The following is a 52,685-nucleotide window of genomic DNA, read 5'->3' as shown; positions in this document are numbered from 1 at the left end:
GGTGGTTTAGGGTTGAAAATAAAAAAAGAGAAAAGCACGGGCTTTTCTCTTTCCTATTTTGTCGTTGTGTCACGTCGGAGTTATACGATTTCCCAGCTGTGAGTCATCTCAACGCCTTCACCCAACATTAGACATACTGAGCAGTATTTTTCTAATGAGTCCGCCGCCACTTTAGCAACGATTTCTGGGTCTAGTGCTTCACCAGAGACTTCAAAGTGAATGTTCACCTGAGTGAAGATACGTGGAGCCGTTTCACGACGTTCCGTGGTGAGTTTCGCGTTGACAGAAGCCACTTTCTGGCCCGCTGATTTTAGACCATCAACAACGTCCACAGAGCTACAACCACCAGCAGCCATCAACACCATTTCCATTGGGCTTGGTGCCGTTGCACCGCCATTGCCATCCATCACGACTGAGTGACCAGATTGAGACTGACCAAGGAATTTAAAGTCTTCGACCCATTTTACTTCTGCTTGCATGGTTTCCCTCATTATTGCTTTTGCCTCATCGGAAACCTTCTACCAATGAGCGCTTGTTTCGTGCCGTTACTGTAGCCCTGTTGTGAGAAAGGGCAAAGAATTTTTCGTAATCACTGCAATTTTTTCGCTCTTACTTCTGTCTTCTTACGTAACATTCATTGAGAAAAATGACGTTTGAGGAAGTTATGAAGAAAGTATCTAAGCTATTGGTGGGATTCTCATTCACACTCCCTGTACTGTTCATCTTGCTAAGTAAAACAGGTACCGCCGATACCATGGATAAGATGAACGCATCTGGTAAAACTGACATCGCAACACTTGCAGGTGGCTGCTTCTGGTGTACCGAATCGGATTTAGAGCAATTGCCTGGCGTGTTAGACGTTGTCTCTGGTTACTCAGGCGGTGATTTAGAGAATCCAACTTATCGACAAGTCTCTTCTGGTAAATCAGGCCATATTGAAGTGATTGAGGTGAAGTACGATCCTGCTGTCGTGAACTACGAACAAGTGTTGGACTACTTTTTCCGCCATATCGACCCGACTGACGACAAAGGCTCATTCGTCGACCGTGGCCCCCAATACCGCCCAGCGATCTTCTATCATAACGCCGAGCAAAAACAGATTGCTGAGCAATTTATGATGGAAATCGACAAGGCGATGATCTATCCAAAACCGTTGAAAACAGAACTGATCGAGTTTGAAAAGTTCTACCCTGCGGAGTCGTACCATCAGGATTACTACAAGAAGAGTAGCCTGAAGTACAAATACTACCGCTACGCATCAGGTCGCGATAAATATCTTGATGAAGTGTTTGGTGAAGATCGTAAAGACAACCCAAAAACACTGCGTGAACTTATCAACGAAAAAGAATTGGTGACAAAGGTGAAGGTATACGAGAAACCTTCAGACAAAGAAATCAAAGCTAAATTGACTGAGCTTCAATACTACGTGACACAAGAAGAAGGTACGGAGCGTCCTTTTAACAACAAGTATTGGGATAACAAAGAAGCAGGCATTTACGTTGATATCGTCACTGGTGAGCCTTTGTTCTCATCAACGGATAAGTACAAATCTGGCACAGGTTGGCCAAGCTTTACGAGACCAATTAACCCAGGCTACATCGTAGAGAAAACCGACTTCAAACTGGTTTATCCGCGCACAGAAATCCGCAGTAAGTTTGGTGATTCGCATATTGGCCATGTATTTAAAGATGGTCCTAAGCCAACGGGATTACGTTACTGCATGAACTCAGCTGCAATGGAGTTTGTACCAGTGAACAAGATGGCGAGTTTAGGCTACGGCGATTACCTGTACCTATTTGATAAGTAGCTAGTTTTAACCAAATTAGGAGTGAACATTCAGCGCGATGAAAGGTTTTAAATCCAACCTTCCCATGAAAGTCTGTCCGGTCTGTCAGCGTCCATTTTCTTGGAGAAAGAAGTGGGCGCGAAATTGGGAGGAAATCGTTTATTGTTCTGAGCGTTGCCGAAGAAATAAATCAACGAAAACGTAGGTCACTCCGAACCTCTCTGGAGAACGCTATTTCCTTTGTATTAACGTTTGTACGCGTTCTCTTACCAAGGCAATAACGTCCCATCATAAGCCCAAAACGCCCCGCTCTCTTGCGGGGTTGCTTTTTCTATCAAGCCTAATAAATCCTTGGCGACTCGCTCCGGTGTAAACAGCTTTCCCTCTGGCACATTGGTTTGAAAAGGTGCCGACAAAGCGGTGTCCGTGGTGCCTGGGTGAAGTGAAAGCACCGTGCCATGTTTGACCATTCTTTGCCATTCGATCGACATGGTTTTGAGAAACATGTTTAATGCGGCTTTCGATGCACGATAGCTGTACCAACCACCTAACTGATTATCGCTAATGCTGCCAACTTTGGCTGAAATGGTCGCAAACTTGGGTGCAGTACTGCGTTTTAGCTTGGGCGTGAAGTATTTCGCCAACAGTAAACTTGGCAAAGTATTAACCATGATGGTTTGCTGAAAAAAGTCTGCGTCGAGCGAATTAAGATTCTTCTCAGGGCCTTTTTCTTGGGTGTGCAACATACCAACGCAGTTCACCAACCAATCGACGTGTTCAATATGCTCACTGAACGCTTTTACCTCCCCTTCTTGCGATACATCCACTTGATGCCAAACGACATTTGGGTGTTGCCAATCAGGTCTCTGGTTACGATAGGTAGCATGCACTCGGGCTTGGGGGAAAAGAGCGGCGGCTTCTTGCACCATCGCCAAACCAATTCCACCATTGCCACCGATGATGAGTATTTCCATCACAAGTTCTCCACGTTTTCTATGTAATGCTCTGCGGTATCGAGTATCGCTTGGCGTTGCTGTTCTTCCATGTTGTCCCAAGAGCGGAAAATCATCCCGATTCGTGGATTGGTTGCGAGACGCTTGTCGTGCTTGTTCATAAAGCGCCAATACAAGCTGTTAAACGGACACGAACCTTCTCCACTGCGCGATTTATTGTCGTAATGGCAGCCCTTGCAGTAGTCGCTCATCTTGTTGATGTAAGAGCCACTCGCTGCGTAAGGTTTGGTGCCAACAATGCCGTCATCCGCAAACAACGCCATGCCACGAGTGTTTGGCATTTCTACCCACTCAATTGCATCCACATAGATACCGAGATACCACTCATCCACTTGATCTGGGTCGATTTCGGTTAGCAAACAAAAATTACCAGTCACCATTAAACGTTGGATGTGGTGTGCGTAGGCATAATCGAGAGACTGACTAATCGCATTGCGCATACAGGCCATTTTGGTTTCGCCATTCCAGAAGAAGTCTGGCAACTTTCTTTCTGCGCTCAACTCGTTCTTTTTCGGGTAATGAGGCATATTCGCCCAGTAGACGCATCGGATATACTCTCGCCATCCTAAGATTTGGCGAATAAACCCTTCGACTTGAGAAATGTCGATATCTGCGTTGGAGTGAAATGCCTTGAGTGATGCATCAATGACTTCTCTCGGGCGCAGCAATTTGCTGTTGAGCGAGAATGAAATTCGGCTGTGATACAAACTCCACTTAGCATCGTGCTGACCTGTCATGGCGTCTTGAAAACGTCCGAATAACGGCAAACAGACTTGGCAGAAATGCGCGAGTAAAGAGAGGCTTTGCGCGCGATTAATCGGCCACAACAAGTCCCCTTCAAGATTTCCGATGGTTTTGATGTCATGTTTTGCCAACCGCTCAGTAATATTGCGCACGTCGGTACTGAACATCAAAGGTTGTGGCAGTTGTTCAATGTCTTTGGCTTTGAGCTTGTTACGGTTGTTGGCATCGTAATTCCATTTTCCGCCGACGGGTTTTCCGTCTTGCATCAAGATGTCGAAGCGCTTTCGCATCCGGCGATAAAAGTGCTCCATCATGATGTGTTTGCCTTGAGGAAACTGCGATTCTATTTCTTCAAACGGCAACAAAAAGTGTTCCGAATCGACACAACGCGTCACGACCCCGTCAAGCTTTAGTTTGGCTAACTGCTCTAGTAAACGGTATTCATCGGGGCGTTGATATTCAAACTTACTTGCACCAACTTCGCTCACGTAGTGTTGCAAGACTTGCTCAAGATCGTCGAAAGATTGTGTGTCATCCAGTGTGAGATGCAAAACTTGGTGCCCCTCACTCTGACGCTCTTTCGCAAACTGTTCCATTGCAGAAAAGAACGCACACACTTTCTGAATATGGTGCGTGACGTAAGTATTCTCTTGCTTGAGCTCCGCAATCAGGTAAAGCACTTGCTCATCCGGTTGCTGAAACCAAGAGTGCTCACTGTTAAGTTGATCGCCCAAGATCAATCGTACGGTTTCAAATTGCATGACGGTTTCTCCGGTGACGAAGCTTTGTCACTGCTGCCCATCACAATCGGCCAATCGACCATGTCTACACTATCCAAATGCGCACCAACACAACGACCTTGCCAACTATCGATAAACTCCATGTGCGGATCGTACATTTCGGTTTGCTTTTCGAGGTTGAATTGTCGTGAACCACGCGGATCAGCACCAACGCCTGCTAAGTATTGCCAGTTTCCCCAGTTCGATGCCACATCGTAATCAACCAGTTGTGACTCAAAGTACGCCGCGCCATAACGCCAATCGAGGCCAAGCTCATGCACTAAACAACTGGCGACTAACTGTCTGCCACGATTCGACATATAACCGGTTTCATTAAGCTGGTGCATACACGCGTTCACGATGGGAAATGGCGTTTCACCTTTCTTCCATTGTTGAAAACGGTGCGCATAAAAGCTGGTGAGTGGTGCTTGATTTTGGATGCCACCGAATCGGAACAGCTGCCGCTTGTATCGACGGGCATACCAATAAAAGTATTCACGCCAAAGCAGTTCGAAGTAAATCCAATAGGTTGAATCATTTGCACCGTTCGCGGCTTCATAACGTTTAAGCAAGGCATAAATGGTTTTCGGAGAAAGACACCCATGAGCTAACCAAGGAGAGAATTTGGTGGAGTAATCCATGCCATCTAAACCGTTGCGCGTTTGTTTGTATTCACTTGCTAGTTTTGAAGCAAAATACTGACGACAATGTTCAAGCCCTGCTCGCTCACCACCAGTAAACAGGCTTGGCTGGACATCACGGGTCAAACTCAACGTCGGCAGTGCGAGTCCATCTGGCAGTGGAGGCAACGTTGTTACAGCTTCTACAGGTTCGGTTAGAACAAGTTTCTCAACCTTTTTTCGGAACTTGGTGAAGGTATCAGGAAGCGCTTCAAGCTCAAACGGTAAATCTTCAACAGAAAACAAGCTACGTACTTCACTCTGAATAACCACTAAATGGGGCGCTTCTGCCTGAATCTTATCGACCACATCTTGCTCATCTGATCCAGCAACCGTATCCACATAGAGGTGCGTCACGCCAAGTTTGTCAGCAGCGTGCTTGATCGCTTGGTATGGATGTAAGTCAACAACCTGCAAACGCTGATTAAGTGCGTTCAAAGACAAATTTAGGCAATGTAGCGATTCATCCAAAAACTGCTGTTTGGCAAACCCGAACTCCGGCTCTTGTGCGTATTGCTTTAGATAGGAGGACACCTTTGGATAGCTGTATATGCAGATAAGCAAATCAACTTCTGCAGAAGCTCTTAGTAGGAGCGGATTGTCGTGCAATCTTAAATCGTTGGTAAACCAGTACAGTCCGATTGTTTTGTTCAAAAGAAGCTCCTTTTGACTCTTTTCTATTGCGCACATGCCAGTTTTTACGCATCTTCGTTGGTCACGATCAGCGCGCCATCGACATTGCTCAAAACTCCATCAAACAAACCTCTTTAGTAAACAGAATGTTACGGATAATTTTATCAAATTTAATAATCAAACCTTACATTCATGAAACTGTTTGATTATTTGCTCATTTTTTTTAAGAAAACCAAGCAAAAATGACAAAAATTAAAGCGATATTGTTTTATATCCGTTACCCTTAGCCTAATTCCATTTTGCTTGTAACACCGCAGAAATGACCGACGAATTTAAGAAATCAACCGCGAATCTAAAAAAAGCGGTGCCACTAATGATAAAGAACCACGTAGCGGCGACACCTGCCAACTACGCGCTGTGGTACACCTACGTAGACAAGACGATCCCAGAACTAAACCAAGAGTTAGATATGGTTCTGGAGAATTATGACGTCTGTCCACCTGCTATGCATAAGCAGCTCTACAACAACTATGTGGCGAGCAAAGCTGAAACCAGCTTAGAAGAGCTCAAAACGAACGTCGAAGTGCTATTGGGTGAAGTCTCTAGTTCAATGAGTGACACCATTACGGATACTTCATCCTTCTCAGACATGGTGGACAAGAGCTTCAACAAACTAGAAAAAGTTGAAGATAACAGCCTAAGCATCGAAGAAGTGATGAATGTTGTTCGTCAGCTTGTCGTTGAATCCCGCGAGATCCGCCATTCCACCAAATTCCTAAATAGCCAACTCACCACGGCCAGTGAAGAGATTTCCCGTCTTAAAAACCAGCTTGCTGAAGTACAAAAAGACGCGCTGTTTGATGGCCTGTCAAACCTGTACAACCGCCGTGCTTTCGATAACGACCTGCAAATGCTGATCGACAGTAACCAAGCAATGACCTTGGTGATGTTAGATATTGATCACTTCAAAGCATTTAACGACAACTACGGCCATTTGTTTGGCGATACGGTGATTAAAGCCATTGCACGCCGTCTGCAACAAAGCTGCCGTGATGGTATCAGCGCTTATCGTTTTGGTGGTGAAGAGTTCGCCGTTATTATCCCGAATAAGTCGCTACGTATTGCGCGCCAATACGCAGACACTTTGCGTCGAATGATTGAGAAGCTTCGTGTCCGTGACAAACGCTCTGGCACTCAAGTGCAAAGCATTACCGCATCGTTTGGTGTTGCGGAGTTTGAAGTGGGTGATACGCCAGAGAGCTTCGTGAACAAAGCGGATAAACAGCTCTACGAAGCAAAACAGCTGGGTCGCAACCGCGTGATGCCGCTGTAACGCCAGTAAAGCAACTAGCGAAACCAATTCACACAGGCTAAAAATATAAACAAAACCCCAAGCGCTTGCTTGGGGTTTTGTCTTTCCTGGGCTGGCTTGTTATTTGTTTCTTAAATCATTAATCAATGCTGTAGCAGTAGCTTAAGAAGTAATCATCGCCGTTCTTCGCGGTGTATTCTTTGTCTTCACTGCATGCCATTGGTTTACCTTTCTTATCGCCTTTGATTAGGCTGATCCAGTGGCGCATCGCAGTTGGTGCATTGCCGGTTAGTTCAGGGCTAAAGGTGGTGCGTGTTTCCAATTGGATATCGTCGATGTCCATCAACTCCACACAACCTGTGCCTTTGTGACAACCAAACATCACTTCTGCGTGGCTACCTGATTCGTCTTTAAACAGAATCGATTTAGGGTCTTCTTTCTCACCCGTGTACGCTACAAAATGCTTTGGGCTTTTAAGACCGCTGTGAGTGCCGTCTTTGAAGTAAGCCATTACATGGCGGTAGTCGATCACGTAGCTTGATACGTCTTGGTGAGAACCGTTCTCCAATGGGAACATACGGTCTAGTAGTTGCTTCGCCTTAACTTGTTTCTCGCTCTGCTGCTCAGCACTTACCGCCTCGACGGCAAATACGGCTTCAGCGATAAATGGGCGTTCTTGTTGTTGGATGTCTTTTTTATCGAAATTCAGCATATTCATCGTCGTTTCCTCGCACTTAAACACTCTTCCTAGAGTAAAAACTTAAAACTTCCGTTTAAGTTTCAGGCAAATCTGTGAAGTGGATGGTTAATTTCCTTGCCTGCTCATTATGTAGACTAGCGAAATTTTGACTACAATTTCACAACAAAAATTTTACAATGTGAATTTTACAAAATGTCTGTGTCAAAAAGTCTTATCCGCCAATCACACTTCTTAGGGACGAAAATTCGTAACCTAAGGAAGAATAACCATTTAACGATGGAAGATTTGTCTGCGCGTTGCGTTAGGATCAATCCTGAATACGCGCCGTCGGTTTCTTATCTGTCGATGATCGAACGTGGAAAACGCGTACCGAGCATTGATATGTTGGAAGTGATCGCCGAAGTTTTCCAAAAAGAACCCGCTTGGTTTTTGGACGATGAGCCAGAGCTCGAAGCCATCACGCCCAACAAAGGTAATCGTGGCGGCATTAACGGGATGGCGCTCGAACCTAGCTTCCTGTTCTCTAACGATATCCTGCAAATCGCGATACCAGAGATGCTCTCCCAAACTGGTATCACTGGGCGTCAATTTGCTCATCTATTGATTCGAGCACACCAAGAAAACCACCAAAACCACTTCCCAGACTTAGAACGGGCAGCGGAAGAAGTGGGCTTAAAGCGACTTAATCTGTCAGTGGAAGATCTGATCGACATTGCGAAAAGCATGGGGTTGGATATTCGCTGGGTAGACCGAGCACCACAAGATGTGATTGATGAGCTTGGCGTGAGTGCAAAGCAGTTGATCACGTCGTTTATGGAAGCGCCGGGGACGATTTACCTCAACAAACGCATGCGTGATTACCCAACACGTTTGAAGTACGACTTAGCGGTCTACATCGGCCATCGAGTGCTGCACAGCAGTGATGGTATGAGTAACGTGCTGTCTATTGGGCATCAGAACAACTGGGAGCAAAGTGGTTCGCAGGTTTCGAACTCTGAGCTCAACTCACAAGACATTCTGCAAGCATGGCGCGATTTTGAGTCGAGTTTCTTTGCTGGTGCCTTGTTGTGTCCTAAAGTGCCATTTCGCCAGTTGCTTGACCGCTCTGGCTATGAAATCGATGTTCATAAAAAAGCCGGCGTTTCCCCTTCGGTCGCAATGCGTCGCATGACGGTGGTGTCACCCTACCCACACTGGCATTACTTCGATGCTTATGGGCCAGGCAAACTCAAAGCCGTGTATCGCGGTAATGGTATCCCGCTTCCTTGGGGTAACATGCGCAAAGTAAACGACCCTTGTCAGCATTGGGCGGTATTCCGTCGCTTGTCCCAACCACTGGATACCAGTTCTGCGCAAATTTCGATTCTTAATGTCGGTAATGAGCCGCGCATCTACTGCTGTGAATCGGTCAACGTCTTCGACCCAGCCGGTAACAATCGTGTTCTGTGTGCAGGTATAGACCTCAACCCTGCGATTTCAGCCCAAGGTGGCGATGCTATTGCGATTGCAGAAGAGTTGAAGTCTTTATGTGTATCGTCAGGCGGTAGTACTGTGATTCCTCAGCACATTAAGAAAGATCTCACCACGATAGCTAAGATACTCAACATCAACTGGATTGAACGTGGGATTCAAACTCAAGCTCGTTTGATTTGTTCGAGAGGTGCGGTATGTCCAAGACAGCCAAGCTGTTACAACAAATGTGGCGATTCAGGGGAAACGGGCGATGAGGTGCAAATTCTTGACCTCTAGAAAGAAAAAACGCCAATCACAATAAAGGTGATTGGCGGTATATATCTGTGAACAATGTGTATTCACTAACAACGTCAGTTGGCTAGGTGACCCTCGGCTTAATAAGGGTCACTCTGTATAAAGCACGATGCGTGCCAACTTTTAAAACTCCGTTTTTTCTTCGATCTTGATGCATATTGGTGCTTTATTGAGCACACATTTTGCAAATCGCAGTTGCAAAATGCAAATCAATGCAAAATATGCTACTGCACACATTGCTACTAATCCCTTTATCAGCAAATCAGCGTTTAAATAAGAAAGACTGTCAAAATGAAAAAGCCCCGTAGGTATACGAGGCTCTAACTGTCTGTATTCTAACGTTGCATTTCACTTATAGACGTTGCTTTGCAAGCCTACTTTGTTTAAAACGCTACCCTCCATAGTGTTTTTGTTGATACATACGCTCGTCTGCGATTTTCATCATCTGCTGCGGTGAGGTCATTTCTGGGTCGAACATGGCGTACCCCATACTGGTTCGTAAATAGATCAACTCTTCCTCATAGATAACTGGCGTTGAGCACAATGCAAATCTCAGTTTCTTCAACAAGGCTTGAATGTTCTCTTCCGTCTTTGGATTGTGTACAACCACCAAGAACTCATCACCGCCCATCCGCGCCACGATGTCAGATCGACGCAGACTACTTTTGATCCTCTCCGCACACGCCACCAGCACTTTATCACCCGCATCATGGCCATAGGTATCATTAATGTGTTTGAAATGGTCGAGATCGATGTTGATCAAAGCGAAGCTGTAACGCTTTTTGTAGCGCTTCGCAATTTCGAACTGTTGCTTGTATGACTGCATAAAGTAGCGTCGATTTGGCAATTGCGTTAGCTCATCGTGCAACGCTCGGCTATCGGCGACGATGTATAAGCGATAAATCACAATCAACGCAATACTCATCGCTAACACGATGGGATAACCGACTAAGCGAGCCAATTGTAAAATATACCAAGGCACTTGCTGCTCTAACCGGTCATCCGAGTAAACGGCGAGGCTCCATCCTCCGTATGGGAAGTGAACCTGCTCTTTTGCGTATATTTGCCCGCTTTTGCTTGGCTTGCCGAAAAACACATCACCGAATTCACCTCCACTGTCGTAACCGCTGATAGTCATGTGATAGCGGTAAGAGAAATCAATCACACCGGTTTCACGGAGCAAGCTATCAAAGTCAATAACAGCGCTGATCACCCCCCAATAATCATCATTGAAAGGCGGATCTCGAAAAACAGGCACTCGCACAATCAGCCCTAACCCGCCTTGCACCAACTTAACTGGTCCCGCTATGAATATCTCTTCAATGTCTTTGGCCTTTTGTACTTGGACCCACTGTTCAGGGACGGTGCGATAATCGAGACCTAAAACGCTCTCATTGCCTTGAAGAGGAAAGAGGTAACGAACGATGTCGTTTTCCGCGATGCCAATAACGGAAATGCGCTTACTCTTGTTCAGGATACGGTTAACCGCGATATTCAGCTTGCGCTCTTCTTCGTTGGGTAGCAAAGTGATGAGAGTGGCAAGTGTGCTCGCGTTGTAGATGTCAGCCATGAGTTCCGCTTCCAAATTGGAACGGAGAATGGAAAGTTGTTCTTTGGCCTCAACTTGAACTCGCTCTTGATGGAGGTTTTGCTGGTTTCGGTGCAACAGCTCGATAACCCCAACAGACAAGGCAAAAAAAGTGAGGAAGAACAATGCAAAATAACACTGTTTTCTGGGTGAATAACGCATTTGTTCCCCACTAGCTCGTAGCGATTCGCCACGAAGCGTTATATTTATTGTTAAAATACTTATTTAATTTAAGAATAACCAATACTTATCGGAAAGGTAATAAATATCGAACCTTTTTATAAATGAGACAGGTAAAGTGAGATGCAAGTACAAGGTGATTTATTTAAAAGCTCATTTTGGCAAGAAGTAGCACAGGGCAAGATCTACTATGATCCTAACTTTCTGAGTCAATTAGACGCTGATCGCTACTTTTCGCAACTCCACTCCACCTTACCTTGGCAACAAGAAAGCATCATGATGTTTGGTCGTTCTGTCTTGCAACCTCGCTTGCAAGCTTGGCATGGCGATGTGGATTACACCTATTCAGGATTAACCATGGCACCACATCCTTGGACTCCTGAACTGACCGAATTAAAAGCGCGCAGTGAGGCCATCGCTGAAGTGCAGTTCAACTCAGTATTAGCCAACTTATATCGCAATGGACAAGACTCCATGGGATGGCACCAAGACAACGAGCCAGAACTAGGGAAAAATCCTGTTATCGCATCGATTAACCTCGGTGAAACCCGTCGATTTTTACTGCGAAATTTACATTGTAAAACCCAAATAGAATATGAACTTAGCCATGGTTCCTTACTTATTATGGCAGGTGAGCTTCAGCACCACTGGAAGCATGCAGTGCCAAAAACAGCCAAACCAAAAGGCGAACGTATTAATCTGACTTTCCGCCATATCGTGACCAACTATTGACTGAGTTATTACATAGCAAATAAGCATTGATGGTAGGTTTGAATTCTAGCTTTCTAACGGAATGTGTTTATGCGTATCAAACCTCTCAGCTTAGCCGTGTTGCTTTCATGCTCACTGGCTTTCCAAGTGCAAGCCGCGCAAGAGTCTCCTGTTTTGACCTATTCACAATCCGCTCAGTTAATTAAAGATACCTATGAATCGCGGCTCTACACACTACCTGCGTTTCGTGAAGGGCACTTTGGCCTTCGAATGTATCGCCAAACCTTAGATGACAAATACCTTCCAGCCGTTTGGACAGACATGGCACAAGTCGCCAGTCGCCTGAACCATTTTGCCAGCGATGTCACCACTCAAGAACAGATCTTCCTCTATTCAGAAGAGCGCCTCGCGAATTACCACGACCAAGAAGATGAAAGGGGTCAGCGCCGCTATACCGTGACCAAGCATCAGCCAGAATATTTTTATTTAGGTGTGGATTTGCTAGGGGCAATGGCCAGAGCAGATGAATATGGCCTAAAACACAAGCAAGATAAGACCTTGAGAAGTGTCTTGCGCCGCTATGATTTCTCTCGATACGCCACTGATCCAGAGATGATTGAAGCATGGGCTGCGCAGTTAGCGAATCAGGTGTATTGGTTACGGCAACTTGGAGAGCAAGATGTGGTGGCTCAGTTTACTAAAGCCTTCCGTAGCACGTATCCTGATAGCCAAGACAAGAAGCTGTCGCCTCAGCAATACAGCAACAAAATTTATGGCATGACGCACATCATCTTTGGCGATTCTCAATACTACCAAAAGCAGGTGAATGAAGCGGATCATCAATGGATTTATGACTACTTTCGCGACAACATCGACACCATCATCCTGCGTTCAAAAGAAGACGTGATAGCGGAGGTTGGGATTACTTTCTTGTTGGCTGGTTTGGATGACGATCCAGTGGTTGATAAAACACGTCAGGCGATTCAAGGCGCCATCAATACCGAACAAGGCATGATTCCCTCTGTAGAAGGCGATTACGATCTAAAATACGGAGAACACCGCAACGTACTGGCGATTATGCTGCTTGATTGGCAAGGTGTGCATCAAGCACCGACAGTGAAAAACCAGCCTTACGCCTTTGAATCCCTGCCTTATGGTCTCATGCCAAAGAAGACCGAACAGTCGCGATAAACGAACAACAGTAATAAATAAAAAGCAGAGTGGTTAACTCTGCTTTTTTGTTACCTGCTCGTAGCGTACTAAGCGAAAGTCCTGAAACCCTTGCATGACGCTTAAGATCATCGGATTCTCAAAAAACTGCTCACTGGTCCCTGCATAAAACGTGACGCTGTGGCTATAACAACACTTCTCTAAAAAGCAGTCTTCCATAAACTGATTCAAACTGTGGTCTCGGATCGGGAAGTAAACCGTCAAACCTTTACTGATTTCAGCAATATGGGAAAGCAATGCCGTTCGGATGGTTTTAGTGAGGAACACCACACTCACCAGATAAATCGCGTTCTGCTTTTGTTCATAAAGAATGTGCCCCACCAGCATTTTTTTGTAGTAGAAGCAAAATACCTTTGGTTGCGTGAGATGCAGAGCGTCTAATGTATCCGTCACCGCACTGCCGTTTTGCCGATGATGTGACTCACAAATCAACTGTTTGTCATCTTCGTCCAGCTTTTCAAAAGCGACATGGCTACGATGAGTAATCTCATAATCGTACACAGTGCTTAAGTTCTGAAAATTCACCGGATGTTGCAGTGCCTTCTTGACGCTTTTTAGCTCTTGCTCATCATAATGATAGGGCTGTTGAAAGAAGTGAGCGATACCTAGGCGACGTAACAGTGTCGGTTCTATTCGCCCCCTTTCCCACTGACTGAGTGTGGCTTGATTCAAACTTGAAAACACACGATGAGCGGAAGAAAGTAACTCGGCCAAGGCATCTTGCGAATATTTAGATTTTTTCCTGAAATGTTTTAGTGCATCTGCAAAATGAGCGCGTTCAAACTGCATGCTCTCTCCTAGCCAACTTATTGTAATTTAGAATTTTATTTATCTTTATAAATTAGAATAGACAACAAATTGTCTTTTGGTAGAACCTTCTTTAGAAACCACCATACCTTTATTAGAAAGTGTTGGCTGTAACGCCTTCGGGGTAATTCTCGTGCAGAGGCGCAAGTTCACTTTCAAACCCGACGCGACTGCCCCTTGGGATCACCACAAGTCCCCCCTCGGTAATGAAGAATTGCTTACTGTCTTTTTCCGGCTTTTCTCCAATGACCGTGCCCGGAGCAATATGAACATCCTCTTCAATGATTGCACGGGTAATTCGGCTATTCGCCCCAACTTGGCAGCGCCCCATAAGCACCGCTTCATGCAGGATACTGTTTCTGCCCAAGTCACAGTCAACACCAATCACTGAGCGGATAGAACAAGCCCCTTCAATGTTGCACCCTGACGCGATGTAACTGTCTTTAATGCGCACTTTAATGCCGTCAATTTCATTGCGTTGACAAGGTCTATCTGACTGCGCTTTTTCACTTAATAGCGGCTCTGATTGAGATTTTTTCAAACGGTGGTTTTCCGTCAACAACATCATTTGTGCACGCCAATAGTCGTCAACGTTATTCAATCCATGCCAATACATAGGCGTTTGCTCTGAATAAAGAACTCCGAGATCAAACAACTCAACCTTCACACGACGAGCCATTAGACCAACAATATCCTTAGTCAGATCATGCTGACCATCGAGCTTTTTCGCGTTGGTAAACAATCCCTTTACTAACACTGGACGTTGGAAGAGATAGTTCTCTGTCAGCACCATGGCAAAGCCCGGCTTGTTTGGTATTTCTGCAGGATGTTCTGGTTGATGTTGAATACTCACAACTTGACGTTGAGCATCCAGTTCTACGACATGATATTTCGAGGCTTGCTCGATTGGCACCTGTACGACAACCAAAGTCAGTTCTGCTTTCTGGATTTGGTGGTATTGAAGTAACGAGGCAATGTAGTTGCGATGAATTTGCTCACCACCAACCAACAATACATGCTCATCGGTCGGATGATTAATCGAATCAAGATTCTGCAACAGTACATCGGTCCAATTTTGTTCCAATGCAGGCAAAAGCCGAGTCTGAGGATAAGTAGTTTGAGGATAAGTCGGCTCAAGCAGTTCAATGCGTGCTTGATAGTTTTGCCACGCCTGCTCAATGTGAGTGTTCAACGCAGCACAATGAAAGCGGGTCAAAACCAGATTTCGTTTAACGCCTGCCTGAATCAGATTGCTCAAGGCAAAATCAATCAAACGATGAGATCCCGCAAACTGCGTGACCGATTTACAACATGTTTCTGTGAGAGGCCCTAGCCCTGTCCGCTCTCTATCGGCAAGCACCACCGATACGACTTTTGACGTCACGCTCTTCCTCCTTGTCATATTAACAAATTAGAAAGTAAGCCCAAACCGTACGGCAATACTATTCGATATAAGGAGCAAATGACTCAGAAATGAATAATACAGAGCGATGTACTCTTAAATATTTAACCAACCTCTCATTCGGTAGCCTAATAAAATAAAACCCACCAAATTGGCGGGTTTCATTAAAGTATTTTATGTGCTGGCATTCCTTTATAGCGAGATAAAGATACCCGCCAAACATGCACTCATTAGGTTAGCTAGCGTGCCTGCTGCTACTGCTTTCAAACCCATGTTCGCTACGTCTTTACGACGCTCTGGAGCCATCACACCGATAGAACCAAGTTGAATGGCAATAGAACCGATGTTTGCGAAACCACACAGCGCAAACGTGATGATCACTTGTGTGTGTTCAGTCAGTGTTGCTTTATGTTGTACGAAGTCGATGAATGCCACGAATTCGTTCATTACGATTTTCTGACCGATGTAAGAACCAGCCGCTAGAACTTCGTGACTAGGCACACCAATCAACCAAGCAAGAGGAGCAAATAGGTAGCCAAAGATTGCCTGTAGCGTTATACCCGCAAAGCCGAACATTTCGCCTAGGTTTTCCAGACCGGTGTTCACCATCGCAATCACACTCACAAACGCGATCAGCATTGTACCTACCGCAACCGCGACTTTCATACCGCCCATTGCACCGCTTGCTAGCGCGTCGATCACATTGCTCTCTTCAGACTTGTCCAATTCGATGTTGTTGTAATCGCTAGGTGTTTGACGCTCTGGCACAATGATTTTTGCCATCAACAAGCTACCTGGTGCTGCCATGAAGCTTGCTGCGATTAGGTATTTCAGCTCTACACCTAAACCTGCGTAACCACCTAGAACACTACCCGCTACTGATGCCATACCACCCGCCATTACCGCGAACAGTTCTGAACGAGTCATGTTTTGCAAGAAAGGACGGATAAGAAGTGGCGATTCGCCTTGAGATAGGAAGATGTTACCTGTTGCAACAAGAGATTCTGCTTTGCTGGTACCCAAGAATTTTTGGATTGCACCACCGATAAATTGAATCACTTTTTGCATGATGCCCAAGTAGTAAAGGGCAGAGATAAGAGCGCTGAAGAAGATAATGATAGGAAGAACGCGAACCGCGAAGATGAAGCCAGTAGAAGCAAGGTCACCAAAGAGGAATTTGATGCCTTCATCGGCAAAACTTAATAACCCTGCAACACCACTACTCAAACTCGCCAGTGCAGCTTGCCCCCAAGGGAAATAAAGCACTAAAGCTGCAAAACCCATTTGAAGCAACAATGCTCGAGACACGGTTTTCCAATTGATTGAAGAACGGCTCTCTGACAGCAGGAACGCACAACCTAGTAGTGCAACAATACCAAATAGACTAAATAGAACACTCATGAATCGGACCTACTGAACGTTGAAAAAGAAAGGAGCGCCAAAAGCATTGGCAGAAGAAAGAGACAACGTATCGAGTGACCATGCACTCGCAGATCCAGATTGGAGGAAGAACGGATAGTTCGACATCTTATTTTTACCTTATACAAGCAATTGAACGTAGCTGGTCCGGTCCGTGGGGTCATTCACTGCTAGAGAGTTGGTAACTCATCTCGCTCCATGTGACGGCTTGTATGGGTAAGGGTCCTGAACAACGAACCCTAATTCCCGCTTAAACGGGTCGCAAGTATAGCCATCAAAACGAGAGTTTCATCACATTTATTTACGCAAACGTTCAAGCGTTCATAATTTAAGCAAAGATGCCTTTTTATGGTCATACTTGTAGGGAAAATAGGGGTATTAGGAGGGAAAGATAGGATGAAATGGCTAAAAATGAACAATAAATGTTCAGTTGAACACCAAAGACCAAAAATGAGCAATTTTGCTCTCGCCAATCTATGGATTTTGGATATACAATTTGGAACGCTTCATTCCGAAGCCTCTGTGTATTCAGAGCATCATGATGCCGAGATGGTGAAATTGGTAGACACGCTAGCATGAGGTGCTAGTGCCTTTGGTGTGAGGGTTCGAGTCCCTCTCTCGGCACCATTCCTTTCTTTACAAAGAAATTTAGAGTGTAATGCAAAGTTCTAAGCAGGCAAAACAATCCGCGGACGCTAATCAATTACTTAGCGAACTTGCGGTGCACGCTTTATTACACCTGCACTTCAAAATCCACGCGTCATCGCGAATTATCCCCTTAAAAGAACGTAACGACCTGCTCCAGAAGTGGTTAAAACCGAAACTAAAAAGCAATCGCTACAAACTGATTAAAAAGCCATTAAAGTCTCTGACTCAACAGGCAAAAGGGGAAAATGGCAATTTAGAAGCCTTACTCGAACGTTGTGTAGGTGCCGATAAACCAGGAAACCCACAGCCTCACCTCGACAGTTACCTACTGTTGATCAATGAAGTTGAGAAAAAGCTGGGTACAACTGTACTACTTTCTCGTCCGGAAGATGTGGATCTTTCCCACGACCAACATGGTTGCTTGTTGTGTGTGTTGTCAGAGAACTTAAACCAACATTTCGACGACAATAACGCCTTGATCGCACCAATTTCGATGCTTTTCCGCGGGCCAATGAGCCAACGTTCGTTGTTCCTAGGTAGTATTTATGCGAATAACACCTTCAACTACGAAGTGTTGTATCAAGACGAGCAATTTGTGCGAATCACGCTAGAGCTAGCGTAATCGCAAACGGCAATAAAAAAGCCCATCATTAAGTTGACGGGCTTCTTTTTACTCCAATATAATGACCACACAGCGCATAAGACGTTGTAAATCTTGGCGAAGGCAACCATTCATAATCGAGTGGTGTCGCAGCCCAAGATTATGATTGATAGCCTCGCTTGTTGTCAATCCATCAATTCAAAGGTGATCATTATGATTACTGCTACAATCGTTTCTGAACAGGAACGTCTGAATTTTTATCCATCCATTACCCGACAGTTCGTTTTCCTTGAAAACTCGATCTACCGTTTTTCAGATGAATTTCTGAAAGAGTACGACGGGGCCTATTGGGAGTTTGTTACGTTAGATAACGGAGGTAAGTTCGCTTATCCAGTTATGAATACGCAAGTCACACTCGACAACCCTCATAACTACTCGTCGGGGACGTTTTCTCAAGAAGCGGCAGGGATGTGTATTTGGCTTATTGCATTGAGCTTTTGTGCGATCGTCGCGTTTGAAAAAGGCGACGTTGCCGAAATGGAAAATTTCAACCATCACCAGGTGCGTCTTATGGAATACGCCAGAGAACATTCTGAATGGGATAATATTGCTCGTGTCATCGATTAATCGTGGCATAACACCAACCAACTAAAGCGTTTTACGTTTTGCATTAACCACAGGGGAAGTCCTGTGGGGCTTCTTCTGTTTTATTTATTGTTCTAGGAGAGGTCTTATGTCAAAGCTTGACGCGATCATCAATATTCTACAAATCCGAGAGAATACACCATCAGAAGTTACCACCCATTATCGCTTGGAACGTAAGTGTTATTTGTCACTTGATAGTGATGGCAAACTTTATGTCTGGTGCGATACAAATAATGCGTGGCTTGAAACGACGACTCCGCTTCATGAAGAAGCATTGGTGTTGAATTTTGCACTACTCGATAAAACGGGATTCAGCTTTGCAGGATTTCATGCGTGTTCTTGTTGTCATACTCCAACGAACAGTCATGTCTTGATTGGCCGTGATGGTCAAGTCGTGATGAGCTGTTTTGATTGCGGTCGTACCATTCCGGTATGGCCAGAAATTTGGGAAGGGATCAAGAAAGGTGTAAAAAGCTACTCTGATGTTGAATAACGGATAGAGAACATCCATCGTTTTACCGCCCTTAGCCGGGCTTGCCAGTTCAACTGGCAAGCGCCAGCGGAATTAGCCACAACAGTATGTCTAATTTTAAAGGGGAAGATCATGTATTCATTATTGGACGGATATGAAGGTCAGCTTGAAGCCGAGATTCATGTTTCGAAAGAGTATCAAGGCGCTTGCAAAGTCATTCTTGGAGGTTCATGGGGCAAGGCATATTTTGTCGTACTGCCTTGTTTATATGAAGCAAAGAAAGTGATGGGATTGGCTTTGAATCCACATGTGGGCGGTTTTCATGGTGTGACTATCGTTGAAACAAACGACGATATCACCCATGACCGCGCCGAGGACTGGTTATCCGAGCACTAATTTTTTATTCACTAAATGGCCCGATAATGCTTTTACATTATCGGGTTTTCTTTATCTGAGTAGGTCATCGACTTTATGGCGAAGCCAGGTGGAAATATCTGCTGGAAGATCGTTGGCTTCCATTTGCAGCCATAGCTTTTCAAAAGCCAAAATCGTCAACCAAATCGCGGCTTCTTCGTCTTGCTGTACTTGGGTCAGTGAATAATTCAAAATCGCATCGTTATGCGTATCGATTAGCTCATCATAAAGCATGGTATCCCCTATCTTATCGATATAATGATTAACTATAGTCGTTCATTTTCTTTGTGTTTTGAGTTTAGGGATTTTTCTAAGACTCTGACCAAGCGCATGTGCTCATCAGCGGTTAATGGGTCGGGGCTGTTCAAAATGGTGGTGCGAATGAGTTGTTCTGTTGCGGTTTTTGATAGGTGTAAATATTGCTGCGTGACGAACATCAATTTTGAATAGGTTGGGTTGTTGAGAATAAGCGGTTTACGACCACGCACTCTGAGTTCAAAGCGTCCAATTACATAGTCGTCTTCACCGTCTTCAAGACAAATCCAAGGGTCATTGTTAGTTTGCATGGTACTGCCGTTGGGGTGGGAAAGGGGGAAATGGATGTCTAGTTTGGTGAGGTGTCCGTCCATCCTTCATTAACCAGAAGGCGACTTAGCACTCTGTTCATCAAGTCCTTGATGATGATTTGCTCCGTCTTACTTGGTGCGTGATGCGCCGCAGAGCGCTTAGCTGCGCCCAAGTTTTTCATAAAAATAGCCTCACTGTCGATGATGCCCTGTTTGGCATCGAGGTAGGTGACTTCGTAGGTTGGCATTAATACAATTTCCTATGTTATGCGTGTTGTGCGCGTGAAATTACCTTGTTTAATGAGTACCGACAAGGTTTTGTTTAAAGTTTAACAATAGCTTAGCGTGAGCAAGTTATGAAGTATTTTGCGAGGCAAATAACAAACGGCGACCGTTGCTACGTATTAAGCTTTGCTAAGCTTAAAAGCGATTAGTTTAAAAACTAACGACGTCAAACGCTCAATTTGGCCACCAAAAATCAGGATACATTGAGCAATCATGAGCGTCATCAAACGATGACGCTCACTTTTTTATCGCTTTGAGGAGCTTACACTTCGGATGAGCCAATCCACTGGCTACCTAAATACGCCTCCCACCCATCAGGACTGACTGACAGGTAATCGACACACTCCAATGTGGCTGACGGTGTTCCATCTTTTGCTCGATGTTGGAGATATGAGCGTTGGCACCGGTATCGGCTTCTTTGGTGGCGGCCACCTCCAGTGACGAAATCATTCGGCCTTTATCATCGAATTCAAACTCTTCCCCTGGAATGAGTTTTTCCTTGAGCACGTTTCCGTTCATGTCGAAATGACCAAACAACTCGTAGTAAAAGCTCTTCTGATGATTGAGGTTTGCCAAGGTGCGTTCGTTAATCATGCCAATCATTGTGGTGACCACTCGGCCAATATTCAGCACTTCATCAAAGCCTTTCTCCCTTGCCTTGAGTGTGTAGGCACGAGTGAGGTTATAACCGAAGGTTTGGTCTGCGACAGTGCGAGCGAGTGCCTTTTGGGTGAGTGGTTGGAAGTTTTCATTGGGTTGGAAGTTGGCCAGCGCTGCTTTCACCGGCTTATCGTTTAAATCGGCAATCAGGACACGTTGCACCGGTTTGGTATTCTGCGCGTAAGTCAGCACTTCATCGACCAGGAGGCAACCTTCGGGATCGGGATCTCCGGCGTGAACAATACTGTCGGCTTTATCTATCCAGTTCAGCACCACTTTAAGTTGTTTCTCTGCCCCTTTGCGGGGCTTCATTCGCGGCGGATACACCGTCGTAAGCGGCAGATCAGACAGCGCCCATTTTTTATGTTCGATGTTGTAGTCTTCGGGATCGCATAGCGCTAGTAAGTGACCTAAACACCAAGTCACAATGTACTGGCCATGTTGGTAATAGCCGTCTTTTTTCTGAGTGTCGGGATTGCCGCCTAAGCCCTTAAAGATGGCCGCGGCTAATGAGGTTTTTTCTGCAATAAATACGATCATGATGATTTTCTCCAGATGTGACGGCGCCTCGATATTGAACATCGATATGCCGTCATAAGTCATGAGTTATTGAATGGTGAGGGTTTTCAGTTCGTCGAGCGTGAACACGCGCACGAGTTTCGAACGGTAGTGCTCGAAAGGATGTTTGGATTCGTCAAACGGGATGTATTCGACGCGATCAAACCGTTTGATTAAGAGCTGGCGAATGTCGTCATTGGGCACCACATAGAACACTGCGTTCCAGTAGTTTTTCTTTTGCGCTAAGACGTGACTCTTAAGAATAGCGCGATAACGAGACACCGTTTTGAGGGTACGCTCGGTTTCAATGGCGATGGTAAATCCGTTGGGTGCCGTGATGATGGCGTCTGGTCGGTGCTCGACGTCGTATTGCTTTCGAAACGAATATTGGTCGGCGTTACGCCAGTTCGTCCAGCCATTACGCTGCAAATAGATTTGCGCTTTTTGGTTCATAAGCTTGTGCTCCAGCGTACCAAATTTAACGCGGTAGGGATCGAACGCTCGAAAGTCTTCGTTGATGTCCTGAATGTTTTGCGTCAGCCCTAAGTCAGTGATCCCCCAAATCGAAATCTTGCCAGTTTGAAATTCAAACACATGCTTTTGAATATATTCAAGACTGATAAGTTTGTTCAATAAACGATCTAATGGAGCTCTGTCTTTATAGGACAGTAATAGCATTAGATTAGGCATGTCGGAATAGACTTCTTGTTTTAGAAACTGGATCACGGTTGCCATTTTTTCATGGTTTTTTTTATATCGGGCTTCTTTTGAAGTAATCAGTTGACTCATGTGGCCGCCTCTGCTTGCTTGCGCACTTTATGAAAAGAGAGACACGTTTTGTTGAGCTCAAAAAGGCATTGAGTGATTTGTTTTATGACCGTTGTTCGATGCGCTTGCATCTCCTTCTCGGTCAACTCGCCATTGAGTTTGGCTTTGTTGAGTGTGGTGAAGTAGCTGTCGCTGGCCATAAAGACTTTCATTAGCATGATGCTGCCTGGTGTAAAGCAACGCTGTTCCACATTCATCACTTGCGCGGTTATCTCTCGTGGCGCATTCAGCGTAATGTCGTCCATCTCTGTCATCAACTGCCGATGCTGTTGGTTGATGTCGTTACGTAGCGCGCGTACTTTTTTCAACAGTTTTTCGGCGGTGAGTTTGGACAACTTCGTGGTGAGGTTTTGCTCCGGCCTGGAGGCGAACGCTTCCACGGAAAACAGGCTATTAAAAATAAAAAGCCCGTCAATGGGCTTTTTCATAGGGGTACTTCTGAGGGTGTACTTGTTATGGTCCCATAGGGCGCAAAGTCGTTTACTTTGTAATTCCATTGGATCATATCTCCAGTTTGATTTTGAGTATCACTAGTTGAATCCATCAATTTGTTGTGAGAGAGCCTCCAGTTCAGCGGCTTCTTCTTTGGCGTTCCGCTGTGGTGTTGTTTTCGGTTCATCGCCTGCGGGTTTAAACGTATCGAGATCGAGTTCATTAAGGTCGTTGTTCATGTCCGATCCTTGTGGTGTTGGTGATCCTTCGAGGTCGCTGTGCTCATCTTCATGAACGAGAGGTTCACCCTCCGGCTCTTCACTTTCTTGTGTTAGTTCTTCGGGTTCATCAGGAATGGTTTGCTGCGTTTCATCAAACGTGACGAGTTGTTGTTTTTGAACTTTAATAGGAGCAATGAGTGACGGCTTAGGCACATCGTTTGTCGTAAAAATGTAACTGACAAAGGCGGGCAAATTTAGCAACATGTTGGTATCCACATACTGTCTTTCTGCCATGCGAATGTTGCGTTTATCTTCCACCACTTCGGATAGTGATTTGTTGGCTTCGACGTAATGAGTTTCATCGTCCACCAAGATTGTGCCTGACATTTCGGACACCCATTTAGCGGTATCGGGATCTTGTAGTCGGTACACCAACTTGAATTTGGTATTCTCCACCACTGCGCCAACAACGGCGTCCCCGTTGAGGTCGGCGGGACAATCTTTTAAGTAGGCAATTGATTGATGCGCGAGAAACATATGCACGCCCTTGTCGCGCGCGGCGCCTAAGCCTTCCATTGCCGGTTTGGAAATGTGGTATTTCAATTCATCCAGAAAGATGGCAATTGGGCGTGGTTTGCCAGCCACACGGTCGCGTGTTTCTGCCAGTTGAAATAAGCGGATAAGGATCATCTTCTGTGTGATCAATATTTTTGAGTTACGCATTGAACCAATGACGTAACAACACCCTCCTTGGTCGAAGACATCTTGTAATCGCATCCCCCCAATGGCGTTAATCGACTCCACCAAAGAGAGTTCTTCGAGTTTGCCGTAAAATGCTTTAATGGTTTCCGCAATACCACGAACATAGACGGTATTTAACAGGTTTTTAAATGATCGCCGTTCGATGTGACTGGCTTGCAATGGCGCTTCCCTTGCGGCTTTTCTGTCGTCGATACGATAGAAGTCGGCCACGTCGCCTTTCTCTGCCAAACTGAATCCGGCCACGAGCAATTCTTCAATTTGTTCCGGTGTGGCGTCAGCCAACAAATCAAGCTGTGGGGCTTTCTTATTGAGGTCAATAAGGTAGAACGGTTTACCCGCTTTTTCACACGCGTACTTCATCAAATGAGGCGCCCATTCGTCATTTTCGGATCCATGACAAACACGCCTTCGTTAGCAAGAATGAGCTGATAAAGGAGCAATCCTGACGCAACACCTTTACCGGCACCCGTGGTGCCGATGATGTCGGCGTGCTGCTTTTGTATGTCTTCTAATGGAATGTATTGCGGTTGATGTTCGCGATCCAAACCAACGAAAACGCCCTTATTGAGATCAATGTATTTTTCAGGATCGTATTGAACGGTTTCAGGTAGAAAGGCTTTTACTGTGCGCACGTCAGTGCGCTCATCTCGTGCCATGGTCGTCTTCTTGGTCATCTTTTGTTTGAGCTTGTTTAAGCGGGGCAATATTGCGCGTCGCAGCGCAACATGAATGCCAATCCCGAGTAAAAAAAGAAGGATGTACAGATACGCCCAAACGGGATAAACCAGGTCGGAAAGTGCAACGAAATAGTGCTGTTGCAGCGCATTAATCATTGCCGGAACGGTGAAGTTGGAGAGCGTGCCAAAGCAAAATAGCAGCACGGCGATAAAGATAAAAAGACGTCGAAGAACCGAGCCTTTTTCGTTTTTTTCCGGTTTATCAAAGTAGATCGTGGGCGTGATCAACCCGGCTAAAAAACTGAGAATGCCCGCGTGGTAAAACGTCAGTAAGTAGAGCTGAGAGAGCGCGGTCATGCTCGCCTCAAACAGTCGATACGTGATCATCTCTGACATGATCTTGATGCTCCTTAATTGAATTTCATCGGCGTTAGGGTGACGCCGATGGATGCCCCAAGCCTTTACGCTGAACGCTCCAAGGGATGGGGTTCCCCTTGAAAGGGGAATATTAAAAAAGCGGTTCTTTTTCAATGAATTAGAAGGTTCATGCTCGGGGCTGAACGCCCCTGCGCAGATCCTTCTAATTAAAAGCCGAAAACCGCCTCGCCTACTCAACGGTTTTCGGGGGCAAGCCCCCAAAACAAACCGACCTCTGGGGAGGTCTCGCCTATTCGCTGGGGCGAGCGTTTGTTTCGGCTCCCCCGTCTCAGTCATTTTCGCTGGGGCGAAAAGTGACTTTGATGCTCTCGATGTGCATCTTTCGCACTCCAAAAATCATTATCAATCAAGCCCCGCAGAGGGGGCGTTCGCGCGATTGAATGTTTTTTGAGCCAGGGCTACGGACTCGCTTTCAAGCGCAGCTTGAGTCTCATCACGTAGCAAAAAAGCACGTATTGAGAGCGTAGAAGAGTCGGTGTTATGGTGAAAAGATGAAGTTATGGCTGCGCGATAAAGTCCGAAAGGTCGAAGCCTTCATCGAGTAAACTTTGTAATTCCGCGGGAACCTCGCCCACGCCATTCCACGTTTTGTTGTCACCATAAATGTAAGTGTTTGGTGGCGTGTTGGTGTCGCTTTTGCTTACCTTACGAGGTTTCTTTTTCGGCTTCATTAGGTCACACAACTTGTCAAAGTCGAGTCCCTTATTGATGATTTGCTCGCGCAGCGCTTCGAGCTCTGGCGCTCTTGCTGCTCTCGCTCGGCTTGCATTTTGGCTTCCAATTCTTTCTCTTCTTTGAACTCGGCAATGACATTTAAGACGCGCTCAAGCTGCTCAACACTGGCGTGTTTGAGCACCGTTTTCGCTTGTCTTGGGTTGCTGAGTTTCTTGATTATGTCTTGCATAATTTGTGTTGCCTTTGGTTGATGTCTGAGCCTAACGGTTCATACACTTATCCACATCTCCACAATCGACTGGAAATTGATCCTGAAGGTTTCCAGTTCTCCTCATGATGGATATGTGGGTAAGCGCTGGATGCACTTTGTGAAGACAGTGGCGTTAATAATAAGCCATATTCTTTATGGTCAAAGACGGGGTGTCTACTTGGTGTTTTGCGCTGGAGGTGTCAGTAATAAATGCAAATCTTGAGGTGAAATTAGCTCAATGCTGTCATAAAGAACGTCGACATTTTCGCTGCCTAGGATTGTGATTAAAAAAGTATTGTCTGTCGGGTTGTAAGAGTCGAAATAAATCTGACTAAGGGTAAAGTGAATGTCATCACCGGAGTTTGTTTTGCCTTTGCATTTCGCTTCGAAAAGGTGGTGAGGATGGTTCGGTAAGAACGTCATCGATTTTCCTTTTTATCATGGTCTTGGGTAAGAACAAGACTTATCTTTGTGTGTAAAAAAGGGGGCTTAGGCCGAGTTCGGTACTGCTGGATCTGTTTTTCTTTGGTCCCCTTCTTCTCCAGAAGGTGCTCAAGTAAATCATCATGCAGTAAAGCATGATTTTTTGACCAGTGCGGGGCTATCTGAGTGAAGAAGTGTGTTTGATGCTCTATCTCATACAGTAACTCTCTGTACTCATCGAGGTGTTTTTCTAGAGGGATTTGGTAATCAAGGTGTGAACTTGAAATTAAATCTGGAGCGATGATTTTAAGCTTTTGAAATAGCTTTAGAGCGGCTGCTTGAAAATATTAATACTCATATTCGAAGATCTCCCGTTTTCCTTTTAGGTTATTGGTAGCTTGCCGTTACTGTTGAACCACATAAACGAGATCTCCGTTTTTCTCTTTCAGTGCATTCAACAAATGATCGAGTAAATAAGTGACTCCATGCTATCGAATACGTCTATCTGGATATGACCAACGCGCAAGTAATCCAAACAATTTTTCTTGTTTGGTATATCTGTCTTACCATCGCTGATAGTGATTTCAATTTGATCATCGAGCTTCAATACGTGCAGACACCTTGCGCCAATTCGATACGTATAGAGCGTTACTGTATTGGGTGTGATGTGCTCGGTTATGCTCTCGATAAAAATGCGTAACGCATTTTTATGTGAAGACGTGATGGCGGGATTGAATACTGGATCAAGCATAAGTGAGAACCTCTGCTGAATTTTGAGCCGATGGTAAATGCGGGGACAGATGTGCATGACGAGCCAACGTTGTTACGAATATCATGATGTCCGCTATATCGGGTAATGCGATCTCTTTGTGAGCTAAACGAATGTCGTCAGAAGATAATGGCGGGCAGCTTAATTCACTCTCCCATATCGTTAGCAGAAATGTTTTCCCGCTATCGTAATGAATGATGAGTTCTGCAATAGCGCGTCCAGCTCGGTAGGTTGTCATGTTTATCTTGGTGATGTTTGTGAGATGACGATACAGATCATCCATAACGTTATTGTTATAGCACTCTGATATAACCTTATCGCCAGAGCTAATGCTAAACAGGTGTTTAGGATTGTCTTTCATTTTGCTTTATCCTCAAGTGGAATGGCGCCCGTTAAGAACCCAATATTCAATATGCACTCCATCACTGGCTTGGGTAGTTGTTCGTTGGCGAATTTGTAACGTACTTTTCGTTCTTGTGTTTTGGACCAGTACAAGCGCGTTGTGAGGTTATTTTTATCTATGTTGACGCCACACAGAAAGTTAGGAATTCCTAGCTGACTATACGGAGCTACGTCTTCGGGGGCTGCACTTTTGATGAGATGTTGAATGAAGCGACTGATTAAACAGATCCTGCGTAGTTCTTCTTTGGCGTGTTCGCCAAAGAAGGCAAATACACCGCCTTTTTCGTATTTGAACGTGACGTGAGAAAACGTCATTGGACGAGATGGTTTGCTTAATAGACTCCAGTTACAACGAAGTTGATAGAGCCCTTTGCCTTCTCGTTCAACGTAAACTTCGGCGACACCTTCGTAATCATCCATGCCCGTGTCCTCTTCATGATAGATATGACGAATCGACCCCATTAGAAATGTATCTCCTACTCGCATCTCTCGAATACGAGCGCGAAAATACAACGGTAAACGCGCTCGACGCATGACGTCGTGTCCTTGAACGCGTAAGGTTATCGCTTCTTCCTTTTGGCGTTTGATGCGATGTTGAGTTTCGAATGCTTGAAGTTCTTGCTCTTCTTCATCCGTTAATTGAACGGACAGCTTTACAATCTCAGTCATAATCCGCGCACCCCGCTGGGCAGCAGTCAAAATCAATACCATGAGAGCAGCAACGTTCGTCGTCGTTCCTGCAATCTTCATCGGGTTGCTCACGTTCATAACCGTGCTTAACAGCAATGGCAATCACAGATCCTTTTTCTTCCTCTGGAAGACGTTCGATGAGGTTATCAATGGAAGATTGAAAGCGGCGACTGAAAAGTTCATAGCTTAAACCGCAACCTTGGTGTGCCTGTTTGGCTAATGTTTCGATAAGGTGAGGATAATCGGTTTTTTTATTTGTCATTATTTTGATCTCATTTAAGTGTGTGAACATCGTTAAAAAAACACAATCAAAGCGTTGGTTGGATGAGCATTTACTCGAAGGTGTTGATTGAGAAGAAGCCAAAGGTTTTATTTACCTATTGCGCTCTACGGGCTTCTTTGAGCATTCGTAAGTGATCGATGTAGAGACGCCAGTTTTTCTTTGTTAGAGGCTCTTCTGGTGTGAATCGCTTGTCTTCACTGGTGAAGGCAAATAAACCTTTTCGATTGAGCAGCGTGGTGATGGCGTCAATGCCATTCCAACGCAGATAAGCGGTGCGAGTCTGATAACGCTTGTCGTCAATCTCAAAAGACGCCGGTGCTTTGACTAAGGCGGCGAACGCGACATCTTGAGTGGTTCTTGGATGTTGTAATTCAGTGCATTGGCGTTTGATGATGCTTTCTGAAATCACAATGCCTTCAATCCCCAAATCAATGACGTTCTTGCCATCAATGTGAATAAGCCATTGGTCAATGGCTTCGGTTATGTGTGCTCTGACTTCTTCATCGCTGTAGTGCGCCTGAGCTTGAGGTTTATAGGCGCCGTACATCAGGCGATAGGTCAGATTCGATTCATCAAAATCTGGCGCATCAATGACGCCTTCTTTAATGGCGATGATTTCTTTGCAATCAGCAAGAAAATATTGGTCGTTGGATGCGGGTAGTAGGACGTATTGCATTGTGTTCTCTGTAAAAAAAAGGCGCTCTTATGAGCGCCTGGTTAGGATTGGTTGATAATGTTTAATCGTAGAGCCCTTGCGTGGGGATACGGGATGGCGCAGTCAATACGCGCTTGGGTATGTCATTTTTCACGTATTTTTTGACATACCCATTTCTAAATCCTCGATGCGGTATAGATAAATATAAAGATAAATATTCAAGAAAAAACAATCGCTTCGCTCAGTGAGACCTCCCATCAAAAGCTAATCGACCACAACAAAAATATGAACAACTATGAACGCTTTTGACGGGCCCCAGCAGCCAGCATCAAGTCAAAACACTAAAATAAAGTTAAAAATACTAGCTGGCTGCGCTGAACCTTTCTTTTGTCATACGACAGGAACCAATCGAGCATATACGCATGATTTCGTGGAACCTCAACTCAATAATCGAGCTTAATTCCACCAATAGCGCTAATCAGGGTCTAGCAGGACGAAGGGCAATTTTCATACCGGATACTTCGGTAAACACAAATAACGTCTGAGAACTAGGATAGGACGCTTCTTACTCACTTCGGGAGCGCGTTCTGGTACTCGTCGCGCAGCTCCTCATTGAATCATTGGTTACGCTGTCACATTGTGCAAATAAAAAATGGCGAAATGTCATTAGTTGATAAGCTTTGTGATCTCGCTTTCGCTAAGTCCGGTAACTTCACTAATAAAGGTTAGCTCTGAACCTGCTAATAGCATTTTTTTTGCTATTGCTAATTGGGTTTCTTGAGATCCTTCTTGTCTACCTTGCTGTAAACCTTGTTTCAAACCTTGTTCGCGGCCACGCGCTTCTAACTGTTCTGCTACTGTCATGAACCGTTCCTCATGCTCCGGTACTTGCTTCGCTAACGTTCGCATTAAATCTTCTAGATTTGATGTTTCCCCTACTCTAAGCAAATACTCTACTAAACTATTTAATTGTTTGCTGGTTATTAAACGCTCTAATAACAGTGTAACCAGTGTGTCTGTAAAATCCTACAAGTCTCTTTGTCGCACATGCTTCTGTACCAGCTCCAATAGCGCCACTCGCTTATGCCGAATGATTTCATCATCCGGTATCACGCTAACGTCCACCAAAGGAAAAGACTGACCATAGAGTGATTGAGCTATCTCTGGATTTTCAAACTCATCCAACCAATTGGTGCTGTATGGATAAGGACTGGTTTTGCCATGATAAAATAACAATGGTACGATTAAAGGCAACGTTTCATTACCTGCATCAAGGTGTTGTTTCATCGCTGCGATTGCATATCGCATCAACCGAAACCCCATGTGCTTATTTGGACTGCTTTGATGTTCGATTAAAGCGTACACATATCCTACCCCACTGTCCGTCTCCATTGAGTACAACACGTCAGAATAGTATGGCACTAATTCATCTTCCAAAAATGAACCAGATTGAAGCTGGAGCGTATCGAGATTGCAGATCTGTTTGATATGTCCTGGTAAGTGGGCATCGAGAAAGTCTCTCGCTGTCTCTGGCACCGTCAGAAACGACTTAAACAATCCATCATGTATCGATGTCGGTGTTTTCATTCTTTTACATCTCAACACTATACTTTAATCAATATGATATTGCAGATTTTAATCTGATATATATCAGAACCTTAATATTACTAGCGTACGTTTTCGTTCCGTTGGACCTCAAACCCCGCTAAACAATACGAACTCAACAACTCTTCATTTCAAACAACTGATTGTATTACAAATGTAATACAAGGTGACGCGCAATGGCTAAAGTTATAGCTGTAACTAATCAAAAAGGTGGAGTGGGCGAAACTACTACCTCGGTGAATTTGGGTAATACTCTTGCCAGAATCGGACACAACACATTGGTTATTGATTTAGATCCTCAAGGCAACGCTTCGTCGGTTCTGTCTGCTGGCGAAACACGCTTTGAAAAATCTGTAGCTGAATTATTTTCTAATCCTAAAACCACTAATGTGAATGAGATTGTTCGTGGGGCTACTGATGGCGACTGTGAAATTAGAAATTTGTCATTTATTCCGTCATATATATATTTGAGTCGCGTAATTGAACAATCAATATCTATGTTTCATCGCGAAAAAATTTTAACAAAGCATTTGAAAAAACTAGATTCTAGTTTCGATTATGTGATTCTCGATTGTCCCCCAAACCTAAGTCTAACCACCACAAATGCTCTTTTAGCTGCTGATTTATTTTTGGTTCCTGTTGATGGTGGGTCTTTTTCTGCTAACGGCCTTGCTGATTTGCTCGATGCCTTGGAAGAAATCAGAGAATCCGATGAAATTAACTATCGAATTTTTAGAAATGAATATGATGTGAGAAATAGTCTTATTAATGATTGGCTGGATGAGCAGTTGGAGTCCGTGCGAGAACATGTCTTGCATACAAAAATTCGTAAAGTTGAGGCTATTGGGCAAGCGAGTGTTGAAGTAAAAACATTGTATTCGTATAAAAAGGTAGTGTGGCAGTAAATGACTATCGTTCTTTAGCGAATGAAGTTATTCAATTCTTATAATTGTTATGGATTTAAAATCAAAGGGTTCTATTCTTAATCGTCGCAGTAAGGACAAAAAAGACGGATCTGAAATTGAAAAAAAATCACAGTCACATCTAGCGCGTCCAATATAACGTCTAGCGTCTCCCCTACAACTATGAGGCTTCCTCCAAAACCTAAGGCAGAATTGGCTGTTTGGATTTCAGAGTTACAAGAGCTTACCGATAAAAAAATTACGCCAGCAAAATTAATGAGGGGATTGATTGAAATGCGAAGTGACATTCCATCGGATGCACCAATTGAAGCTATCCAAAAAGTTACTTAGGATGTATTACATTTGTAATACAACCCTATAGGAGAATTAAGATGCAGGTGAATTGTAGCACCAGTCACATCCTGAATAAAACCGTTAGTGATGACGAATTGTGTTTGCTCGGTCGAATGATCGACAACGGCTTTTTCGGAGCCATTCAACGTTCTTTTTTTGAATCATTCGTGAGCCGTAAATCCATTGAGAACTATCTCAACGCTCACACATCAAATGTCGGGGAAGCTAATCATTAAAATATTTTACGGAATGGTATTCCTCGGGGCAGATTATGCCTATACTGTTAAATGAGTGATTGCTAATAAAATGGCTTGGTGTAAACCAAGCCATTTTTCAAGAAAGAGATTGACCTTTAAACGTTTGTTATGTCTTTGAATCAATGGTACCGATACTCGAAGTAAGAGTTTCAAATACTGAAATTCCGAACTTTTGTAATAGGTAATTGTAAAAAGTGTCTACTTACTCATATGCATGCAAAGCAAAGTTTGGGTCTAAGAGTAACTCCCATTCTGCTTTCATGTTTAGCTTGGCTTCAGTATGGTTAGAAGCCGATTTAACAACTTCAACAGGCTTGCTATGGGCAATTCCATTTCTAATATCTTTGAGTTTTAAAATTGACATCAAAGGCTCTGTTTCAAAGTCTAGTGGCTCATTTATCGCTTTGTATATTTTATCTAGCTTTTGATGCCAATTTTGTCTTTCTTGCCACCCACGAACCTTTTTGTCACCAACAAAATTCAGTATAGCTTCAACAGAAAAAGCCAAGGAAACAATACTGTTTATACAATAGTAATCTAAATCCGCCTCATCCCCAGCAGTTAGTTTATCTGTTAATAACTCATGATTGACCAAAGCTAAGCTTTGTAGTGTTTGATGTGGATATATACGAACCTTTTGAGACATAAACTCCTCCTGAGACATTACGCCGTAAACACGAAACCCGACCTAGAACTGAAAATGCCAAGCGTTGGGCATCATTCTTAAATGCTTGTATGCTATTTTTTGTCCGTAATAGCTTCAATACCTCGAATAGAGAAACGTTTACTGTAATGAGGTGATTGGTATAGAGCTTTAGTTTTTTCTCAGCGGTCGTAATTAGCAGTTCCATGGCTTCAGCTAAACCCTCTTCTTTGTATGCTGTAGAAGGATCGTTGCTAAATGTCATATCTGGATTTGCCGTTATACAAGGCACTTTAGGATGACCGATTTGCTCCAAGTAGGCATAAAAAGCATCCTTTGAAATAACAAGACCAAACTCGCGCCACGCATATTTCTTGCCCCAGTAATAACCATCGGTGGCTTCATGCGTAACCCTTTCGTCGTTTTCGGCTTAAACGAGTGCAAGAACCGACCTTCACCGATATGTTCCATCTTATACTCAGTTACAATAACGTCATATATTGTTTTTAAATCTCTTGATTTCATAAGTATCCAACCATTTTTACTGACTGTTTAAAATTGCATAACGCCCTGTTGGGGTGAGCAACGCAATACCAATGCCGCCACATACCACCTTAAACACTAAACGCAACGCATAGTAAAAATGCCACGCGTTGCGAATCACTCTTAAACAGTTTGTTATAGCGCTTTGCCGTTTACAAGTGACCAATGATGAGGCATTAATTCTCGTATAGTCTTGAAAATCAATGTATTCTCTGGAGTCGTAATTGCTGCTTTGACATCCCCACCCCAGTGGACAAGGCGCTCTTGGCAAACTCCGCATGGTGACAAGATTAGAAATTCATCGTTCTCGCTCTCACGACACAGGCATAATGAGTGGGTCACTCGCTCATTGAGTTTGTGAGCCTCTAAATGCGCTCCCACTTCCATGCATAGTGAAAGAGCATCGTTTTTAGTATCAGGAGCAATGCTTGTTAATATTTTTCCTGACTCTGTTCTAACAGCCGCAGCACCACCCCAACCAGAAGGATATCGCATATTTACTAGTTCTATTGCTGCTTGATCTTGATATAGTTCTTTTTCGATATTATCCATGACCATCCATATTCAATTTTATCGAGCGCTATAGCGCCCTGTTAAGGGGTGAGCAACGCAATACCGAAGCCGCCGCATACCACCCTAAACACTAAAACCAACGCATAGTAAAAATGCCACGCGTTGCGAATCCCTCTTGAACAGTTTGTTAACTGAGCGCCTTTCAGTTTTCGGCGATCTTTCAGCCACTTTCGCCAAAGCTCGTTTTGCTAATTAATGATTAGCAAAGCTAACTCAAATATGTATTTAACCAAAAAATTACCGTTTATCTTTAGTTTGAAATGCGTCTCACAACACCATACTTCGGCGATGTAAGTGCGCCGAACTAATCGCGAATGCCTTATATTATTAGAAGGCTTTGTGCCGCCTTTCACATCAGTAAACTTAAGTATCAAACTGAAATTAGTCGCATTAGCTCAGCTAAGGGAACCGACCGAACACGATAAATCTCTGAACCTAGAAGCTGTATCATTGTGCTTTCGTATTTTCTGCGCCAGTTAACGCCCTGTTAAGGGGTGAGCAACGCAATACCGAAGCCTCCGCAAACCACCTTAAACACTAAAATCAACGCATAGTAAAAATGCCACGCGTTGCGAATCCCTCTTGAACAGTTTGTTATGTGCGTTGCTCAAATTCATACTCTGTAAGACACCATTGCTTTGGACTTGACCAACTGATTTCTTTGAATGATGTTCTTAGGTCACCGCTCAATAAAAGTTGCTTCATAAAATGGCTAGGTGAAATATAAGCTTTATCATCGTAAGCAAACACAAAGCCCTGCTTATTGAGCTCAAGCATCATCTGTTTGGTTTCCTTTGATTGAATCCCACCATTGAGATCAAGCTCATCAATACGACCACTTGTATCACCATCTCGACTGCTATTGCTTAACTTTATTGAGGTATTATCTATGGCAACAACGTGCGCCGGAGGGACTTCTCCTGATTGACCAAACTCAACTTTGTAAGGAGGCTGTTTTATCATTTGATCTCCTAGCACATAACGCCCTGTTAAGGTGTGAGCAACGCAATACCAAAGCTCCCGCATAACACCTTAAACACTAAATGCTACGCATAGTAAAAATGCCACGCGTTGCGAATCACTCTTAAACAGTTTGTTATGTACAAACTTACCCACTGAAATAACTCGTAGCAATAGATAAAATAGCAACAAATATACTTATTCTCGCCAGCACAATAGATTGATTAAAATTCAAACTATCCTCTATAACAGCAATAGTATTTTCGAACCGTCCCAAACTACTAGTAAAGACCGTCCTTGCTCTTTCGACTACTTTATAATTGGTGTCCTTGATGCTTAAATGGGCAAAGTTATCGTGCATAGAGTCTTCCAAATCACCCACAAAGCTACCATCTAACTCTTCGAGTTTTTCCAATTGTTGTTTGTGCACTGATTTTGCAATATTTAGGCTTATTTTTAATTTAGCTTTAAATAAGCCTCTGTCATTATTTAAAAGCTCTTCATCTGCTTTATTTATTATCTTTGAGTTCTCAGTATACTCTGCAATCAGCTCATTAAGATGAATTCGATTATTTTCCATACAACACGACCAGTAGTTTCTTGTGAAAGATGCAGTCAAGCTCTTTGTACATAACGCCTTGCTAAGGTGTGAGTAACGCAATACAAAAGCTACCGCACAGCGCCTTAATCACATAAGCCACCGCAAAGTAAAAATGCCACGCGTTACGAATCACTCTTAAGCAATTTGTTAGTACATGCGCTACTTCTATTTGTGCGCTCCAAGATATTGAAAACTGGCATCATATGAAAGGCTTTGAACACTGAAGTGAGACGGGCAGCTACAAAACTTAAACTCCGTTAAGAGACGAGAGTTGGCTTGAAGAAAAACGCACTGAACTGCCCTACTTTTGCTGGCTTCAAATTAGAAAAGGATTCGGTCCTCGCACTTCAACAGCAACACCAAAAGTCACCAAGCTTCTCTCAAAAGCCACCTCGAAAATGAAGAAGCGTCAAAGAAATAGGCTAAGAATTAGAAACCGTAAACGGAGAAATCAAAGCGAACACTCCGCATATAGTGCCACCGGAAAGAACGTGAAAGGCACAAACTGAAAGGTGTAAAGACGAGCGCCAAAACAGATAGACACCAAAACTTATTACCTTTAATGCCAAACCCGTACTAACGCCTTGCTAAGGTGTGAGTAACGCAATACAAAAGCTACCGCACAGCGCCTTAATCACCATAAGCCACCGCAAAGTAAAAATGCCACGCGTTACGAATCACTCTTAAGCAATTTGTTAGTACATGCGCTACTTCTATTTATGCGATCCAAGATATTGAAAAGTGGCATGATATGAAAGGCTTTGAACACTGAAGTGAGACGGGCAGCTACAAAACTTAAACTCGGTTAAGAGACGAAAGTTGGCTAGAAGAAAAACGTACTGAACTCCCCTACTTTTACTGACTTCAAATTAGAAAAGGATTCGATCCTCGCACTTCAACAGCAACACCAAAGAAAGACAATGCTGACTTAGTAAAAACCACGAAAAAGAAGAAGCACCAAAGAAATAGGCTAAGAGTTAGAAACCGTAAACGGTGAAGTCAAAGCAAACACTCCGCATATAGTGCCACCGGAAAGAACGTGAAAGGTACTTACTGAAAGGTGTAAAGACGAGCGCCAAAACAGATAAACACCAAAACTTATGACCTTTGATGTCAAACCCGTACTAACGCTTTTTATACGGGGTTTGACCGTATTTCTGATATCAGAATGCCACCTTTCCCATTGTCGAAAAATAATTATCCTTTAGTATCAATTGGTTACATATTCTTTTCTCTATTAGACGGTGATGTGGAGGTTAATTTCTTTACTGCCGCAATAGTTGAACGACTACATCCTAAGAGTTCTTGTACTTGCGACCAGCTCTTGCCCTCAGTAAGTAAGAGTAGAATGTTTTCTCTCAGCTTCAAGTCAGGCTTTCGTCCTTGGTATTTTCCTTGAGCTCTGGCCTTGTCTATCCCTTGGGCTTGGCGTTTTCGTCTGGTCTCATAGTCGTCTCTGGCCATCGCTGCCGCGAAATCATCGATGTTTGTTGATCACTATGATTGAGAACAGCGTGTGTCATCGGTTGATCGAGTACAACAATATTAATACCGGCTTCGACTAACTTTTGTTTGAGTTCCTTCCATTGTTCGAAGGGGAGACGAGATAGGCGGTCTACTTTCTCGATGAGTAAAACATCACCTCGATGCGAGTCTTCTATCAAACGAGCTAATTCAGCTCTTTCTAATTTAGCACCTGACAGTTGCTCCGTGTAAAAGCTGGCAATACGAACATTGTGGTCGTGAGCGAAAGTTTGTAGTTCATTTTTTGCGCGTTCGGCATCTTGGTCTCGGGTGGAGGCGCGTAAATAGGCTCTTATAAACATGGTTGCTTATTATTGGTTCGATTTGAGTGTGGTATTTGATTTTGGTACGCGTAGGGTTATAAATCAATACTTATCGAACCAAATTACAGTGCCTTTTTAGTGGTTCGCGTGAGGTATACTGTATGTGAACTATTTGTGTTTACCTGTTTATATCGACAGTATCGTAAAGTTAAATGGTTATGTATTGCATTGGTTACCAATGAGCCTTTATCTGCAATACTGAGGGTATTCACTGTCAGTAATTGTAGAGTGTATAAGTTAACTGCTTGGCAATATCGCCATACTAATGAGAGTTCTATGAAGAAAGTTAATCAGTTAAAAAAAGAGCATCATTATGTTTGGGCTAACTATTTAAGAAACTGGTCAGGAACAAAGAACAAAGTCTGGTTCAGGAGTGTAAGAGGTAAGCTAGTTGAAGACAGTGTAAAGATGATTGCTAAAGAGCGTCACTTCTACCATGTCAGGCCGATTACAGAAGACAATAAAAAACTAATGGAACTAATGTCAGCGAAAAGTGAGATTAGAGAAGGACACATGAATCTATTAAAGTATTTTATTTATGTTGAAAATATGGAAAGACTGTACAAAAATAGCAATATTCAAGATTACGAAATAGAAGAAGCGTTTGAAGCACATAAACATAACTCTCTAGAGAACCTACATACTGCGTATGAACAAAGCGCAACCTATGCCTTGAAAAGCCTTGCTAACAAAGATTTGTCTTTCTTAGATAGTACTAAGCATGCAGTAAGTTTCTTTAATTATTTGGGTCAACAGTTTGCCAGAACAAAAGCATTCAAAGACTTCGCTTTACTTGCAATGTCCAAAGGTGACTCAAAGGGATCTCAATGGATACATAAGAATTCTGATGAAAGTTGGTGGTTTCTTAGTCATATGCTTGGTGGGAATCTGGGATTTTCAATGTATAGCTCTAGGGATAACTATAAAAATTGCCTACTAGTCAACGAAAGCGATATGCCGTTTATTACTTCTGACTGTCCTTCTGTCAATGTTTACCCTGAATTAAAGCGAGAATCCTTTCAATCACCAACAGAAGAACAATTTGATTTGTTTTATCCTATTTCTCCAATCGTTGCTTATGTATATTGTAGTTCGAGTCAGTTTCGTGGTGGGATTTCTAAGGTAGGCAGAGAAGCTGTCGTAAAACTGAACACAGAAACGGCTAGAGGTGCTCATATACACATTTTTGATAACAGTGAAGAGTCGCTAAAAGCCTACAAAAAGTATGTTGGAGAGCGATACGATAGAGTTCAAGCCTTTGTGAACACGCAGTTATAACCCTCTCAACAATATTTGATTTTCAGAAGCTTATATTTTTTGTCAGCGCAAATTCAAGATCGTTGTTCGAATGATATGTTAAATGAGTGATTACTAATAACATGGCTTCCACCAAGTTATCGCGGAACTGACGATAACGAACCCATGCATAACACAGCAGATAAAGATGCGCCTGCTCGGGTTTCAGTTGACGCAGATCGTAAACGGTATAGAAGTTTGCCAGACTTGCGTAATAGAGCAGGTTTTGTTGAGAAATATTCAGTGCAGGTAAAATATTGCAGGCTTTATGATGTAATGACTCCAAAATGGTTCTTCCCTTTCTTGACTCATCTGTCGCCATCCGAAGTCACGCGCCTCCTGTCTGAGAATAGCAAGGCGAGAAAGGGTTTCATCGCGTTCAATCAGCTTGTTCAAATGGGCAATGGTTGTGTCATCAAGTTGTTCCGTTAAAACCCGTCCCAACCTCTGCCTTTCATCTGAAAGCACCTTGCTATCCTAGTGGCTTTATTGCCTTTATCTCCGTAATTTGATTAAAGCCATTCTTTTGTTGACTAATTTTTATCTCCTCTGCACAACAACATATAGCTGTCCGCTATGTAAACAAAAAGGGAAGTATCCAGCTTAATTTCTTTATTACAAAATTATCATTTGCGTTAGTTAAATATGCGACGCTTTTACATTTTTAGATTTGCGCTTTTGGTTAGCATCTTACCTACATAACAATCACTCTAAGATGAGAACTAAGTATGTCTAATAGGTCACCGTCGTCTCAATTATTTGAGCACCATAGAACTTCCTTAGAAAAATTGGATTATATCAGTCCAATGGATATTGCAGCGTCAACTTTCTCTAGTTTCTTTCAACAATGCAGAGGCTGTTTAAGTAAGAGCGAGGCCAAACAAGTATATCGTGAGGCGAAAAGTTACCGCCAACAACTCCAAGCGAAAACTCGCAAAGTTTTAACCCATTCCAACCCACAGCTTAAACAAGTGCCGCATCTGGCAATCGACCCGTTGCAACAAGCATCGCTTGATTACGAAGTTTTGTTCGGTCAACGTGCTGATGCTTACGTGTCCGAATCCTCGGTTGCATCGATGTTTTCTCCCGCTGCTTATCTGACCGAGTTATACCGAGAAGGTAAGCAATTGCACACCAGTGACCAGCCGCAATATCTGGATAAACGCCGACCGGATCTGAAATCGTTATCGCTGAGTCAGAGCAACTTGGACACCGAAGTGACAACCTTGGCGCTATCCAATGAAATCCTGTCGAACACCATTCAAAATAGGACTGATAAAGATGCCAACGAAGTATACGAAGCTCTTGACTACGCTGCTTATCCGTTTGATCTTCCGTATCACAAACCTTTTACCAGCATAGAAACGGCACTGACAACGCAAAACAGCAGTTTTGAAGCTCTTGCCCAAGCTCTAGCGCCGAGCCAAAAAGCCGGAGCTTTCCCAACAAATATCCGTGCAGCCTATGCAAACCACCTGTCGCCGGGCCTGAGAAGGCTATTGCTGGAGCCGATTCCCAGTGAAAGTGAAGAGGCAGATCTGAACAGTGCGTTGCTGCGCCATTTTGGTACAGCCGATATTGAACAACTGTCTGATGTAGAATATTTTTGTCAGCGAGTGGGGATTAGCCAAGATGAACTAAATAATTATTTGGGGTTGCCTATATTTGAACAGGCATCAGGTAGTGTCGATTACTATTCACGCATTGCACATACTCCTCGTCCAACACCACTAAATGAGTATGGCGGTCAATACCTAGCCATCTCTGAGTGTTTTGGTTCTCAAGATGATGGTGGCAGTGGAACAATTGTTGGTGTTAATTCGCTAGGCAAATTGGTTAAAAGGGCTTTTACATATACACTTTTTGACGACGGTAGCCAAATCAATGATTTTTCGATATTACCCTCAAACGTTGCAGAGCATGTTATTTTTTCTGTTAGCTCCGCCCTAGATGACTCAGAAGGATGCATTGACATATATATAAACTATGAACCAGTGCTATCTCAAGATGATTCAGTTCCAAGAGCATATTGTTATTTTAACGTAACAACCGATATTGAGTCGGTCAGTGAACTTGAGTTTAGAGTCGCTCGAGGTGGGTATAACTATCAAGCAGCGACGACAGTTTCGTTTGATGAGCCGACCAATCTGTCCAAACGCCAGTTTATTTCCCTCAGTAATCTAATCCGTTATTGCCAAAAAAGTCCGTTGTCTCCCGCTGCATTAAGTAACTTAATACAGCTATCCTCAATAGACGACTCTCAACCCCATATCTCAGAGGAGACACTACAACTCACGGCTCGTACTTTGGAGTATCAAAAACGTTATGCCTTAAGCGAGGACGATGCATTGGTGCTGGCTGGGGCGGACATCAACGTCTATGCGCAGTCGGGTAAGTTGAGTCAATTTGACTTATTGTTCAATAATCCGCCACTGAATGATATTACATTTACTACATACGGCACCATTAGCTTTGCTCTGGATGATACGACGCATGTACAAGAACGCTCAGTCCTAAAACGCGCGTTAGGCGTTGATGACGCGGGGTTGGTGACTCTGGCAGCTATTGTGGATCACGATGATTTCTCTTGGCCCCGCAGTCTGGATAACCTCAGCGCACTATACCGCGTGGGATTATGGGCAAGGGTGCATAATTTAACCCCACAAGAACTACAACTGTTGTTGCAACTCAATGGAAAAACAGAGTACCCGCGAGGTTACACCTCGCTTGCAGACTACTTGGACGCCATCTACAGCACCAATCAATGGTTGGTTGCACAGCAACTGAGTGTGGCAGAATTAAACGTGATGACGACTAACGCTTATCCTGAAACAATGACGCCGGAAATCGATAGCCTCGTCCGTACGCTCTATCAGGTGGTAAAAGAGGGGGAAGTGGGGGGAACGTTTGAAGTGGCCAGTGTGTCTTCGCACACCGCCGTCGCAGGCGAAGACCTAGTGGCCGAAGTGCTGCTGACCCGTGCGATTCATATCAATGATACGGGGGATTTGGCCAAACTCGCGGTCAGAATAAACGATATTAGCACTACCTCGACGGACTACGATGGCTCTGCCATTCAAGCAGAGTATCTGGATGTTGGCGGCAATGTCCTGAAGTCACAACAGGATATTCAACTCGTAAGCCCTTGGACGTTGCTTACGATGCCGGTAGGTACCGTGTGCGTGCGGCTGACTCTACCAACCGTGGCAGATAACGATGCAACAGACGAGCAACTGTCCATTGAGGTAGCGCGACAAAATAATAGTATGGGGAGTCAAACTGGCATGGCTACTATCACGCCCGTCGGCAGTTACACTTACACACCCTCACCACGCGCTGCCATGCTTCCCTCTGCTTCCCTTCACCGACTGTTGGCACCTCATATCGCCGCCACCTTTGGTTTGGATAACGTGGATATCGCCATAACACAGCAAGTGTGGGTAGAACAAATTGCCGCTGACCAAGACTTGAGTCTGACCAGTATGGCCGCTTTCCGTGATGCCATTATTGATTATTGCGAAGGGGATACGCCCAAAGTCGAAGAAAGCGCTAAGCTTGCGACTTTCTGCCAAGCCCTAGGTCAGTTGGCATTTATCATTCAATACTGGAAATTGAACGCAGCGGCATTAAAATTGGCGGTGAATAAACCATCAACGTTAGGAAGCAATCTGACTGGCAAGCTGACGCTTAACTTGAATACCCAACAAGCTCTAAATCGCTATAAAACGCTACAATTATGTGCCGGTGAAGCGATCAGTGAATGTTTGACTCTATTGGATACCAATCAGCTTGATACTGCAGTGCTCGCCCGTTGGTTAGATATGCCAGAAAGTGAAGTAGCACAGGCCGCCAACTGTGTAGGTGCCTACTCGGCTAACCTAAACGCCAGTCAAGCCGTCTTTATGATGGAATGGTTGGATCAATCTGTCAGTCTAGGGTTGTCGGTCCAAGCTCTAGGCGATTTGTTGAACAGCGAAATTGATCAACCTTACTCTGAATGGCAAAATCTTACTGGAGCGCTTGTAGCTGGTATGACGGATTCTTCCAAACGGAACCAGATGAACATTCTACTTGGTGAATCGCTCAGTACCGCTCTGTGTGCTTATTTCATAAATACCGTAGCTCCTTCTTTACCTAGCAGCATATCCATAAAGAATCGTGACGAGCTATTTGATTATCTTCTGATTGACAATCAAGTGAGTGGGCAAATCACAACAACCCGTCTCGCTGAAGCCATCTCCAGTGTTCAGTTGTACATCAATCGTTGCCTACAAGGGCTTGAGGAGAGTGTTGACCGAAATCAATTGATGGAGGCTTTCTTTACTCAATGGAATTCGTATAACAAACGCTACAGCACTTGGGCTGGCGTATCCAAATTAGCTTATTACCCGGAAAACTACATTGACCCGACGTTGCGTTATAATCAAAGTGGTCTTCAAGGCGAATTGCTTAATGAGTTGAATCAGAGCCAGTTGAATAAAGACTCGGTCGAAACGGCGTATTCCAATTATCTTAACGGTTTTGAAGATATAGCTAACCTAAAAGTGCTGTGCGGTTACCACCATGCGGCAGAACTGAACAAAGGCTTAAGTTATTTTGTTGGTCGCAGCACCGCGACTCCTTATCGTTACTACTGGCGCAGCTTGAATCATGAGTCTGGCGATGGAGCGGGTGGTTATGTAGCTTCCGCTTGGACTGACTGGGAAGAAATTCAAGGTCAAATCACCCCATTCAACAATGAAGTGCGCCCGGTTCTCTTCAATAACCGGCTGTATATCGCTTGGGTCTCGCAGCAAATGGTCTCGGACGGGGTTGATTCGAATGGTGAGCTGAATCAAAAGACACAATACAGCTTGCAGTTGAGCTACCGGAAAATCAATGGTAGCTGGGCGCCGACGATAAGTTTTCCGTTTTTTGGCAAGGTTAAACTGACAGATGATGATGGGAGCTCTATCGGTAAATTACCGAATACAGAAGTCACGCCTCATATTTGGAAATATAGCTCAGATCTGTTTGCTATTAATGTTTCGGGGAATTCTACTTTAGACGAATTCATAAATGTAAAAGTGGATGGTGTTAAAGTTAATCCAAATGAACACGATGTAAGCTCAGTGGATAATTTTGATAATTTTAATGGTCATAAAACCTACGTTTTTAAACCTGAAAATCCGGAGTTGTTTAGCGTTAAGGTGACTACCCGTACTGAAAATCATCTTGATAATGGAGGACCCGAGGTTATTACGTCGGAAGATTCCTTCAAAGGAAGTTTTGATGAATCAGATTACGCGGATTTAGCGAATCTAAATCTCTACGTGTCTTACCATCCTTTACAGAATGCAATTTTGTTCATGTTGTATGATCATTCGCTTGTTCATGGAAATTATGATGGAAACGGCTCTATGGCTACAGGTGGTGAAGGTCCTGCTTATGGTGGTTTTATCTACAACAACATGGAAAATGTGTGGATTGAAGGGGATGATTGGATTGACATTTATGCATTGTTCTCAAATAACTTGAACACCAATTGGAACCCGAACAAGTTGATTCGCTACATCAATGCAGCGTCGTATAGTGCTAACGTTACAGAGTACGAGGCAATTGATACGACGGACTCTGACTGGCTAGCAGTCAGTGATGCCCATATTCAGAATGAGACCGTGGATAACTTAGTGGTTCCAGCGGAATTGTCATATATCGCGAAAGCGACGATTGAGACCAAGGATATATCCACTGAACCGAATGCTGTTGTGATTCCTGGAGAGATTGAAGACCATACCGGAGGCGGACTTAGTGCGGTATCTGCTAACATAACCGCTCAACCAGTTAATGAGAATTTTGAGTTTACTGCTCATGTTCAAGTTACAACAGAAATCGACGGTTATGATGTTACTTTGGGTAAGGTAACTACTCAAACAGTAAGTGGCCGATGGCGTATTGATGAAACAGATGTCTATAAGGGTTTTGCATATGATGGCAAACCAGAGATCCACGTCAGGTTTGTTTGGGATGGCTGGCATTCTTATGGCCATCCAATACATGTCGTAGTTAAAAATAAGGATACTGGCAAGGTGCTTTATGATGACGACGGCATTAAATTTGGCAATGGGGACGCCGCGTATATTATCTTTTCGGACCATGATCCAGAGAGTAACCCTGATGGGCGGATATGTTACGAAGTTACAGGAGGTAGTACCATGGAAAGCACCAGCTTGTTGTTCATAGAGTATACCGCAGAAGGCGTTTTCAGTGGGGCTATAGTTTCCTTTGCAGGAGAGGAACAATTAATAAAACGTCAGCCTGCGGGCACAATCACTGTTCCTATTAAACATATAATTAAGAGGGATCCAGATGGTAACGCAATCCACGAAAGTCAAAACATAGTCGTTGCCAGTGTTGGTCGCACATGGAAACAAGCTTTCACTTTGGGTCACTCGGCTTACACACTAGGTCGAAAGTTTACTTACAACTGGGGCGAAGGGGAGCTAGAGCTACCCCAGAATGGCTCGACCAACATTGACAAGGATTACGAATTCGAAATCCCTGTCAATGGTCTGAGTACAACCCGTACCCTAACGGTGAAACAAGATGGTGAGGTGGTGTACAAGCAGGACTTCAAAATCAATGCCATCAAAAACGAAGCCGTCGACATCAATCCTAACGATAACATCCAGATCATCGATGGTGACAACCAAGCTTCATATTTGGAAAATAGAACTCACCCCAAGCGCACTCGGCTTAACACGCTATTTGCACATGAACTCGTGAAACGTGCACAGTCAGGGCTAGATAATGTATTGAGTTGGGATACACAAAAATTACCGGAACCTAAGTTAGGGGATGGGACTTATGTAAAATTAGTTTTTGAACCGTACGATCCACAGATTCATGGGGATTCAAAAGAATTTACCATATTCCACGTTGATGTTTTTGAAGGTGGGGACGCGTTTGCGGTTGCCTCTGGGACATTAAGTAAGGATCAGAAAACAGAGGTACAATTTTTCCTCTCTAGGCATCCGAATGCCTATGGTGATAAGGATCATTTATATGTCAAAGCTCAATATCAAAGTGGATGGACAGAACGCTTATTCTTTGATCGTACCGAAGATACGGACAAGCCGTCACCAGAAGGTTGGTATCTGAAAGGCGAGTTGTTTGAAGGCCTTGATAGTGCACAGGCCCTGAAAGATAAAACTGAACCAATGGATTTTAGCGGCGCTAACGGCTTGTATTTCTGGGAACTGTTTTACTACACACCAATGATGGTTGCTGAAAAATTACTGCAATCGCAGAATTTTGAAGAAGCCGAGCGTTGGCTGAAATACGTATTCAGTCCTGAGGGTTATCTGGAAGGTAAATTCCCAGAGCGTCATCATACGGATCGCCAATGGAACACTCGTCCACTGGAAGAAGATACCGCCTGGGATGAAACACAAGCAGATAGTACTGACCCCGATGTGGTAGCGCAGGCTGATCCGATGCACTATAAGGTCACCACCTTCATGAAGCTGCTGGACTTGCTCATCGCCCGTGGTGATATGGCTTATCGTCAACTAGAACGCGATACCTTAGCTGAAGCTAAGATGTGGTATCTGAGTGCACTGCAGTTACTGGGGCCGCAACCGGACTTGCCTGAGCAAGGCAATTGGAACAATCCGACATTGTCGCAGGCAGCCAGTGACACCACGATGCAACAAAGCTTGATGCTGATGGAACGTCTGGTGCGAGGAGAGACCTCAGAGTTAACGACTCTGAAGGCGCGCACTGCTAATTCATTGACTGCGTTGTTCTTACCTAGCGAAAATGACAAACTGAAAGGTTATTGGCAAACATTGGAGCTGCGTCTGTTCAATCTGCGCCACAATCTGAGTATTGACGGTCAACCATTAACACTGCCTCTGTTTGCCACGCCTGCTGATCCAAAGGCTCTGCAGAATGCCGCTGCCGCCAGTGCAGGCGGTTCTGATGCTCTGCCAAGCAACGCAGCGATAGCGATTCAACGCTTTCCTGTCATGTTGGAGAGTGCTCGTAACCTAGTTGGTCAACTGATCCAGTTTGGTAATACGTTATCTTCTGTTTTGGAACGCAAAGATAGTGAAGCCCTCAATGCGCTACTGCAAACGCAAGCACAAGAACTGATGCAGTACAGCCAACAGTTGCAGGACAAAACCATCGAGCAGTTACAAGCCGAACAAAAAGTCTTGTCTGCCAGCTTAGATGCCGCTACAGCACGACGTGATAGCTATCAAAAGTTGTTAAATGAAGGTGTTAGTACTATTGAGCGTCAAAGTATTAACGAACGCATCGCCTCCGGCTCGATGTCTGTGGCAGCTAACGCAATGCGTTCCGCCGGTGCGGCTCTGGATATGGCGCCAAACGTCTTTGGTATGGCTGTGGGGGGAAGTCGCTGGGGCGCTGTTACCTCGGCGATCGCTTCTGGTATGGACATTAGCGCTATAGGGTTGGCAACCGCCGCCGAAGCGCACTCGCTCACTGAGCAATATCGCCGCCGTCAACAAGAGTGGTCTATCCAACGAGATAGTGCTGCACATGAATGCGCGCAATTGGAGGCACAACAACATAGCTTAGCCGTTCAACTAGAAGCGGCTCAATTACAGAAAGACTATGTAGCGATCCAACAGGCGCAAACTCAAACTCAGTTGGATTTTCTTAAGACTAAATTCAGCAATGTTGAACTGTACAGCTGGATGCAAGGCCGTTTGTCTGCGGTGTTCTACCAATTCTACGATTTGACGGTTGCCCGTTGTATGAGGGCGGAGCTGGGTTACCAATGGGAAACTCAAGATACTTCTTTCTTTATCCAACCCGGCGCTTGGGATGGTAACCATGCAGGATTGCTGAGCGGTGAAGCATTGTTGTTGAACTTAGCTCAGATGGAATCGGCTTATCTAGAGTGGGATGGACGAGCATTAGAAGTGAATCGTACGGTTTCGATGGCACAGGAAATGGGAATCGATAGTGCCGGATTTAATGCCGAAGTCAACCTGGTGTTGGACGATACAGTGTCCTCATTACAGCCGCACACCTTGGGAATGGTAGAAATAATGGGTACCGAATCAAAGGTATTCACTGCAAGTATCGACTTGAATGCGTTGGCTATCGCAGATGATTACCCTGACGCTATGCTGAGTAACAGTGGCAGTTCGGTTCGTCGCATCAAACAAATCAGCGTGTCGCTACCCGCACTATTGGGGCCGTATGAAGATATTCAGGCGGTGTTAGGCTACAGCGGCAATGGCAACGGCATCCACCAAAGCTGTATGCACACCGCGATCTCACATGGTATTAATGATAGTGGCCAATTCCAGCTGGACTTCAATGACAGCAAATACCTGCCGTTTGAAGGGTTGCCGATCAATGGTGACGGCAGTGCCAAGTTAACCTTGTCATTCCCACATGCCGGGAAAGCCGAGAACGTTAACGAGAACATTAATAAGCAGCGAAGCATTCTGCAAAGCCTGAACGACATCGTGCTGCACATCCGCTACACCATCCTTACTGACTAACCATGGAGCCAGACCTTCCCCATCTCTATGGGGAAGGTTGGATCAATTTATGCAAAATATAAATAATCTGAAACTGGAAACCCCTACTCTGCCTGCAGGAGGAGGGAGTATTGGTGGGCTGAAAGGAGACATCGCCGGAGCTGGTCCGGACGGTGCCACAACGCTCAGTATTCCACTGCCAATCAGCGCTGGGCGTGGTTTCGCCCCTTCTTTGCAATTGAGCTATCACAGCCGTGCTGGCAACAGTCCGTTCGGAATGGGTTGGAACATCAATGTGATGTCTATCCGACTTCGCACAAATAAAGGGGTGCCACATTATGATGGTACTGACTCTTTCGTCGGCCCAGATGGAGAGGTATTGGTGCCAGTCATGAGCGGAGGAACTCCCGAAATCCGTCAAGCCAGTACTTTATTAGGAGAGTCTCTTGGTGAGAGCTTTACGGTCCATGCCTACCGCTCCCGAACCGAAACAGATTTTAGTCGTTTGGAGTATTGGGTGTCCTCTTCGAGTGCTGCGACCACTTTTTGGGTGATCTACACCTCTGATGGCCAAGTACACTTACTGGGATATCAGGAACAGGCTCGCATTAATCATTCTGTGGTTCCGAACCAGAACGCGGTTTGGTTAATTGAGTCATCCGTATCCGCTACGGGTGAGCAAATATTCTGGCAATACCGAGCTGAAGATGACACCTTGTGTAGTCCTAGAGAAATCGCCGCTCACTCAGATTCAGCAGCTCAGCGTTATCCAGTTTCGATTTGGTATGGCAACAAAAAAGCGGGGCGTACTCTATCGGCCATCTGTGCTTCTCCAATTCCTTCTGATTGGCTGTTTGCATTGGTCTTGGACTATGGTGAGCGAGGGGTGGATGTGAATAACGAACCCTCTTGGCTTGCTCCGGGAGAGGGGAATTGGTTGTGCCGACAGGATATGTTTTCTAGTTGGGAACTCGGCTTTGAACTGCGTACGCGTCGCCTTTGTAGACAAGTGTTAATGTATCACGATGTGACGGCTCTGAGCGGAGAGGAAAATACTGGTGATGGCATGACGTTAGTTACCAGACTGGTTTTGGAGTATAACGAAAACTTGTCGGTCACGACGTTGGCCTCGCTGCGTCAAGTAGCTTATGAGCCAGCGGGCACAATGTGTGCGCTTCCTCCTCTGACATTCGATTGGCAAGAATTTCCCCCTCCAACGGAAGCTACTTGGCAGCCTCGTCACGATATGAACAACCTGAATGCATTACAACCTTGGCAGATGGTTGACTTGCACGGTGAAGGTATGGCGGGGATTTTGTATCAAGATTCGGGAGCATGGTGGTATCGAGCGCCAATTCGCCAAACAGGGGGTTCTCAGGATGCAGTGACTTGGGAGCGCTCATCTCCTTTGCCATCCATTCCTTCCTTGCAAAGCGGAGGAATGCTTATGGACCTTGACGGAGATGGGTATCTTGAATGGGTCGTGACAAGTCCGCGCATGTCTGGGCATTACAAGCGAACGTCGGAACGAGAATGGCAAACCTTCACACCGTTATCGGCTTTACCAACGGAGTTTGCTCACCCTCAAACTCAATTAGCTGACATCACAGGCTCTGGATTGATGGACATGGTGCTCATTGGCCCTCGAAGTGTGCGTCTATATAGTGGTACAAGTGACGGCTGGCAACAGGCGCAAACGGTGGCCCAATCAGCCGGTATCACACTGCCTATTGTGAATAATGATGAACGAACGTTGGTTGCTTTTAGTGATATGGCGGGGAGTGGCCAACAGCATTTAGTGGAAATTTGTGCAGATAGCGTTCGTTATTGGCCTAACTTAGGACATGGTGACTTTGGCGAACCCATCGAGATGTCTGGGTTTAGTCAACCTGGAGATAGTTTTAACCCCGCTCAACTTTATCTAGCAGACATCGATGGCTCTGGCACCACCGACCTAATATATGCACAGCATGACCACCTCCTGATTTATCTCAATCAGAGTGGCAACCAGTTTGCTGAAGCGTTCCGTGTATCGTTGCCTAAAGGTACTCACTATGATCGTACATGTACTCTACAACTGGCTGATATTCAAGGCTTGGGCGTCACCAGCCTCATCATGACCATTCCTCATCTCACGGTGCAACATTGGGTGTGCCATTTATCAGAAGCTAAGCCTTGGCTCCTGAAAGGAATGAACAATAATATGGGGGCAAATCATACATTAACTTACCGAAGTTCTGCCCAATATTGGCTGGATGAAAAGGCAAACTGTTTGGCGCAAGCGCTTCCCACTCCTGCATGTTATCTGCCATTTCCATTGCATACTCTGCAATGCACAGAGATCACCGATGAAGTCACCGGTAATCGTTTGGTTAGCACCGCTAGCTATCGACATGGAGTCTGGGATGGCCGTGAGAAGGAGTTCCGTGGGTTTGGTTTTGTGGAAGTTTACGATACCGATATTCTGACCGCGCAAGGCAGTGCGGCAGAAATCAACATGCCGACTATCACTCGGAGTTGGTACGCGACAGGTTTATCTGAAGTAGACAAGGCATTAGTGAAGGAGTTTTGGTCAGGTGACAGTGCTGCTTTTACTGGATATACCCCTCGCTTTACCAGTGGTAGCGGCGACAATGAACAGACGCTGACTCCCGACGATAGTACACTTTTTTGGCTAAACCGTGGGGTGAAGGGCATGTTATTGCGTAGTGAATTATACGGGGATGACAACAGTAACCAGGTAGACGTACCGTACACAGTGACAGAAGTTCGCCCACAAGTACGTTTAATTGATGCAAGCAGCGACTTTCCGGTTGTTTGGCCTCATGAGATTGAGCATCGCAGCTATTATTACGAACGCGTCATCAGTGACCCTCAGTGCACTCAACAAGTATTAATGAGCAGTGATGAGTATGGAAGGCCGTTGAATCAAGTTAATATCCACTACCCGCGTCGTATCCAACCCACAGACAGTCCATATCCTGATAGCTTACCTGAGACCCTGTTTGCTGATAGCTTCGATAAACAGCAACAAAAGTTGCGCCTCACGCAAGCTCAGTACAGCACGCATTTATTACAGGATGTTAGTCAGGGTATTTGGTTCCATGGGCTCCCTAATGCGACACGCGAAGATGCATTTGAATATCCGGCAACTAAGGTTCCTGAGGATGGATTAACGTTAGAGGCGTTGCAGTCAGATAGCGACCTTTTGGCTGATAATGCGGCAACCTTCGTAGGTCAACAACAAACTTGGTATTTCGATATTGATGGTAATGAGACAAATCTTTTGCCTGCGTTCCCACCATTGGTCGCATTCAATGAAGGAGCAACCTTAGATAAGGCAATGGTTGACGCGCTTTCTGCTTATGTTGACTCGAACACCCTTGTTCAAGCTGGATACACATCGTCAGCATACTTGTTCCCTCGCTCTACCGAGACAGGGTTGACGCTTTGGACTGTACGACAAGGTTACCCCACGTATGATGACTTTGAGCATTTTTTCCTTCCTAGCTCTTACCGAGATACGTTGCTGACAGGGGGTACAACCGTCACTCGAGATACTTACGACTGTGCCGTGATAAAAATACAAGATGCAGCGGGGTTAACGACTACCGCGGACTATGATTGGCGATTTTTAAGTCCGGTCTGCACAACAGATGCGAATGATAATAGAAAGTTAGTTACGTTCGATGCTCTAGGACGTGTCACCTCTGCTCGCTTTTATGGTACGGAAAATAACCAAACCGTGGGATACAGTGACAAAGCGTTTACGCCACCCAAAACGGTCGATAGCGCTTTGAGTTTAACGGCTCCTTTACCAGTGTACCTGAGTATGACTTACATTCCTGAAAGTTGGACGTGGGAGGGAGAGGAAAAATTGCCGCCACATGTTGTCACGCTGACCACAGACAGGTATGACACCGACGCTGCTCAGCAGGTTCGACAGAGCGCTGTATTTGCGGATGGGTTTGGGCGCACACTGCAAACAACAGTTCGTCAAGTTGATGGAGAAGCTTTGCAGCGACAAGATGGCGGTTCGCTTGTCACAGACGAGGCTGGAAATCCATTGCTGGCTAACACGAACTTTCGCTGGGCGGTGTCTGGTAAGACGGAGTATGACAACAAAGGACAAGCTATCCGGACGTTCCAACCTTACTTCCTGAATAGCTGGAAATACCTTTGTGATGATAGTGCCCGACAAGACTTGTATGCAGATACTCACTACTACGACCCATTAGGTCGAGTAAGGCAAGTCGAAACCGCGAAAGGAGGCTTACGACGGACATTCACTACGCCGTGGTTCGTTGTCAGTGAAGATGAGAATGATACTGCGCAAGGTTAAGAACAGTCCAATTGAGATGGGATGCTAAACCTCAATAGGAGTCGAAAATATTCCCAGATCGTACCAAGCGGTCAGGGTTATCCTGGCCGCCTGTTTTCCCTACCTTGTCTCATCTTAAAAAATTGTAAAATATCAACAGGAAAACATAATGAGT

The 52,685-nt window shown here is 44.6% G+C and carries 46 protein-coding genes, 1 tRNA gene and 2 pseudogenes; 16 read left to right on the top strand and 33 right to left on the bottom strand.

The window, feature by feature from the left end:
• Nucleotides 1-80: 80 nt before the first annotated feature.
• Nucleotides 81-479, bottom strand: coding sequence for an OsmC family protein (locus tag H735_RS18695; protein WP_005438193.1), 399 nt, complete (start codon nucleotides 477-479; stop codon nucleotides 81-83).
• Nucleotides 480-664: 185 nt separating this feature from the next.
• Here H735_RS18695 and msrB point away from each other — a divergent pair, with 185 nt between their 5' ends.
• The gene (gene msrB, locus H735_RS18690; RefSeq protein ID WP_027726693.1) at nucleotides 665-1,807 is read left to right on the top strand and encodes a peptide-methionine (R)-S-oxide reductase MsrB; all 1,143 of its coding nucleotides are present in this window, start codon (nucleotides 665-667) and stop codon (nucleotides 1,805-1,807) included.
• A gap of 37 nt (nucleotides 1,808-1,844) precedes the next feature.
• Nucleotides 1,845-1,991 carry a DUF2256 domain-containing protein gene (locus H735_RS30280; RefSeq protein ID WP_005374142.1) on the top strand — a complete coding sequence of 49 codons (147 nt, stop codon included), beginning with the start codon at nucleotides 1,845-1,847 and terminating at the stop codon, nucleotides 1,989-1,991.
• A gap of 61 nt (nucleotides 1,992-2,052) precedes the next feature.
• On the opposite strand, the gene H735_RS18685 is transcribed toward H735_RS30280, so the two are convergent.
• From H735_RS18685 to H735_RS18675, 3 genes are read right to left on the bottom strand one after another with little or no spacing between them, the layout of a single operon-like run.
• On the bottom strand, nucleotides 2,053-2,760 hold the full coding sequence (locus H735_RS18685; RefSeq protein WP_020196202.1) for an SDR family oxidoreductase: 708 nt from the start codon (nucleotides 2,758-2,760) through the stop codon (nucleotides 2,053-2,055).
• On the bottom strand, nucleotides 2,760-4,304 hold the full coding sequence (locus H735_RS18680; RefSeq protein ID WP_020196201.1) for a cryptochrome/photolyase family protein: 1,545 nt from the start codon (nucleotides 4,302-4,304) through the stop codon (nucleotides 2,760-2,762). Before H735_RS18680 ends, H735_RS18685 begins: the two co-directional genes overlap by 1 nt.
• Complete coding sequence (locus H735_RS18675) at nucleotides 4,280-5,656, bottom strand: DASH family cryptochrome (protein WP_020196200.1); 1,377 nt, start codon at nucleotides 5,654-5,656, stop codon at nucleotides 4,280-4,282. The genes H735_RS18680 and H735_RS18675 overlap by 25 nt, the downstream gene beginning before the upstream one ends.
• Before the next feature lie 298 nt (nucleotides 5,657-5,954).
• Between H735_RS18675 and gefA the strand changes: the two genes are divergently transcribed.
• A complete protein-coding gene (gefA, locus tag H735_RS18670; protein WP_020196199.1) occupies nucleotides 5,955-6,968 on the top strand; it encodes a diguanylate cyclase GefA in 1,014 nt (337 codons plus the stop codon).
• 118 nt (nucleotides 6,969-7,086) lie between these two features.
• Here the strand turns inward: gefA and H735_RS18665 are convergent, their stop codons facing one another.
• Nucleotides 7,087-7,665 carry an aldolase/citrate lyase/malate synthase family protein gene (locus H735_RS18665; RefSeq protein WP_005438204.1) on the bottom strand — a complete coding sequence of 193 codons (579 nt, stop codon included), beginning with the start codon at nucleotides 7,663-7,665 and terminating at the stop codon, nucleotides 7,087-7,089.
• A gap of 174 nt (nucleotides 7,666-7,839) precedes the next feature.
• Between H735_RS18665 and H735_RS18660 the strand changes: the two genes are divergently transcribed.
• Entirely contained in the window at nucleotides 7,840-9,396 is a 1,557-nt protein-coding gene (locus H735_RS18660) for a DUF3612 domain-containing protein (RefSeq protein ID WP_027726692.1), read from the top strand.
• 409 nt (nucleotides 9,397-9,805) lie between these two features.
• Here H735_RS18660 and H735_RS18655 read toward each other — a convergent pair whose 3' ends face one another.
• Nucleotides 9,806-11,164 (bottom strand): diguanylate cyclase, encoded by a 1,359-nt coding sequence (locus H735_RS18655; protein WP_020196197.1) that lies wholly within the window; start codon nucleotides 11,162-11,164, stop codon nucleotides 9,806-9,808.
• Between the two features lie 141 nt (nucleotides 11,165-11,305).
• Here H735_RS18655 and H735_RS18650 point away from each other — a divergent pair, with 141 nt between their 5' ends.
• Complete coding sequence (locus H735_RS18650) at nucleotides 11,306-11,914, top strand: alpha-ketoglutarate-dependent dioxygenase AlkB family protein (RefSeq protein ID WP_020196196.1); 609 nt, start codon at nucleotides 11,306-11,308, stop codon at nucleotides 11,912-11,914.
• A gap of 69 nt (nucleotides 11,915-11,983) precedes the next feature.
• Complete coding sequence (locus H735_RS18645) at nucleotides 11,984-13,084, top strand: DUF3541 domain-containing protein (RefSeq protein WP_009705096.1); 1,101 nt, start codon at nucleotides 11,984-11,986, stop codon at nucleotides 13,082-13,084.
• 33 nt (nucleotides 13,085-13,117) lie between these two features.
• On the opposite strand, the gene H735_RS18640 is transcribed toward H735_RS18645, so the two are convergent.
• The 3 genes from H735_RS18640 to H735_RS18630 form a co-directional block, all read right to left on the bottom strand.
• Nucleotides 13,118-13,912: a helix-turn-helix domain-containing protein gene (locus tag H735_RS18640; RefSeq protein WP_009705097.1), complete on the bottom strand. Its 795-nt coding sequence runs from the start codon at nucleotides 13,910-13,912 to the stop codon at nucleotides 13,118-13,120.
• A 112-nt stretch (nucleotides 13,913-14,024) separates the two neighbouring features.
• Complete coding sequence (locus tag H735_RS18635) at nucleotides 14,025-15,314, bottom strand: sugar phosphate nucleotidyltransferase (protein ID WP_020196195.1); 1,290 nt, start codon at nucleotides 15,312-15,314, stop codon at nucleotides 14,025-14,027.
• 210 nt (nucleotides 15,315-15,524) lie between these two features.
• A complete protein-coding gene (locus H735_RS18630; RefSeq protein WP_005438212.1) occupies nucleotides 15,525-16,733 on the bottom strand; it encodes a NupC/NupG family nucleoside CNT transporter in 1,209 nt (402 codons plus the stop codon).
• Nucleotides 16,734-17,294: 561 nt separating this feature from the next.
• Here H735_RS18630 and H735_RS18625 point away from each other — a divergent pair.
• The 5 genes from H735_RS18625 to H735_RS18605 all read left to right on the top strand — a co-directional run bounded on the left by H735_RS18625 (nucleotide 17,295) and on the right by H735_RS18605 (nucleotide 19,513).
• A tRNA-Leu gene (locus H735_RS18625) sits at nucleotides 17,295-17,378 on the top strand.
• 31 nt (nucleotides 17,379-17,409) lie between these two features.
• Complete coding sequence (locus H735_RS18620; protein ID WP_005438213.1) at nucleotides 17,410-18,021, top strand: DUF2913 family protein; 612 nt, start codon at nucleotides 17,410-17,412, stop codon at nucleotides 18,019-18,021.
• 192 nt (nucleotides 18,022-18,213) lie between these two features.
• Nucleotides 18,214-18,627 carry an antirestriction protein gene (locus H735_RS18615; RefSeq protein WP_020197612.1) on the top strand — a complete coding sequence of 138 codons (414 nt, stop codon included), beginning with the start codon at nucleotides 18,214-18,216 and terminating at the stop codon, nucleotides 18,625-18,627.
• A 106-nt stretch (nucleotides 18,628-18,733) separates the two neighbouring features.
• Nucleotides 18,734-19,138, top strand: a complete 405-nt coding sequence (locus tag H735_RS18610) for a hypothetical protein (protein WP_020197611.1) — start codon at nucleotides 18,734-18,736, stop codon at nucleotides 19,136-19,138.
• A 111-nt stretch (nucleotides 19,139-19,249) separates the two neighbouring features.
• A complete protein-coding gene (locus tag H735_RS18605; RefSeq protein WP_020197610.1) occupies nucleotides 19,250-19,513 on the top strand; it encodes a hypothetical protein in 264 nt (87 codons plus the stop codon).
• A 51-nt stretch (nucleotides 19,514-19,564) separates the two neighbouring features.
• Here H735_RS18605 and H735_RS18600 read toward each other — a convergent pair whose 3' ends face one another.
• The 17 genes and pseudogenes from H735_RS18600 to H735_RS18525 all read right to left on the bottom strand — a co-directional run bounded on the left by H735_RS18600 (nucleotide 19,565) and on the right by H735_RS18525 (nucleotide 30,692).
• Entirely contained in the window at nucleotides 19,565-19,765 is a 201-nt protein-coding gene (locus H735_RS18600; RefSeq protein ID WP_020197609.1) for a hypothetical protein, read from the bottom strand.
• A gap of 32 nt (nucleotides 19,766-19,797) precedes the next feature.
• Entirely contained in the window at nucleotides 19,798-20,097 is a 300-nt protein-coding gene (locus H735_RS18595; protein ID WP_020197608.1) for a hypothetical protein, read from the bottom strand.
• A 38-nt stretch (nucleotides 20,098-20,135) separates the two neighbouring features.
• Nucleotides 20,136-20,345 (bottom strand): hypothetical protein, encoded by a 210-nt coding sequence (locus H735_RS18590; protein WP_020197607.1) that lies wholly within the window; start codon nucleotides 20,343-20,345, stop codon nucleotides 20,136-20,138.
• 331 nt (nucleotides 20,346-20,676) lie between these two features.
• Nucleotides 20,677-21,624, bottom strand: a complete 948-nt coding sequence (locus tag H735_RS18585; RefSeq protein WP_020197605.1) for a DNA topoisomerase — start codon at nucleotides 21,622-21,624, stop codon at nucleotides 20,677-20,679.
• Between the two features lie 24 nt (nucleotides 21,625-21,648).
• Nucleotides 21,649-22,389, bottom strand: a complete 741-nt coding sequence (mobC, locus tag H735_RS18580; protein WP_020197604.1) for a MobC family replication-relaxation protein — start codon at nucleotides 22,387-22,389, stop codon at nucleotides 21,649-21,651.
• Nucleotides 22,386-22,856 (bottom strand): DUF1845 domain-containing protein, encoded by a 471-nt coding sequence (locus H735_RS18575; protein ID WP_152447679.1) that lies wholly within the window; start codon nucleotides 22,854-22,856, stop codon nucleotides 22,386-22,388. Before H735_RS18575 ends, mobC begins: the two co-directional genes overlap by 4 nt.
• Before the next feature lie 102 nt (nucleotides 22,857-22,958).
• Nucleotides 22,959-24,203: a type IV secretory system conjugative DNA transfer family protein gene (locus H735_RS31705; protein WP_227741561.1), complete on the bottom strand. Its 1,245-nt coding sequence runs from the start codon at nucleotides 24,201-24,203 to the stop codon at nucleotides 22,959-22,961.
• Entirely contained in the window at nucleotides 24,203-24,916 is a 714-nt protein-coding gene (locus H735_RS31700; protein WP_227741559.1) for an ATP-binding protein, read from the bottom strand. Before H735_RS31700 ends, H735_RS31705 begins: the two co-directional genes overlap by 1 nt.
• 539 nt (nucleotides 24,917-25,455) lie before the next feature.
• Nucleotides 25,456-25,629, bottom strand: a complete 174-nt coding sequence (locus H735_RS32110) for a hypothetical protein (RefSeq protein ID WP_020197601.1) — start codon at nucleotides 25,627-25,629, stop codon at nucleotides 25,456-25,458.
• Complete coding sequence (locus H735_RS31695; RefSeq protein ID WP_020197600.1) at nucleotides 25,629-25,862, bottom strand: H-NS family histone-like protein; 234 nt, start codon at nucleotides 25,860-25,862, stop codon at nucleotides 25,629-25,631. The genes H735_RS32110 and H735_RS31695 overlap by 1 nt, the downstream gene beginning before the upstream one ends.
• A 195-nt stretch (nucleotides 25,863-26,057) precedes the next feature.
• Nucleotides 26,058-26,306 carry a hypothetical protein gene (locus H735_RS18555; RefSeq protein WP_020197599.1) on the bottom strand — a complete coding sequence of 83 codons (249 nt, stop codon included), beginning with the start codon at nucleotides 26,304-26,306 and terminating at the stop codon, nucleotides 26,058-26,060.
• A gap of 454 nt (nucleotides 26,307-26,760) precedes the next feature.
• Entirely contained in the window at nucleotides 26,761-27,057 is a 297-nt protein-coding gene (locus H735_RS18550) for a hypothetical protein (RefSeq protein ID WP_020197598.1), read from the bottom strand.
• The gene (locus H735_RS18545; RefSeq protein WP_020197597.1) at nucleotides 27,050-27,436 is read right to left on the bottom strand and encodes a hypothetical protein; all 387 of its coding nucleotides are present in this window, start codon (nucleotides 27,434-27,436) and stop codon (nucleotides 27,050-27,052) included. The genes H735_RS18550 and H735_RS18545 overlap by 8 nt, the downstream gene beginning before the upstream one ends.
• The gene (locus H735_RS18540) at nucleotides 27,433-28,146 is read right to left on the bottom strand and encodes a hypothetical protein (protein WP_020197596.1); all 714 of its coding nucleotides are present in this window, start codon (nucleotides 28,144-28,146) and stop codon (nucleotides 27,433-27,435) included. The genes H735_RS18545 and H735_RS18540 overlap by 4 nt, the downstream gene beginning before the upstream one ends.
• On the bottom strand, nucleotides 28,139-28,429 hold the full coding sequence (locus H735_RS18535) for a hypothetical protein (protein ID WP_020197595.1): 291 nt from the start codon (nucleotides 28,427-28,429) through the stop codon (nucleotides 28,139-28,141). Before H735_RS18535 ends, H735_RS18540 begins: the two co-directional genes overlap by 8 nt.
• Before the next feature lie 115 nt (nucleotides 28,430-28,544).
• Complete coding sequence (locus H735_RS18530; protein WP_020197594.1) at nucleotides 28,545-29,126, bottom strand: hypothetical protein; 582 nt, start codon at nucleotides 29,124-29,126, stop codon at nucleotides 28,545-28,547.
• A gap of 645 nt (nucleotides 29,127-29,771) precedes the next feature.
• Nucleotides 29,772-30,692: pseudogene (locus H735_RS18525) on the bottom strand (Rpn family recombination-promoting nuclease/putative transposase).
• Between the two features lie 194 nt (nucleotides 30,693-30,886).
• Here H735_RS18525 and H735_RS18520 point away from each other — a divergent pair.
• Nucleotides 30,887-31,615: a ParA family protein gene (locus tag H735_RS18520; protein WP_020197593.1), complete on the top strand. Its 729-nt coding sequence runs from the start codon at nucleotides 30,887-30,889 to the stop codon at nucleotides 31,613-31,615.
• Nucleotides 31,616-32,004: 389 nt separating this feature from the next.
• Entirely contained in the window at nucleotides 32,005-32,202 is a 198-nt protein-coding gene (locus tag H735_RS18515; RefSeq protein ID WP_020197592.1) for a hypothetical protein, read from the top strand.
• A 223-nt stretch (nucleotides 32,203-32,425) separates the two neighbouring features.
• Here H735_RS18515 and H735_RS18510 read toward each other — a convergent pair whose 3' ends face one another.
• The 6 genes from H735_RS18510 to H735_RS18485 form a co-directional block, all read right to left on the bottom strand.
• Nucleotides 32,426-32,869, bottom strand: a complete 444-nt coding sequence (locus H735_RS18510; RefSeq protein ID WP_020197591.1) for a hypothetical protein — start codon at nucleotides 32,867-32,869, stop codon at nucleotides 32,426-32,428.
• Between the two features lie 675 nt (nucleotides 32,870-33,544).
• Nucleotides 33,545-33,961 (bottom strand): cytidine deaminase, encoded by a 417-nt coding sequence (locus H735_RS18500; protein ID WP_027726866.1) that lies wholly within the window; start codon nucleotides 33,959-33,961, stop codon nucleotides 33,545-33,547.
• 615 nt (nucleotides 33,962-34,576) lie between these two features.
• Nucleotides 34,577-35,008 carry a hypothetical protein gene (locus H735_RS18495; protein WP_238320689.1) on the bottom strand — a complete coding sequence of 144 codons (432 nt, stop codon included), beginning with the start codon at nucleotides 35,006-35,008 and terminating at the stop codon, nucleotides 34,577-34,579.
• A gap of 82 nt (nucleotides 35,009-35,090) precedes the next feature.
• The gene (locus tag H735_RS18490; RefSeq protein WP_020198130.1) at nucleotides 35,091-35,522 is read right to left on the bottom strand and encodes a hypothetical protein; all 432 of its coding nucleotides are present in this window, start codon (nucleotides 35,520-35,522) and stop codon (nucleotides 35,091-35,093) included.
• A 1,239-nt stretch (nucleotides 35,523-36,761) separates the two neighbouring features.
• The gene (locus tag H735_RS32035; protein ID WP_306301439.1) at nucleotides 36,762-37,007 is read right to left on the bottom strand and encodes a helix-turn-helix domain-containing protein; all 246 of its coding nucleotides are present in this window, start codon (nucleotides 37,005-37,007) and stop codon (nucleotides 36,762-36,764) included.
• A complete protein-coding gene (locus tag H735_RS18485; RefSeq protein ID WP_306301438.1) occupies nucleotides 36,956-37,369 on the bottom strand; it encodes a recombinase family protein in 414 nt (137 codons plus the stop codon). Before H735_RS18485 ends, H735_RS32035 begins: the two co-directional genes overlap by 52 nt.
• A 297-nt stretch (nucleotides 37,370-37,666) precedes the next feature.
• On the opposite strand from H735_RS18485, the gene H735_RS18480 reads away from it, so the two are divergent.
• Nucleotides 37,667-38,668, top strand: a complete 1,002-nt coding sequence (locus tag H735_RS18480) for a DUF4238 domain-containing protein (protein WP_020197552.1) — start codon at nucleotides 37,667-37,669, stop codon at nucleotides 38,666-38,668.
• A 100-nt stretch (nucleotides 38,669-38,768) separates the two neighbouring features.
• On the opposite strand, the pseudogene H735_RS30240 reads toward H735_RS18480, so the two are convergent.
• Nucleotides 38,769-39,160 (bottom strand): annotated as a pseudogene (locus H735_RS30240) (Tn3 family transposase); the annotation flags it as partial.
• A gap of 254 nt (nucleotides 39,161-39,414) precedes the next feature.
• On the opposite strand from H735_RS30240, the gene H735_RS18470 reads away from it, so the two are divergent.
• Together H735_RS18470 and H735_RS18465 are read left to right on the top strand one after the other, a co-directional pair.
• A complete protein-coding gene (locus tag H735_RS18470; protein WP_080641622.1) occupies nucleotides 39,415-48,210 on the top strand; it encodes a Tc toxin subunit A-related protein in 8,796 nt (2,931 codons plus the stop codon).
• Between the two features lie 49 nt (nucleotides 48,211-48,259).
• A complete protein-coding gene (locus tag H735_RS18465; RefSeq protein WP_020197550.1) occupies nucleotides 48,260-52,531 on the top strand; it encodes a SpvB/TcaC N-terminal domain-containing protein in 4,272 nt (1,423 codons plus the stop codon).
• Nucleotides 52,532-52,685 lie beyond the last annotated feature (154 nt).

This window comes from Vibrio owensii CAIM 1854 = LMG 25443, from assembly GCF_000817815.1.
GTDB classification, from domain to species: domain Bacteria; phylum Pseudomonadota; class Gammaproteobacteria; order Enterobacterales; family Vibrionaceae; genus Vibrio; species Vibrio owensii.
The sequence above is the reverse complement of the archived record's forward strand: the minus strand, read 5'-3'. Positions and strand labels throughout refer to the sequence as shown.

Excerpts from the sequence above, each read along its gene's own strand:
- H735_RS31700 (WP_227741559.1), bottom strand. The coding sequence starts at position 24,916 with ATGTCAGAGATGATCACGTATCGACTGTTTGAGGCGAGCATGACCGCG.
- H735_RS18615 (WP_020197612.1), top strand. The coding sequence starts at position 18,214 with ATGATTACTGCTACAATCGTTTCTGAACAGGAACGTCTGAATTTTTAT.
- H735_RS18590 (WP_020197607.1), bottom strand. The coding sequence starts at position 20,345 with ATGCCAACCTACGAAGTCACCTACCTCGATGCCAAACAGGGCATCATC.
- H735_RS18510 (WP_020197591.1), bottom strand. The coding sequence starts at position 32,869 with ATGTCTCAAAAGGTTCGTATATATCCACATCAAACACTACAAAGCTTA.
- H735_RS18495 (WP_238320689.1), bottom strand. The coding sequence starts at position 35,008 with ATGCGGGAGCTTTGGTATTGCGTTGCTCACACCTTAACAGGGCGTTAT.
- H735_RS18465 (WP_020197550.1), top strand. The coding sequence starts at position 48,260 with ATGCAAAATATAAATAATCTGAAACTGGAAACCCCTACTCTGCCTGCA.
- H735_RS18610 (WP_020197611.1), top strand. The coding sequence starts at position 18,734 with ATGTCAAAGCTTGACGCGATCATCAATATTCTACAAATCCGAGAGAAT.
- msrB (WP_027726693.1), top strand. The coding sequence starts at position 665 with ATGAAGAAAGTATCTAAGCTATTGGTGGGATTCTCATTCACACTCCCT.
- H735_RS32035 (WP_306301439.1), bottom strand. The coding sequence starts at position 37,007 with ATGGCCAGAGACGACTATGAGACCAGACGAAAACGCCAAGCCCAAGGG.
- H735_RS18645 (WP_009705096.1), top strand. The coding sequence starts at position 11,984 with ATGCGTATCAAACCTCTCAGCTTAGCCGTGTTGCTTTCATGCTCACTG.
- H735_RS18520 (WP_020197593.1), top strand. The coding sequence starts at position 30,887 with ATGGCTAAAGTTATAGCTGTAACTAATCAAAAAGGTGGAGTGGGCGAA.
- H735_RS18650 (WP_020196196.1), top strand. The coding sequence starts at position 11,306 with ATGCAAGTACAAGGTGATTTATTTAAAAGCTCATTTTGGCAAGAAGTA.
- H735_RS18660 (WP_027726692.1), top strand. The coding sequence starts at position 7,840 with ATGTCTGTGTCAAAAAGTCTTATCCGCCAATCACACTTCTTAGGGACG.
- H735_RS18600 (WP_020197609.1), bottom strand. The coding sequence starts at position 19,765 with ATGCTTTATGATGAGCTAATCGATACGCATAACGATGCGATTTTGAAT.
- mobC (WP_020197604.1), bottom strand. The coding sequence starts at position 22,389 with ATGAGTCAACTGATTACTTCAAAAGAAGCCCGATATAAAAAAAACCAT.
- H735_RS18540 (WP_020197596.1), bottom strand. The coding sequence starts at position 28,146 with ATGACTGAGATTGTAAAGCTGTCCGTTCAATTAACGGATGAAGAAGAG.
- H735_RS18485 (WP_306301438.1), bottom strand. The coding sequence starts at position 37,369 with ATGTTTATAAGAGCCTATTTACGCGCCTCCACCCGAGACCAAGATGCC.
- H735_RS18680 (WP_020196201.1), bottom strand. The coding sequence starts at position 4,304 with ATGCAATTTGAAACCGTACGATTGATCTTGGGCGATCAACTTAACAGT.
- H735_RS18555 (WP_020197599.1), bottom strand. The coding sequence starts at position 26,306 with ATGACGTTCTTACCGAACCATCCTCACCACCTTTTCGAAGCGAAATGC.
- H735_RS18545 (WP_020197597.1), bottom strand. The coding sequence starts at position 27,436 with ATGAAAGACAATCCTAAACACCTGTTTAGCATTAGCTCTGGCGATAAG.
- gefA (WP_020196199.1), top strand. The coding sequence starts at position 5,955 with ATGACCGACGAATTTAAGAAATCAACCGCGAATCTAAAAAAAGCGGTG.
- H735_RS18640 (WP_009705097.1), bottom strand. The coding sequence starts at position 13,912 with ATGCAGTTTGAACGCGCTCATTTTGCAGATGCACTAAAACATTTCAGG.
- H735_RS18695 (WP_005438193.1), bottom strand. The coding sequence starts at position 479 with ATGCAAGCAGAAGTAAAATGGGTCGAAGACTTTAAATTCCTTGGTCAG.
- H735_RS18595 (WP_020197608.1), bottom strand. The coding sequence starts at position 20,097 with ATGCAAACTAACAATGACCCTTGGATTTGTCTTGAAGACGGTGAAGAC.
- H735_RS18685 (WP_020196202.1), bottom strand. The coding sequence starts at position 2,760 with ATGGAAATACTCATCATCGGTGGCAATGGTGGAATTGGTTTGGCGATG.
- H735_RS30280 (WP_005374142.1), top strand. The coding sequence starts at position 1,845 with ATGAAAGGTTTTAAATCCAACCTTCCCATGAAAGTCTGTCCGGTCTGT.
- H735_RS18630 (WP_005438212.1), bottom strand. The coding sequence starts at position 16,733 with ATGAGTGTTCTATTTAGTCTATTTGGTATTGTTGCACTACTAGGTTGT.
- H735_RS18470 (WP_080641622.1), top strand. The coding sequence starts at position 39,415 with ATGTCTAATAGGTCACCGTCGTCTCAATTATTTGAGCACCATAGAACT.
- H735_RS32110 (WP_020197601.1), bottom strand. The coding sequence starts at position 25,629 with ATGAAGCCGAAAAAGAAACCTCGTAAGGTAAGCAAAAGCGACACCAAC.
- H735_RS18550 (WP_020197598.1), bottom strand. The coding sequence starts at position 27,057 with ATGCTTGATCCAGTATTCAATCCCGCCATCACGTCTTCACATAAAAAT.
- H735_RS18620 (WP_005438213.1), top strand. The coding sequence starts at position 17,410 with ATGCAAAGTTCTAAGCAGGCAAAACAATCCGCGGACGCTAATCAATTA.
- H735_RS18585 (WP_020197605.1), bottom strand. The coding sequence starts at position 21,624 with ATGTTCAATATCGAGGCGCCGTCACATCTGGAGAAAATCATCATGATC.
- H735_RS18515 (WP_020197592.1), top strand. The coding sequence starts at position 32,005 with ATGCAGGTGAATTGTAGCACCAGTCACATCCTGAATAAAACCGTTAGT.
- H735_RS18480 (WP_020197552.1), top strand. The coding sequence starts at position 37,667 with ATGAAGAAAGTTAATCAGTTAAAAAAAGAGCATCATTATGTTTGGGCT.
- H735_RS18665 (WP_005438204.1), bottom strand. The coding sequence starts at position 7,665 with ATGAATATGCTGAATTTCGATAAAAAAGACATCCAACAACAAGAACGC.
- H735_RS18575 (WP_152447679.1), bottom strand. The coding sequence starts at position 22,856 with ATGAAAAAGCCCATTGACGGGCTTTTTATTTTTAATAGCCTGTTTTCC.
- H735_RS18490 (WP_020198130.1), bottom strand. The coding sequence starts at position 35,522 with ATGGAAAATAATCGAATTCATCTTAATGAGCTGATTGCAGAGTATACT.
- H735_RS31695 (WP_020197600.1), bottom strand. The coding sequence starts at position 25,862 with ATGCAAGACATAATCAAGAAACTCAGCAACCCAAGACAAGCGAAAACG.
- H735_RS18605 (WP_020197610.1), top strand. The coding sequence starts at position 19,250 with ATGTATTCATTATTGGACGGATATGAAGGTCAGCTTGAAGCCGAGATT.
- H735_RS31705 (WP_227741561.1), bottom strand. The coding sequence starts at position 24,203 with ATGAAGTACGCGTGTGAAAAAGCGGGTAAACCGTTCTACCTTATTGAC.
- H735_RS18535 (WP_020197595.1), bottom strand. The coding sequence starts at position 28,429 with ATGACAAATAAAAAAACCGATTATCCTCACCTTATCGAAACATTAGCC.
- H735_RS18500 (WP_027726866.1), bottom strand. The coding sequence starts at position 33,961 with ATGGATAATATCGAAAAAGAACTATATCAAGATCAAGCAGCAATAGAA.
- H735_RS18530 (WP_020197594.1), bottom strand. The coding sequence starts at position 29,126 with ATGCAATACGTCCTACTACCCGCATCCAACGACCAATATTTTCTTGCT.
- H735_RS18655 (WP_020196197.1), bottom strand. The coding sequence starts at position 11,164 with ATGCGTTATTCACCCAGAAAACAGTGTTATTTTGCATTGTTCTTCCTC.